This window comes from Acidovorax benzenivorans (assembly GCF_028680575.1).
GTDB lineage: Bacteria > Pseudomonadota > Gammaproteobacteria > Burkholderiales > Burkholderiaceae_C > Acidovorax > Acidovorax benzenivorans.
Map to the genome: position 1 here is coordinate 456,317 of NZ_JAPCKI010000003.1, position 47,885 is coordinate 504,201.

The 47,885-nt window shown below is 64.0% G+C and carries 42 protein-coding genes (1 of these 42 cut by a window edge); 30 read left to right on the forward strand and 12 right to left on the reverse strand.

Features of this window, described 5'->3' with window-relative positions:
• The 3 genes from OIN59_RS07955 to OIN59_RS07965 form a co-directional block, all read left to right on the forward strand.
• A protein-coding gene (locus OIN59_RS07955) for an ABC transporter substrate-binding protein (RefSeq protein ID WP_274108967.1) crosses the window boundary here: on the forward strand, positions 1-920 show its 3' portion. Its footprint begins 175 nt before the window's first position; the window shows 920 of its 1,095 coding nt (coding positions 176-1,095); its start codon lies off the left edge, out of view; the stop codon is at positions 918-920.
• A gap of 3 nt (positions 921-923) precedes the next feature.
• Positions 924-2,591 (forward strand): diguanylate cyclase domain-containing protein, encoded by a 1,668-nt coding sequence (locus OIN59_RS07960; RefSeq protein WP_274108969.1) that lies wholly within the window; start codon positions 924-926, stop codon positions 2,589-2,591.
• A gap of 120 nt (positions 2,592-2,711) precedes the next feature.
• On the forward strand, positions 2,712-4,358 hold the full coding sequence (locus OIN59_RS07965; protein ID WP_274108971.1) for an acyl-CoA synthetase: 1,647 nt from the start codon (positions 2,712-2,714) through the stop codon (positions 4,356-4,358).
• A 158-nt stretch (positions 4,359-4,516) separates the two neighbouring features.
• Here OIN59_RS07965 and OIN59_RS07970 read toward each other — a convergent pair whose 3' ends face one another.
• Entirely contained in the window at positions 4,517-5,410 is an 894-nt protein-coding gene (locus OIN59_RS07970) for an AraC family transcriptional regulator (protein WP_274108973.1), read from the reverse strand.
• A 152-nt stretch (positions 5,411-5,562) separates the two neighbouring features.
• Between OIN59_RS07970 and OIN59_RS07975 the strand changes: the two genes are divergently transcribed.
• The 4 genes from OIN59_RS07975 to OIN59_RS07990 all read left to right on the forward strand — a co-directional run bounded on the left by OIN59_RS07975 (position 5,563) and on the right by OIN59_RS07990 (position 9,961).
• Positions 5,563-6,129 (forward strand): carboxymuconolactone decarboxylase family protein, encoded by a 567-nt coding sequence (locus OIN59_RS07975; RefSeq protein WP_274108975.1) that lies wholly within the window; start codon positions 5,563-5,565, stop codon positions 6,127-6,129.
• Positions 6,130-6,372: 243 nt separating this feature from the next.
• Entirely contained in the window at positions 6,373-7,002 is a 630-nt protein-coding gene (locus OIN59_RS07980; protein WP_274108977.1) for a pyridoxamine 5'-phosphate oxidase family protein, read from the forward strand.
• A gap of 100 nt (positions 7,003-7,102) precedes the next feature.
• The gene (locus OIN59_RS07985) at positions 7,103-7,858 is read left to right on the forward strand and encodes a sulfite exporter TauE/SafE family protein (protein ID WP_274108979.1); all 756 of its coding nucleotides are present in this window, start codon (positions 7,103-7,105) and stop codon (positions 7,856-7,858) included.
• Between the two features lie 129 nt (positions 7,859-7,987).
• Positions 7,988-9,961 (forward strand): sensor domain-containing diguanylate cyclase, encoded by a 1,974-nt coding sequence (locus OIN59_RS07990; RefSeq protein ID WP_274108981.1) that lies wholly within the window; start codon positions 7,988-7,990, stop codon positions 9,959-9,961.
• 99 nt (positions 9,962-10,060) lie between these two features.
• Here the strand turns inward: OIN59_RS07990 and OIN59_RS07995 are convergent, their stop codons facing one another.
• From OIN59_RS07995 to OIN59_RS08045, 11 genes are all read right to left on the reverse strand, one after another.
• Positions 10,061-12,034 carry an alkyl/aryl-sulfatase gene (locus OIN59_RS07995; protein ID WP_274108983.1) on the reverse strand — a complete coding sequence of 658 codons (1,974 nt, stop codon included), beginning with the start codon at positions 12,032-12,034 and terminating at the stop codon, positions 10,061-10,063.
• Positions 12,035-12,176: 142 nt separating this feature from the next.
• On the reverse strand, positions 12,177-13,169 hold the full coding sequence (locus tag OIN59_RS08000; RefSeq protein WP_274108985.1) for a Bug family tripartite tricarboxylate transporter substrate binding protein: 993 nt from the start codon (positions 13,167-13,169) through the stop codon (positions 12,177-12,179).
• A 62-nt stretch (positions 13,170-13,231) separates the two neighbouring features.
• Positions 13,232-14,458 carry an acyl-CoA dehydrogenase family protein gene (locus tag OIN59_RS08005; RefSeq protein WP_274108987.1) on the reverse strand — a complete coding sequence of 409 codons (1,227 nt, stop codon included), beginning with the start codon at positions 14,456-14,458 and terminating at the stop codon, positions 13,232-13,234.
• Positions 14,459-14,628: 170 nt separating this feature from the next.
• Entirely contained in the window at positions 14,629-16,239 is a 1,611-nt protein-coding gene (locus OIN59_RS08010) for an AMP-binding protein (RefSeq protein ID WP_407655072.1), read from the reverse strand.
• 156 nt (positions 16,240-16,395) lie between these two features.
• Entirely contained in the window at positions 16,396-16,959 is a 564-nt protein-coding gene (locus tag OIN59_RS08015; protein ID WP_274108989.1) for a hypothetical protein, read from the reverse strand.
• A gap of 13 nt (positions 16,960-16,972) precedes the next feature.
• Positions 16,973-17,137, reverse strand: a complete 165-nt coding sequence (locus tag OIN59_RS08020) for a hypothetical protein (protein ID WP_274108991.1) — start codon at positions 17,135-17,137, stop codon at positions 16,973-16,975.
• Positions 17,134-18,141 carry a LysR family transcriptional regulator gene (locus OIN59_RS08025; RefSeq protein ID WP_274108994.1) on the reverse strand — a complete coding sequence of 336 codons (1,008 nt, stop codon included), beginning with the start codon at positions 18,139-18,141 and terminating at the stop codon, positions 17,134-17,136. The genes OIN59_RS08020 and OIN59_RS08025 overlap by 4 nt, the downstream gene beginning before the upstream one ends.
• A gap of 102 nt (positions 18,142-18,243) precedes the next feature.
• Entirely contained in the window at positions 18,244-20,091 is a 1,848-nt protein-coding gene (locus OIN59_RS08030; RefSeq protein WP_274108996.1) for a gamma-glutamyltransferase family protein, read from the reverse strand.
• A 274-nt stretch (positions 20,092-20,365) separates the two neighbouring features.
• The gene (locus OIN59_RS08035) at positions 20,366-21,949 is read right to left on the reverse strand and encodes an alkaline phosphatase D family protein (protein WP_274108998.1); all 1,584 of its coding nucleotides are present in this window, start codon (positions 21,947-21,949) and stop codon (positions 20,366-20,368) included.
• A 139-nt stretch (positions 21,950-22,088) separates the two neighbouring features.
• A complete protein-coding gene (locus OIN59_RS08040) occupies positions 22,089-23,624 on the reverse strand; it encodes a GGDEF domain-containing protein (RefSeq protein ID WP_274109000.1) in 1,536 nt (511 codons plus the stop codon).
• A gap of 158 nt (positions 23,625-23,782) precedes the next feature.
• Positions 23,783-24,757: an NADPH:quinone oxidoreductase family protein gene (locus OIN59_RS08045; RefSeq protein ID WP_274109002.1), complete on the reverse strand. Its 975-nt coding sequence runs from the start codon at positions 24,755-24,757 to the stop codon at positions 23,783-23,785.
• Between the two features lie 178 nt (positions 24,758-24,935).
• Here OIN59_RS08045 and surE point away from each other — a divergent pair, with 178 nt between their 5' ends.
• The 23 genes from surE (at position 24,936) to OIN59_RS08160 (ending at position 47,740) form a co-directional block, all read left to right on the forward strand.
• On the forward strand, positions 24,936-25,724 hold the full coding sequence (gene surE, locus OIN59_RS08050; protein ID WP_274109004.1) for a 5'/3'-nucleotidase SurE: 789 nt from the start codon (positions 24,936-24,938) through the stop codon (positions 25,722-25,724).
• On the forward strand, positions 25,724-26,506 hold the full coding sequence (locus tag OIN59_RS08055) for a protein-L-isoaspartate(D-aspartate) O-methyltransferase (RefSeq protein ID WP_274109007.1): 783 nt from the start codon (positions 25,724-25,726) through the stop codon (positions 26,504-26,506). Before surE ends, OIN59_RS08055 begins: the two co-directional genes overlap by 1 nt.
• Positions 26,507-26,518: 12 nt before the next feature.
• Positions 26,519-27,433, forward strand: a complete 915-nt coding sequence (locus OIN59_RS08060; protein WP_274109008.1) for a peptidoglycan DD-metalloendopeptidase family protein — start codon at positions 26,519-26,521, stop codon at positions 27,431-27,433.
• Between the two features lie 5 nt (positions 27,434-27,438).
• On the forward strand, positions 27,439-28,476 hold the full coding sequence (locus OIN59_RS08065) for an RluA family pseudouridine synthase (protein WP_274109010.1): 1,038 nt from the start codon (positions 27,439-27,441) through the stop codon (positions 28,474-28,476).
• A 147-nt stretch (positions 28,477-28,623) separates the two neighbouring features.
• Positions 28,624-29,373 carry an SMC-Scp complex subunit ScpB gene (scpB, locus tag OIN59_RS08070; protein WP_274109012.1) on the forward strand — a complete coding sequence of 250 codons (750 nt, stop codon included), beginning with the start codon at positions 28,624-28,626 and terminating at the stop codon, positions 29,371-29,373.
• Positions 29,373-30,938, forward strand: a complete 1,566-nt coding sequence (locus tag OIN59_RS08075) for a pseudouridine synthase (protein ID WP_274109014.1) — start codon at positions 29,373-29,375, stop codon at positions 30,936-30,938. The genes scpB and OIN59_RS08075 overlap by 1 nt, the downstream gene beginning before the upstream one ends.
• An 89-nt stretch (positions 30,939-31,027) precedes the next feature.
• Positions 31,028-31,453: a nucleoside-diphosphate kinase gene (gene ndk / locus OIN59_RS08080; protein WP_008905954.1), complete on the forward strand. Its 426-nt coding sequence runs from the start codon at positions 31,028-31,030 to the stop codon at positions 31,451-31,453.
• 90 nt (positions 31,454-31,543) lie between these two features.
• A complete protein-coding gene (rlmN, locus tag OIN59_RS08085; protein WP_274109019.1) occupies positions 31,544-32,656 on the forward strand; it encodes a 23S rRNA (adenine(2503)-C(2))-methyltransferase RlmN in 1,113 nt (370 codons plus the stop codon).
• A gap of 33 nt (positions 32,657-32,689) precedes the next feature.
• A complete protein-coding gene (gene pilW, locus OIN59_RS08090; protein ID WP_274109021.1) occupies positions 32,690-33,523 on the forward strand; it encodes a type IV pilus biogenesis/stability protein PilW in 834 nt (277 codons plus the stop codon).
• 16 nt (positions 33,524-33,539) lie between these two features.
• A complete protein-coding gene (locus tag OIN59_RS08095) occupies positions 33,540-34,451 on the forward strand; it encodes a helix-turn-helix domain-containing protein (RefSeq protein ID WP_274109075.1) in 912 nt (303 codons plus the stop codon).
• Positions 34,451-35,731 carry a flavodoxin-dependent (E)-4-hydroxy-3-methylbut-2-enyl-diphosphate synthase gene (ispG, locus tag OIN59_RS08100; protein WP_274109023.1) on the forward strand — a complete coding sequence of 427 codons (1,281 nt, stop codon included), beginning with the start codon at positions 34,451-34,453 and terminating at the stop codon, positions 35,729-35,731. The genes OIN59_RS08095 and ispG overlap by 1 nt, the downstream gene beginning before the upstream one ends.
• A gap of 152 nt (positions 35,732-35,883) precedes the next feature.
• The gene (gene hisS, locus OIN59_RS08105; RefSeq protein ID WP_274109077.1) at positions 35,884-37,146 is read left to right on the forward strand and encodes a histidine--tRNA ligase; all 1,263 of its coding nucleotides are present in this window, start codon (positions 35,884-35,886) and stop codon (positions 37,144-37,146) included.
• 14 nt (positions 37,147-37,160) lie between these two features.
• The gene (locus tag OIN59_RS08110) at positions 37,161-37,853 is read left to right on the forward strand and encodes a YfgM family protein (RefSeq protein ID WP_274109025.1); all 693 of its coding nucleotides are present in this window, start codon (positions 37,161-37,163) and stop codon (positions 37,851-37,853) included.
• Positions 37,854-37,855: 2 nt separating this feature from the next.
• A complete protein-coding gene (bamB, locus tag OIN59_RS08115; RefSeq protein ID WP_274109027.1) occupies positions 37,856-39,019 on the forward strand; it encodes an outer membrane protein assembly factor BamB in 1,164 nt (387 codons plus the stop codon).
• A gap of 13 nt (positions 39,020-39,032) precedes the next feature.
• Positions 39,033-40,376 carry a ribosome biogenesis GTPase Der gene (gene der / locus OIN59_RS08120; protein WP_274109029.1) on the forward strand — a complete coding sequence of 448 codons (1,344 nt, stop codon included), beginning with the start codon at positions 39,033-39,035 and terminating at the stop codon, positions 40,374-40,376.
• 105 nt (positions 40,377-40,481) lie between these two features.
• Positions 40,482-40,736: an RNA chaperone Hfq gene (gene hfq, locus OIN59_RS08125; protein WP_015013419.1), complete on the forward strand. Its 255-nt coding sequence runs from the start codon at positions 40,482-40,484 to the stop codon at positions 40,734-40,736.
• 57 nt (positions 40,737-40,793) lie between these two features.
• Positions 40,794-41,975: a GTPase HflX gene (gene hflX, locus OIN59_RS08130; protein WP_407655069.1), complete on the forward strand. Its 1,182-nt coding sequence runs from the start codon at positions 40,794-40,796 to the stop codon at positions 41,973-41,975.
• A gap of 53 nt (positions 41,976-42,028) precedes the next feature.
• Entirely contained in the window at positions 42,029-43,393 is a 1,365-nt protein-coding gene (hflK, locus tag OIN59_RS08135; protein ID WP_274109033.1) for an FtsH protease activity modulator HflK, read from the forward strand.
• 9 nt (positions 43,394-43,402) lie between these two features.
• On the forward strand, positions 43,403-44,311 hold the full coding sequence (gene hflC, locus OIN59_RS08140) for a protease modulator HflC (RefSeq protein ID WP_274109035.1): 909 nt from the start codon (positions 43,403-43,405) through the stop codon (positions 44,309-44,311).
• 23 nt (positions 44,312-44,334) lie between these two features.
• Entirely contained in the window at positions 44,335-44,517 is a 183-nt protein-coding gene (locus OIN59_RS08145; RefSeq protein WP_274109037.1) for a DUF2065 domain-containing protein, read from the forward strand.
• Positions 44,518-44,607: 90 nt separating this feature from the next.
• A complete protein-coding gene (locus OIN59_RS08150) occupies positions 44,608-45,756 on the forward strand; it encodes an ATP phosphoribosyltransferase regulatory subunit (protein WP_274109039.1) in 1,149 nt (382 codons plus the stop codon).
• 27 nt (positions 45,757-45,783) lie between these two features.
• Positions 45,784-47,160, forward strand: a complete 1,377-nt coding sequence (locus tag OIN59_RS08155) for an adenylosuccinate synthase (RefSeq protein ID WP_274109041.1) — start codon at positions 45,784-45,786, stop codon at positions 47,158-47,160.
• A 55-nt stretch (positions 47,161-47,215) separates the two neighbouring features.
• Positions 47,216-47,740 (forward strand): phosphoribosyltransferase, encoded by a 525-nt coding sequence (locus OIN59_RS08160; RefSeq protein WP_274109043.1) that lies wholly within the window; start codon positions 47,216-47,218, stop codon positions 47,738-47,740.
• Positions 47,741-47,885 lie beyond the last annotated feature (145 nt).

The following is a 47,885-nucleotide window of genomic DNA, read 5'->3' on the forward strand; positions in this document are numbered from 1 at the left end:
TGGCGGTGTTCGAGAAGCGCCATGGGGTCAAGGTCGAGATCACTACCGTGGCGTCAGACGATGTTTTGCGCGCCAAGCTGGACAGCGCCGACGGGCCGGGTTTTGACCTGGTAGCTGCCAACACGGCAGAAATCGCCCGGCTGATCCTCCATGACAAGCTGGCGCCGTTGCCGCTGGACAACATTCGCAACACGGCGGGGCAACTGCCCCGGTTTCGGCAGTTGCACACCATTGCAGGCATTGGTTGGCGGGGCGAGGTCTACGCCATGCCCTTCACCTACTCCGAAATGGGGCTGGTGTATGACCGCCAGCAGTTCAGCACCCCGCCGCAGTCGATTGCTGTGCTGTGGGACCCGCGCTGGCAGGGCAAGGTGTTGGCGTTTGACGGCAGCAGCCATGGTTTTGCGCTGGCCGCCATGCGCCGGGGCCTGCCGCCGTTTCGCATCGATGCCGAGCGTTTCAGCCCGCTGGCCAAAGACCTGGTGGCCCTGCGGCGCAACGTGCGGTCGTTCTACAGCTTGCCGGAGGAGTCGGTGGAGCTGTTTCGCAAGCACAAGGTGGCGGTGATGCATGCCAACTACGGCCAGCAGCAGCTCAAGCAGCTGCGCGATGCCGGGCTGGATGTGGGCTATGTGGTGCCCAAGGAGGGCGCGCTGGCCTGGCTGGACTGCTGGGCCATCACCCGCCGCTCGTCCCAGGTGGCTTTGGCTGCCGAGTGGATCAACTACATGCTCGACCCCGCCGTGAGCCGCGAATTCACGCGGCGCCAGGGCCTGGCCAACACCCTGGACGAGCCGCCCGCCTTGGCGGGCAATGTGCCCAAGGGCCCCATCGTGTGGCTGGAGCCGGTGGAAGACGAAACCCTGCGCGCCCGGCTGTGGCAGCGCATTGTGTCGGGTGACCGACCCAACCGGTTCTGACCGATGGCACGCATGACATGGAGCATCGCGCTGAGGCTGGGGGCCCTGTTGGCCTCGTTCAGCGTGTTCGCGGCCATTTTGGCGGGCTACTACACCTTCGATTCGAGCCGTGAACGCCTGCAAGGGCGGGCCGAGCGCTCGCTGCTGGCCACCACGCAGGTGCTGGCGCGTCACATGCAGGCGGGCTTTGGCACGGTGGCGCGCGACACGGCCTTTTTGGCGGATGCCGCTGCCGTCGAGCAAGACCAGGGGCGGCTGGCCGAGCTGTTCAAGGCCAGCCTGCAGGCGCACCCCGCCTACCTGCAGATCCGCTTCATCAGCGCCAGCGACTACGGGCTGGAGCTGGTGCGCATCGACCGCCAGGGCGACAAGCTGGTGCGCATTCCCGATGACCTGTTGCAGGAGAAGTCGCACTTTCCGTTCGTGTTCGAGGCCCTCAGCCTGCCCGATGGCGAGGTGTATGTGTCCGAGTTCGGCATCAACCACGAAGACGCCGCGCAGGACGCCGCCGTGCCTGTGTTCAACATGGCATCGCCGGTGGTGCAGGCAGGCCAGTTGCGGGGCGTGGTGGTGGTGCGGGTGGCGGCTGCGCCGTTTTTGCACAACTTCAACGCAGCCTTGCCTACGCCCTACGGGTTTTATCTGGGCAACCGCTGGGGCGATTTTCTGGTGCACCCGGATGCCACGCAGACCTTTGGCTTTGACCGAGGCCAACGCATCCTGATCCAGGAGTCGTTCCCGCAGGTGGCAGCGCTGATCGATGGGCGTGCCGAGGAGGCGGTGCTCAGCCAGCCCGGTAGCGACGAGGAGGAGGCGCGCGTTTTTGCGTTTGTGCGCATGCCCTTTGGCAACCAGGACGAGGGGCGCATCATGGTGGTGGGGCTCTCGCAGCCGCTGGCGGTGGTGCAGGGCGAGGTGCTGGACCTGGGGCGCAGCATCCTCAAAATCTTGTTGGTGCTCAGCGTAGTGGGTGTGGCCCTGGCGGCCGGGGTGTCGCGCCTGGTCACCCAGCCGCTGCAGGCCATGGTGAAGGCAGCGCAGGCGTTTTCGCGTGGGCAGGCGCACGGCGCGCTCCCGGTGCACCGGGGCGACGAGGTGGGAGAGCTGGCCCGCAGCTTTCAGGACATGGAGCAGCAGATCAGCCGCCAACTGGCCGAGCTGAACCTCAGCCGCGACGCCATGGCCCACCTGGCGCACCACGATGCACTCACCGGCCTGCCCAATCGCCGCATGTTCGAGCAGCGCCTGGCGCAGGTGCTGGAACTGTCGCGCCGCACGGGCCGCAGCTGCGCTCTGCTGTTTGTGGACCTGGACGACTTCAAGGCCATCAACGATACGCACGGGCATGCCGTGGGTGACCTGGTACTGCAGGCCGTGGCCCGCACCATCGTGGGGGCCGTGCGCCAGGTGGACACCGTGGCCCGGCTCGCAGGAGACGAGTTCACGGTGCTCTGCGAAAACGTGGACTCCGAAGAGGCTGCGCTGCAGATCGTGACCAAGCTGCAGCACGCGTTCGAGCCAGCGCTGGACATCGACGGCGAGCCGCAGGCGGTGCGCGCCAGCATTGGCCTGAGCCTGTTCCCCCGCGACGCCCAGGATGCCCGCACACTCATGGCCAGCGCCGACGCGGCCATGTACCGCATCAAGCAAAGCCACAAGCGAAGGGTGTGAGGCCACGCACCGGCCACGCGCCCTGTGCCGCTGCCAACACCGTCGCCACGCTGGCCCGTGTTGCTTTCGTGTCAGCCTGCGGCGCTAGGCTGTGTGTAGTTCACCTTCTTGCACCGACCCATGACCTCCATCTTTGACCAGCACCTGCCCCGCAACGAAGCCAACTTTGCCGCCCTGTCGCCCCTGTCGTTCATCGAACGCACGGCCGAGGTCTACCCCGACCGCCTGGCCATCGTGCATGGCACGCTGCGCCAGACCTGGGCCCAGACCTACGCACGCTGCCGCCAGCTGGCCAGCGCCTTGGTGCAGGCAGGCATTGGCAAGAACGACACCGTCGCCGTGATGCTGCCCAACACCCCACCCATGGTGGAGGCGCACTTTGGCGTACCCATGGCAGGCGCGGTGCTCAACACCCTCAACACCCGGTTGGACCCGGAGGCCATTGCCTTCATGCTCGACCACGGCGAGGCCAAGGCCGTGATCGTGGACCCGGAATTCAGCGGCACCATGGCCAAGGCGCTGGCCCTGCGCACTGCCACCACGCCCATTCGCGTGATCGAGGTGCAGGACGCCCTCTACGGCCCCGCCGTGCAAAGCCTGGACGGCACCGATTACGAAGCCTTTGTAGCCACGGGCGACGCGGCCTTTGCCTGGGGCCTGCCCGCCGACGAGTGGGATGCGATTGCGCTCAACTACACATCCGGCACCACCGGCAACCCCAAGGGCGTGGTCTACCACCACCGGGGCGCGGCCAGCAACGCCATCAGCAACGTGCTGGAGTGGGATATGCCCAAACACGCGGTGTACCTGTGGACGCTGCCCATGTTCCACTGCAATGGCTGGTGTTTTCCGTGGACGATCGCGGCCCGCGCAGGCGTCAACGTGTGCCTGCGCCGCGTGGACGCGCAGGCCATCTTCGACGCCATTCGCACCCACGGCGTCACGCACTACTGCGGCGCGCCCATCGTGCACGGGCTGCTGGTCAACGCGCCCGAGGCGATGAAGGTGGGCGTTCCTGCAGGCGTCAAGGCCATGGTGGCAGGCGCGGCGCCACCAGCGTCGATGATCGAAGGCATGGAAAAAATGGGGTTTGACCTGACCCATGTGTACGGGCTGACCGAGGTGTACGGCCCCGCTACCGTGTGCGCCAAACATGAGGCCTGGGATGCCCTCGACATCGGTGAGCGCGCCCGCCTCAATGCCCGCCAGGGTGTGCGCTACCACCTGGAGCGCGACGTGCGCGTGCTCGACCCCGAGACCATGCTGCCCGTGCCGCAGGACGGCGAAACCATGGGCGAGATCATGTTCAAGGGCAACATCGCCATGAAGGGCTACCTGAAGAACCCCAAGGCCACCGACGAGGCCTTTGCGGGCGGCTGGTTCCACAGCGGCGATCTGGCCGTGCAGTACCCCGACGGCTACATCAAGATCAAGGACCGCAGCAAGGACATCATCATCTCGGGCGGCGAGAACATCTCGTCCATTGAGGTGGAGGACGTGCTGTACCGCCACCCCGACGTGCTGGCCGCCGCCGTGGTGGCCAAGCCTGATGCAAAGTGGGGCGAAACCCCCTGCGCCTTTGTGGAGCTGAAGGCCGGTGCCACCACCACGCCCGAAGACATCGTGGCGCACTGCAAAAAGCACTTGGCGGGCTTCAAGGTGCCGCGCGCCGTGGTGTTTGGCGAGCTGCCCAAAACCAGCACTGGCAAGATCCAGAAGTTCGAGCTGCGCAAGCAGGCGGGCTCGGCGGCAGCCATCAACGTCTGAGAGGGCGTGACGCGCCTCGTGGGGGCGCGGTGGGTGGCTATTTTGCTATGCAATTAATAGCTGATTGCGCATATTTCACTAGCGCATCCGCCGCTTTTGGCTTGAAAACCGAGGCCAGGGGCTCCTGGGCGTCCCTGCGGCGCTGGCAGGGCTGGGTGTCAACGCCCTTCGTCCACCGCCTCGCGCCAGTCCCGCGCTGACATCCCCAGCTTTTGCGCAAACACGCGCGACAGCGCCGAGGGGTTGGCATAGCCCAGTTCATAGGCGATGGACTTGAGCGACCGGCCCGCACGCAGATGCGCCTGCGCCAGCGTCAGCCGCCAGTGCACCAGGTAGTCGGCCGGTGTCTCGCCCACCACGGCCTTGAAGCGGGCGGCAAATGCGCTGCGTGACAGGCCCGCCTGCTGTGCCATCTGCTCCAGGCTCCAGGCCTGGCCCGGCGCCTCGTGCAGAGCCGTCAGGGTTCGTGACAGATGGGGATCGGCCAGGCCGGTCAGCAGGCCGGGGGGCATCTGCGCCTGCTGCGGGTGGTCCAGCAGCCAGCGCAGCAGCTGCAGCAGCACCACTTCAAACAGCCGGTCGGCCAGCACGCGGTGGCCGCAGCGCAGGCGGTCGGTCTCGGCAAACAGCAAGTCCAGCGACTGCTGCAGCCCGTCCACCGCACCCAACGGCAACACCACCAGCGGGGGCAGGGCGCGGGCCAGCGGGTGGCTGGCGCCGCCGTCAAAGTCCAGCGCCGCGCAGGTGAAGTCCGAGCCCTCGGTGGGCGCGTTGTGAAAGAAGTGCTCCAGCGGCCGGGCATAGAACAGCAGGCTGGGCTCGGTCACCTCCAGCCGCTCCGGTGGCCCCGCCTGGGGCTGGTGCGTCACCACCATCTCGCCGCAGCGCAGCACATGCAAAAAGCCCCGGCCCGGCGCCGCCGCAAAGTGCGTGACCCCACACAGCGGCCCGCTGTGGAACAGGTGCGCGCGCACCCGAAACCGCTCCAGCAGCGGCGACAAACGGTCGAGCGGCGCAGGTGCCTGCGCTGACGTTGGGGTGGGGGGTGGCATGGTTTTGGATGATTGGGTATGAATTATGGATTTTATGTGCCCGATGGTATTCGCTGAGGCCGGACACTGCAAGGGTGCTGAGAACAGGCACCCGGCGCCTGAGCAGGCACCGGTCGTCCAACCAATCTTTCATGTCTTTCAAGGAAAACACCATGTCTGCTACCTCTTCTTCCGTCGCCCGCGTCCCCCTCGTTGACCCCGCCAACGCCACCGGCACGGTGCGCGCCGTGCTCGACCAGATCCACGGTGCCTTTGGCGCCACGCCCCACATGTTCCGCGCGGTGGCCAACTCGCCCGCCGCGCTGCAAAGCATGTGGGGCGCCTTCGGGGCGCTGGGTGGTGGCGTGATCGGCGCAGGCCTGGGCGAGCAGATCGCCGTGGCCGTGGCCAACCGCAATGGCTGCAACTACTGCCTGGCCGCACACACCGCCCTGGGCCGCAAGGCAGGCGTGAGCGGCGAGGCGCTGGCCGCCGCGCAGTCGGGCGAATCTACCGACCAGCGTACCGCCGCCGTGCTGCGCTTTGCACTCAAGCTGGTGAACGAACGCGGCCAGGTCGATGCGGCTGACGTGCAGGCCTTGCGCGACCAGGGCCTGAGCGACGAGCACATCGTCGAAATCGTGGCCCATGTGGCGCTGAACCTGTTCACCAACTACGTGAACGTGGCGCTGGCCGTGCCGGTGGACTTCCCCGGCGTCAAGCTGCGCCCCGCGCGCTGAGTGCTGGGGCGGTGCGTGTCTTGCTGACGGGCCGGACACGCGCCTCGCCCGGTGCCGCCTGCGCAGGTCAGGGCCACGCGTCTGTGGCGGGGCCCTGCCCAGGGGAGGGGGCTGTTGCGACCACTGGTCGGGGCCCATGCGCGCGTTTTTGGCACGCATGCCCTGCCGCAAAGTCGTTTGTCAGCGCGGCAGACCTGGCGCACCATGGCTGGTCTTTTGCCACCCCCCAAAGGAAGCCGCCCCATGACCCCTGCCCGCGACGAGCACGCCATTGACAACCTGCAGCGCCTGGAGGCACTGCTTGGCCAGCCCAGCGACGCAGCGCTCCACAAAGAGCTGCCCTACGTCCACCCGGCCTACCGCGCCATGATCGAAGCCGCGCCCTTTGCTGTGCTGGCCACCACCGGCCCTGGCGGGCTCGACGCATCCCCACGCGGCGACCCGCCCGGTTTTGTGCAACTGCTGGACGACAAAACGCTGCTGCTGCCCGAGCGGCGCGGCAACAACCGGGCCGACAGCCTGCGCAACATCCTGGCCGACCCGCGCGTGGCGCTGCTGTTCCTCATCCCCGGCGTGGGCGAAACCCTGCGCGTCAATGGCCGCGCACGCATCAGCGTGGCCCCCGATCTGCTCGCGCGCTGCGTGGTGAGCGGCCAGCCGCCCAAGTGTGTGATCGTGGTTGATGTGGAAACCGTCTTCTTCCAGTGCGGCCGCGCCATCCAGCGCTCGCGCCTGTGGAGCGCCGTGCCACCCGGCACCCCGCGCCCCGTGCCCACACCGGGCGCCATCCTTGCATCCATCACCCAGGGCCAGTTCGACGGCGCCACCTATGACCGCGAGCTACCGGCGCGCCAGCAGGCCACGTTGTATTGAGCCCTGGTGCCTGTTGTGGCTGCGGGTCCCCGTCGCCAGCGCACACAATGGCGTCGGGGCGCTGCCTGTGCAGCGCGCAATCCAACGCAGAGGGAGAGCCATGGATTCCGTGCTGTTGATCGTGGCCGTGGGCGCTGTGGCCGCAGGCTTTGTGCAGGGCCTGTCGGGTTTTGGTTTCGGCATGGTCGCCATGTCATTTTGGGCCTGGAGTTTGGAGCCGCGCCTGGCGGCGGTGCTCACGGTGTGCGGGGCACTCACTGGCCAATTGGTGGCCGCAGCCACCGTGCGCCGGGGTTTTGACCGCGTGCGCCTGCTGCCCTTTGTGCTGGGCGGCCTGGCTGGCATCCCCATCGGCGTGGCCGTGCTACCCGGCCTGGACATGGATGCCTTCAAGGTCATCCTGGGCACGTTGCTGGTGCTGTGGTGCCCAGCCATGCTGATGGCCAAGCAGCTGCCCCACATCACGCGCGGCGGGCGCGTGGCCGATGCGCTGGTGGGGATGGCGGGCGGCGTGATGGGAGGCCTGGGCGGCTTTACCGGCGTGCTGCCCACCCTGTGGTGCACACTGCGCGGCTTGGACAAAGACGTGCAGCGCGCCATCATCCAGAACTTCAACCTGGCCATGCTGCTGGTGACCTTCATCACCTACCTGGCCACCGGCCTCGTCACCCGCGAGGCGCTGCCCCTGCTGGCCATCGTGGTGCCCGCCATGCTGGTGCCCACGTTGCTGGGCGCCCGGCTGTACCACGGCATCAGCGATGCAAGGTTCCGGCAGATTGTGCTGGGGATGTTGACGCTGTCGGGGGGGGCGATGCTGGTGGCCAGCCTGCCCAAGGTGCTGGCGCGGCTGGCCTAGGCATTCTCTGCACGCCTCATCGCCCCGTGTGCCTCTGCGGCCTCGGAGGTCTGTCGCGCAGACCCCCAGGTCCAGGCTCCCTGTGCGCAGGCGGCCCCCGGTGGCCATCCTGTTGTCGACTTGCCGCACATGCCCCGCTACATTTCGAGGGGCATGGAGCAAAAAGATGACACCACGCGGCCACCGGACGCGGACGACCGTCTTGAGGCCGGGGCACCGCGCCGCCGCTATCGCCTTGTCACGCCGCTGAGCCTGGTGATTGCGCTGGGCTGCATCGTTGCCGTGGCGGGCTTGTGGCTGGTCACGCTGCAGCGCGTGGCGTTCGAGCGCGAGCAGGCCGTTGCCTCCGCCATGCAGTCCAATGCCAACCTGGCCATCGCCTTCGAGCAGCAGGTGTTCCGCACCCTCAAGGCGGCCGAGCAGGTCGCCGCCTTTGTGCGCGAGCAGTACCTGCAGCAGGGCACCGACATTGACCTGCGCGATTGGGTGGAGCGGGGGGTGATCCGCGAGCCCATGTTCACCATCATCAGCGTGGTGAACGAGCAGGGCGACATCGTCAGCAGCAGCCAGGAGACCGGGGCCGTCAACTACAGCGACCGCGCCTTTTTCAAGGCGCTGCGTGCCAGCGAGCGCGATGACCTGTTTGTGAGCGAGCCTGTGCTGGGCCGTGTGTCGGGGCAGTGGCGCATTCCGATGGCGCTGCGCATCGTGAGCGAGGGAGGCCGCTTTGGTGGCGTGGTGGTGATGTCGGTGGACCCGACGAACTTCACCGACTTTTACCGCCAGGCCGACCTGGGCGCACAGGGACTGCTGGAGCTGACAGGACTGGACGGCGTGGTGCGCGGCCGCAAGGCGGGGGGCCAAATCAGCTTTGGCGCCGATGCGCGGGGCTTGCCCTGGTTTCAGCACCGCGCGCAGGACCCTGAAGGCGAATTGATCGATGACGCAGGCGCGGTGGACGGCGTGCCGCGCGTCCTCAGCTACCGCAGCATGGCCGGCTACCCGTTGATGGTGACGGTGGGCTCGGCCTCCGACGAGGTGCTGGCGCCGGTGATGCAGCGGCGTGTTGAATATTTCGCCCTGGCGGCGGGTGCCAGTGTGGCGCTGCTGTGTTTTGGCGCGCTGCTCATCGTGGTGCTGGCGCGCCAGCGGGCCGTGGCCGATGCGCTGGCGTCCAGCGAGGGCCTGTTCCGCGCGACCTTCCACCAGGCGGCCACCGGCATCGCCCACATCACGCCCGAAGGCCGCATCCTGCGTGCCAACGACAAGTTCTGCCGCATGCTGGGCTATTCGCTGGAGGAGCTGCGCCAGCGCGACCTGTTTGCGCTGAGCGACGAGGGCGAGCGCGAAGCCCTGCGCCGCTTTCTGGCGCGGCGCCTGGTGGCGCACTCGCCCGTGTTCTCCCCCGAGATGGAAAAGGCCTACCGGCGCAAGGACGGCGGCCTGTTGTGGGTGTACGAAGCGCTGGGCCTCGTCAAGGACGCCCAGGGTCACCCGGACTTTCTGGTGGTGGTGACGCAGGACATCAGCGCGCGCAAGGAGCTGGAGATGCGCCTGTCACACGATGTGCTGCACGACGCGCTCACGGGCCTGTCCAACCGCGTGATGTTCCACGACCGCCTGGCGCGTGTGCTCGAAACGGCCCGGCGCCACGGGCGGCACGCCGCAGTGCTCTACGTGGACCTGGACGGGTTCAAGTCCGTCAACGACCAGTGGGGCCATGCAGCGGGCGACCTGTTGCTGCAGCAGGTGGCCCGGCGGCTTGAAGACTGCGTGCGCGCCGAAGACACCGTGGCGCGCCTGGGCGGCGACGAGTTCGGCATCGTGCTGGCCACCATCGAGCGGGCAGACCACTGCGAGGTCGTGGCCGGCAAGGTGCTGTCTGTGATGGAGCAGCCTTTTGTGCTGGAGGGGGCTGTTGCGCACATCTCGGCCAGCGTGGGCGCGGCGCTCTACCCGCGCCATGGCACCGATGCCGATGCGCTGCTCGCCCAGGCCGATGCTGCGATGTATGCGGCCAAGCAGTCGGGCAAGAACCGCTTCAGCATCGACACCGCACTGAGCCCGCTGGCCGAGGGCGGTGTTGCAGGTCTATCGGGCTGATGAGGAGCCAGCCATCGAGGGATGGCTCTGGTGTTTTGCTCCTTATATGGGAGCATTGAGCGCATTATCTATAGGCGCTAGCGGCCTGTTTCATTCGAATCACCGCGTCATGATCGGAAAGTCACGCACCGGCTTGTCCAGCATGCCCATCAGCTGCCGCAGGGCCTGCGCATCGCCTTCCATGCGCAGCGCGCCAGAGGCGGCCAGCTCCTGCGGTGTGGCCTGACCGTTCATCAGACGCAGGAAGGCGGTTTTGGTGAGCAGCAGCGTGGCGTCGGCAGGCCAGGGTGGTGTGCCCGGGCGGTGGTGCAGCACCGCGTTCTCAATCCACAGACCATGGTTTTCTTCGGCGTCGGTGAAGCGCAGCGCCACGGCCAGGCGCACGCCGTCCGCGCGCGGGCCGTTGAGCGAGGCGGCCATTGCATCGAGGAACTGCGGGATGGGGGTCTGCATGAGCATGTCGGCCACCGCAGCGCGCGGGCCTGAAGCGTTGCGCTGTGCAGTGCCATGCCGCAGTTCCTGCGCGCCGGTCAGGTAGAAGTTGCGCCAGGGCGCAGATTCAGCGGCGTAGCCCATCTGCTCAAAGCTGCGCGCCATGAGGTCCCGCGCGGCAGCGTGGCCGCCATCGGCCAGCAGCACATGGCGCAGCAGCTCGGCCGCCCAGCGGTAGTCGCCCGCATCAAAGGCCTGGCGCGCGGCGGCCACCGCAGCGTCGGCGCCGCCTGCCAGGGCCACGTAGCGGCGCGCGGCCTGCACGGGCGGCAGCGGGTCGAGCGTGGCGGGGTGCGCGTCGAACCAGCCCAGGTAGAACTGCGCCACCGCGCGCACGTTGTGTTTGACGGTGCCGTAGTACCCGCGCGATGCCCACTGCGCCGCCAGCGTGGAGGGCAGTTGCACGGCCTCGGCGATCTCGCCGGGTGTCAGCCCGGCGTTGAGCAGGCGCACCGTCTGGTCGTGCAGGTAGCGGTAGGTGTCGCGCTGCGTGGTCAAGAAGGTGTCGATGCGCTCGCGGCCCCACACGGGCCAGCCGTGCTGCAGGAAGACCACATCTGCACGGCGTGCGTGCGCAATGGCGCTGTCGATGTAGCGCGACCACGCCAGCGCATCGCGCACCTTGGCGCCGCGCAGGGTGTAGAGGTTGTGCAGTGTCTGCGAGACCAGTTCTGCCGCACCGAACGCGCGCAGGTCGGGCAGCTCGAACACCATCTCGGCCGGGGCTTCGGAGCCTGGCACGTTGTGGAACACGAAGCGCACGCCATCAATGTCGAGCGCCTGCGTGGGCTGGTCGATGAGCACGGTGGGCGGCAGGATGCCGATGCGCCCGACCGCCACGGCCATGCCCAGGCCGTTATCCACCACGCCGCGCGCATCGCGTGGCAACTGGCTGCCATACATGAAACCCGCGCGGCGCGACATGGCGGGCCCGAGCAGCAGGTTCTCGCTGGTCGCCTCCTCCATGAAGCCCACGGGCGCCACGATGGGCACGCTGCGTGCCTTGGCGTCCTGCGCGGTCAGTACGCCCAATGCGCCGCCGAAGTGATCCACATGGCTGTGCGTGAACACCAGGCCCGACACCGGCTGCGCGCCCAGGTGCTGGCGCGCGAAGGCGAGGGCGGCAGCCGCCGTCTCCTGCGTGGTGAGCGGGTCCACCACGATCCAGCCGGTGCGGCCCTGGATGAGCGTGAGGTTGGCCAGGTCGAACCCGCGCAGCTGCCAGATGCCCTCGCGCACCTGATACAGGCCGGGCGTCTGGTTCAGGCGTGCATGGCGCCACAGGCTGGGGTGCACGGTGGCGGGGGCCTCGCCCTGCGCAAACTGCAGTGCATCAAAGTCCCACACCACCTGGCCCTGCGCGTTGCGCACCTGGCCGCTGGGGCTGGCGATGAGGCCGCGGCGCGCGTCATCAAAGCTGGCGGGCGCGTTCACGTCCAGTGTGCCCAGGGATGCGGTCTGGCGCGCACGCGTGGCGGCGGTTGCGTCCTGCCGGACATCGGCCACCTGGGCCAGGATTGCAGGTGCCAGGCCCAGCAGAAGTGGCAAGGCGAGTGCCGCAAGCGTTGGGAGGTTTCGCATGGGGGGTTGAACCTTTTTGAGATGAAAAAGGCCTCAAGCGCAGAATTTATATGCGCTGGCAGCTATCAAAATTGAAGTAATGCGTTGCCTGGTATGGACGGGTAGGGCCCGTGCAGGTGGGTGCGATCACCCCTTCGCGCCATCACATCGGCTCCAGCCTGATGCGTTTCATCATCGCCTCGGTGAAGCCGATTTCCTTGCCGAAGGCCCGTGTGAAGGTCTCGCCGTCTTGCGGGTTGACCATGCCGCCTTGCTCTTCGAGCGCGGTCACCACAGCGGGCTGGCGCAAGGCGGCTTCGAACGCGGCGCGCACGCGGGACACGATGGCATCGGGCGTGCCGGTGGGCACGGAGACACCGCCCCACGAGGTCAGTTCCACCCCGGGCAGGCCCGCCTCGGCCAGCGTGGGCACGCCGGGCAGCTTGGGGTTGCGCGCGGGCCCTGTCACGGCCAGTGCGCGCAGCTTGCCAGCCACGATGTTCGAGTACGCCACAGCGGTGATGGGCGCGCCAAAGGCCACCTGCTGGCCCAGCACCGCATTGACGATTTCCGATGCGCCCTTGTACGGCACATGCGTGGCCTGCGCCTGGCTGACGCTGAGCACCATCTCCACCCCCAGGTGCGAGGGCGTGCCGACACCGCCCGAGGCGTAGTCCAGCTTGCCGGGCTGCGCACGCAGGCGCGCCAGCAGGTCGGCCAGGCTGCGGATGTCGCTTTGCGCGTTGACGATGACCACCGTGTCCGAACTGGTGAGTCCGATCACGTGGCGGAAGTCCTTGAGGACGTCGTAGCCCGGTTGTTTGTACATGCGCATGCTGGCCGCCATGGGCGAGCCGGCGTAGACCCAGGTGTAGCCGTCGGGCGCCGCCTTGGCCGCCTGTCGCGCGCCCAGGTTGCCGCCTGCGCCGCCCTTGTTCTCGATGACCACGGGCTGGCCCAGCTCCTTCGACACGGCCTCGGCCACGATGCGGGCCGTGGTGTCCGGGCCCGTGCCGGCGAGGTAGGGCACCACCCATTTGATGGGGCGCGCGGGCCACGGCTCGGCAGCCATGGCGGATGTACTGGCCAGCACTGGCAGCAGGCTTGCAGCGAGCAGTATGCGGCGGCGCAGGTGGGGGATGGGTTGATTGGTCATGTCTTGTCTCCGTGTCATTTTCTGTGAGGGTTGTTTTGGCGCGCTGTGGGCGGCGCAGCCGCTCAGGGGGATGCCATGAGTTCTTTCGCGATGGTGTTGCGCTGGATCTCGCTCGTGCCGGTGAGCACGCGGTACATGCGCAGCATGCGGAACAGGAACTCCACGCGCCGGCCCTGCACGATGCCCTCGCCGCCGTGGATCTGCACCGCGCGGTCGGCGATGCGAAAGGCAGCCTCCGAGCAGAACAGCTTGGCCATGGACGACTCGGCACGCGGCTCGGCGCCCGCATCAATCGCGCGGGCCGTGGCCAGCATCAGCCCGCGCGCGGCAGCCCAGTCGGTCGCCATGTCGGCCAGCATGTGCTGGATGGCCTGGAACTGCCCGATGGCGCGGCCGAACTGGTGGCGCTGCTGTGCGTAGTCGCGTGCATCCCGTAGGGCCACCTGCGCCAGGCCCAGCATGGCCGGGCAGTGCAGCAGGCGGTTCACGCTGATGCGGCCCAGCGCCAACGCCAGGCCGCGCCCAGGTTCACCAATCAGGTTGGCGGCGGGCACGCGCGCGCCCTCTAGCACGATGTTGCCCGTGCTCGTCTGCCCCGCCATGGTCTTGTAGCCCGATTCCACGCGCACGCCGGGTACATGCAGGTCCACAAAGAAGGCCGTGACCTCGCGCTTTTTCGGATCGGGGTCGTCGTGTGTGGCGGTGGACGCCATCAGCACTGCGTAGTCGGCAAACGGCGAGCCCGAGATGAAGCGCTTGGCGCCCGTGATGACGTAGTCGTCGCCATCGCGCACGGCACGCGTCTGCACGTTGCCAGCGTCCGATCCGGCCTCGGCCTCGGTCAGTGCGAAGCAGATGGCCATTTCGGCCCGGGCCACCGGCAGGATGAACTGCTGCATCTGGTGCGGCGTGGCCATGCGCGCCAGCGCGCCCACGCGTGGCGGGCCACTCAGCTCGCCAAACACATGGGGAGCGAACGGCGAGCCGCTGGCGTAGATGGCTTCTTTGACCAGCACATGGTCCAGCGTGGACAGGCCCAGGCCGCCCATCTTCTGCGGCAGCGTCATGCCGTAAAAGCCTAAAGCGTGCGAGCGCTTCCACACCTGCTGCAGCAAGGCCTTGTCGGGCGCGTGCTCGTGGTCGATGCCATGCTCGCGCGCCAGCGCCGCCAGTTCGCCATACAGAAACTCGTTGATGCGCGCGATCAGTTCGGCCGCCTGTGGCGAGCCTTCAAAAGGCATGCCGGGAAACAGCGGCGCGGGGAGGGGTGATGTGATGTCGTTGTTCATGTCAGGATTCCTTGTCGTTGGCTGTGACAGCGGGCTCTGGAAACTGGCGCAGGCCCAGACGAGAGACGCCGAGCAAGGGCCGCCCCGCAGCGAGGGCGTCGTCCCCCTTCCCGCAGCGCGCAGCGATGCGAGAGAAGGGGGAAGGCGCGCAGCGCCTCAGGGGGATGTACCTAGTTCACCATCCGCCCACGCCCTTCCCAGTACGGGGCCTGCACGGCACGGCGCATCACCTTGCCGTTGGGGTTCTTGGGCAGGGTGGTGACGAACTCAATGCGCCGTGGCCGCTTGAACCCGCCCAGGTGTTGTGCGCAGAACGCGTCGATCGCAGCGGTGGTGTCGGCACCGGCCGCGCGGCCGGGTTTGAGCACCACGTGCGCGGCCACGGCCTCGCCCCACTTGTCATCGGGCACGGCGAACACGCAGGCGTCGGCGATGGCGTCGTGCTGGTACAGCACCGCCTCCACCTCCGATGGGTACACGTTGAAGCCGCCGCTGATCACCATGTCCTTCTTGCGGTCCACGATGTAGACATAGCCCTCGTCATCCATGCGGGCCAGGTCACCCGTGTGGTAAGCGCCGTCCTTGAGCACCTCGGCCGTCAACTCGGGGGCGCGCCAGTAGCCCGCAAAGATGTCATCGCCACGCACCACGATCTCGCCGATCTCGCCGGTGGCCACGGGCTGGCCGTCGTCGCCCAGGATCTGCACATCGCATTCCAGAAATGGGCGTCCGCAAGATGCCAGGCGCTCAGGCCGCGCCGCGCGGGCAAACAGATGGTCTTCCACAGATAGGCCACACACTCCTGAGGTCGTCTCGCCCGCGCCGTAGCCTTGTTGCAGGATGGGCCCGAACACGTCCATGGCCTGCAGGATGCGTGCGGGCGCCATGGGGGCGGCCCCGTAGCCCAGGCGCAGCAGGTCGGGCAGGGGGCGGTACTGGCCCTCCAGCTCGGTCAGCAGCATGTTGATCATGGTGGGCACCATGAAGGTGTGGGTCACGCGGTCGGCCCGCATGTCGGCGATGAAGCGCGGGGGCTCGAAGCCGTTGAACAGGCGGATGGTGACACCCTGGCACAGCGCCGGCACCATCTGCATGCCCGATGCGTGGGTGATCGGGCCCACCAGCCCCAGGATGTGGCCGGGCTGCTGCCCGTCCGAACGCGTGAGGAACTTGCGCAGCTGCGCAAGGCGGTTGCCGAAGGTCTGCATGGCCGCCTTGAGCACGCCCGAGGAGCCCGAGGTGTAGTGCAGCACGGCGACTTCGTCCTCGCACACGACCACCGGGGTGAACGTGTCGCTGGCCTGGGCCAGTGCCGCTTCATACCCTGCGGGGCCCGCATCGTCGGTCAGCAGCAGCCGGGGCATGGCGCCGGGCATGCATTGCGCCACATGCGGGCGGATGGCCTCGGCGCGCTCGGTGGTGGTCACGATCAGCGTCGCACCGCTGTTGGCGGCAATGGCGCCGACCTCGGTGGGCGAGAGCCGGGCGTTGAACGGCGCCTTGATCAGGCCGGCCTTGTAGCAGGCGATCTCGATCTCGACGACCTCGACACAGTTGGGCAGGTAGATGCCCACGCGGTCGCCGCGCTCCAGGCCCAGGCCCAGCAAGGCGTTGGCCAGGCGGTTGGTGCGCTGCTCCAGCTCGGCGTAGGTGATGCTGCGAGCTGTGCTCTTGACCGCGATGCGGCGGGAATGGGCGCGGGCGCTGCGCGCTACCAGCGCGCCGACGTTGGCAACAGGACGGCGGTGGATGCCGCTGTGGGGGTTGGGGGTGGCGGTAATGGTCGTCTCCTGGAGTGCAGTCCCCTGTGGCGGGGGCTTGGCCGGACTGTTCCAGAAGACGGGGTATCAGGGAAATACGGATTGCTGATGGACGGCCATCAATCGAATTGATGGTCTGCAGAGAGGCGGGTTGTCGGCACGTTCCGGGAGCCCCCTTCAGAGCTCACTGGCGTCCTTGCCCTCACTGCGCTTGACCACCCATCGAACGGTGGCGCGGGGGGCGGGCACGCGCTGGGCGTAAACCTCCAGATCGCCGCGTGTCCATGCCGCGTAGCTGCCGCTGGGGTCGTTGGCGGCCGTTTCCGCCCCATAGCTGCTGCGCCCGAAGTGGAGAAGTTCCCCATAGGCTGCAGCGCCGCCGTCTGCCAGCTCGCTGGCATCGGCTACGAACTCCACCCGCCGCAGTTCGCGGGCCGCAAAAAAGAAGGTCTGCGTCCCTTCCAGGCCTGCGATGAAGACCGGGGCCAGACGCCATTGGCCGACCAGCCCGCCAGACAGGCGCTGTGGTCGTGACACGTGCGCGATGCCGGGCAAGGCTTGGCGCAAAGCGTCCACTCCCATGCCCAGTTCAACGCCCTCGGGAAGCGCTTGCACAGGCGCATACCCCGGTGAAGTGTTTTGCAAGGGTACAGAGGCGGAGGTGGGCAGCGTGGTCTGCGCCTGCACGAACGCTGTGCAGGTGGCCAGTACCAAAACGGCGCTCTGGAAAAAACGCCGCATACGGCGGCTTGGGTCAAGGGGCATGGTTTGGAGACAACAGGTGGTGCTCATCTTCGGATTTCTTGGTGGTGTGGTCGAGCCAATCCGCTGCCTGCAGGGCCATGCCATGCCATGCCATGGTGCTGGGGTGCTGGGTGAGCCCATCTCGGTCATAGAGGGGCGCGTCGGGCAGGATCATGGATGCGTTGCAGGCTGGACGATCTCTGCGTCCCAGCGGCCGGTGGTCACCAGGCGTTGAGCCACGGCGGCCATTGCCTGCAGCACCGCTTGCATCACGGCGTCTGTGCCTGGGTCCCGGTCGCGCTCGGGGGCGGTTGCCAGGGTGTACGTGCGGATCATCTCCGGGTTGATCACCCGCGCCACCAGCCAATCGGACGCCATGGAGGGCGTGTCGCTCAAGGCGCATGCGGGGGTGAACGTAAAGCCTGCACCGCAGGCGTAGAGCGAGCGGATCACGCGGGCCGAGTCGTGCTCATGCGCAACGTTCAATGCCGTACCGCGCAGTGTCGCCGCGTCTTCCACCTGCTGGCGAATGGAAAACCGGCGTGATTGCAATACCAGCGGTTGCGCTGCTGCTGCGGCAAAGTCGATGTCGGGGCGCTTGGCTGGCTCCAGCTCTTGCCTGTTCGCGGGCGGAGGCTGAAGCAGCGCTCGCACCGAGCCGCTGGAGTCCTGCCCGCAGAAGTACATGGATTCGCGGGCGAAGGGCTGGCACACCAGACCTTCGGCCTGGTGCGTGTCCACCAGGATACCGATCTCCGCCCGCCGATCCAGCATGGCCTTTTTGACCATCAGGCTGAGGTCATCGAGCACAAAAACGCGAATGCGCGGGTGGGTGTCTTTCAGGTGCGCGAGCAACGGCCCCATGAGCAACGATGCCAGCAGAAACGGCATGGCGATCGTGATCGAGCCTTCTGGCCCCTGCGGCAGCCGCTGAATGCGTTCGCGCATCGCAGACGCGTCGCTCAAAAGGCGCCGAGCATCCTGGTACAGCTGCACGCCGGCCTGCGTTGGGGTGACGCCGATGTGCGAGCGCTCCAGCAATTGCGCGCCCAGCTCTGACTCCAGCTTCTTGATCTGGGCGGTGAGTGCCGGCTGGGCAATGTACAGGCTGCCAGCCGCCCGCGAGAGGCTGCCGGCCTCGACCACGGCGATGAAGTAGCGCAGGCTTCGGAGATCCATGGGGCAAGAATGTAGCGGGGTCTGTCGTTGGCGCACGCCATGCCCGCTCAGGCGGCAGCGCACTCGGCAGGTAGCCCCTTTGTAGGCCGCGCAGGGCTGCCTTTAGTCGCCCATCACCACGCCCTCGCGGCGCGGGTCAGCCCCGCCCATCCACAGCTTCTTGCCATGCGCCTGGCCGCGCGTGATGGCTTGCAGGCCGCTGGTCATGTTCATCTCGCGCACCTCAGCGCCACGGGCGCGCAGGGCTTCGACGGTGGTGGGCGGGAAGCGCTTTTCTTCCAGCAGCGTCGGGCCGTTCATCGAGCCGAAGTTGGGCAGGTTGATGGCCTGCTGGGGCATCAGGCCCCAGTTGAAGACGCCATACAGCGTCTTGGCCGTGTAGTGGATGATGGCCGCGCCGCCGGGGCTGCCGCCGCTCATCAGTAGCTCGCCCGTGGCTTTGTCGAACACCAGCGTGGGTGCCATGGACGAGCGCGGGCGCTTGCCGGGCTGCACGCGGTTGGCAATGGGCTGGCCTTGCGCGTCGGTGGGGGCGAAGCTGAAGTCGGTGAGTTCGTTGTTGAGCAGGAAGCCTTTCACCATCTGCCGCGCACCGAACTGGTCTTCGATGGTGGTGGTCATGGCGACCGCGTTGCCGAACGCGTCGACGATGCTGATGTGGCTGGTGCCGTATTCAGGCTGGTCGGGCATGGGCGCAAAGCCCGTCTTGACGGCGCCGGGATTGCCGGGCTGGGCGACCTTCATGCTCTGGGTGCCGATGAGCTTGGCGCGCTCGGCCAGGTAGGCGGGGGCGAGCAGGCTGGTCCAGCTGCCGGCGGGGGGCTGCACAAAGTCGGGGTCGGCCACGTACTGGGCGCGGTCGGCAAAGGCCAGGCGGGCGGCCTCGGTGTACAGGTGCAGCCAGTCCGCGCTGGGCAGGCCGTCCTGCAGGGGCTTGGCGGCGGCGTCGGTGTTCTTGAGGATGCCCAGGATCTGCCCGATGGCGATGGCTCCGGAGCTGGGGGGTGGAAAGCCGCACACGCGGTAGTCCTTGCTGGCCACCTGGTAGTCGTGGCACAGCGCCTCGCGCTTCTTGGGCTGGTAGCCCGCCAGGTCGGCCAGGCTGAGCTTGCCGGGGTTGGTGGGGTGCTTTTGCACCTTGTCCACGATGGCCTGGGCGACCTCGCCTTCGTGCAGGGCCTTACTGCCTTCAGCGGCAATCTTGCGCAGCACAGCGGCCAGCTCGGGGTTGCGCAGGTTCACGCCCACATCGCGCGCGTCGCCGTCGGCCTTGTAGAAATAGGCGGCGGCCACGGGGTCCTTCTTGAGGTGGGCGTCGGCCTTCACCAGGGTGTTGAGCCGCGCGCTGACCTTGAAGCCGCCTTCGGCCAGCGTGATGGCGGGCTGGAACAGCGTGGCCCAGGGCAGCTTGCCGTGCTGCTTGTGCGCCATCTCCAGCATGCGCACCGTCCCTGGCACACCCACCGAGCGGCCGCCCACCACGCCGTCGTAGAAGGGCACGGGCTTGCCGTCGGCACCCAGGAAGAGTTTTTCGTCTGCGGCAGCGGGCGCGGTTTCGCGACCATCGTAAGCCTCCACCAGCTTGCCGTTGCTGTGCAGCAGGAAGGCGCCGCCGCCGATGCCGCTGGACTGGGGCTCCACCAGCGTCAGCACCATCTGCACGGCAATGGCCGCATCGACGGCCGAGCCGCCGGCCTTGAGGATCTGATAGCCCGCATCGGTGGCCAGCGGGTTGGCAGCGGCCACGGCAAACTTCTCCGTGGCCCAGCCCGGTTTTTCGGTGTAGCCGGACGAACCCTCGGGCTGGGCGGGCACGGTGTAGGCGAACTGGGAGGGAGCACTGGCGCAGCCTGCCAGGGCCATCAGGGTGGCGAGGGCCGCAGGGGCCAGCAGGTTGCGACTGAACGGGCGGCGCAGGTGCGACGTGGCAGGCAGGGCAGTGGGTTTCATGCGGGTCTCCTGTGGGTGCAAGCAGCGAAGCGGCCATGGTAAGGGGCCTTGCTGCAGCCTGCGAGGGCGTGCAGGAGGCTGCCCCTGGGGTTTGTGCACCGATTGAAGGTGTTTTCCGGCGGTGGCGCTAGTGCAATATGCCTGAGTAGCTATCAAAAAGATAGTTGTTACCGACCGTCAGCAGCTGTTCACAGGCCATCCCTGGGCCCTGGTGGGGCGCAACGACCGGGGGCTCGCCTGCCTGGCGGGTTGGGTCGCGCCTTCTCAGGTCGCCTCAGGCAGCCTGGGGCCCCGCGCGGCCATCTTCCACCACAAACCGGGCGAGCGTGGATGCGCCGCTGTCAGCGCGCAGCGGGTCGTCCACCACGCGCAAGGTGGTGGTCCAGCGCTCGGGGGTGATGTCGGCCAGGCCGTAGCCGCGCTGGTCGCAGCGTGCCAGCAGCACATGCGGGTTGTGGCGGACGATGGCGTCCACCTTGGCCTGTGTGGTGCCCGACCGCGAACTGATAGAGGTGCCGCAGAACTCGCTGGCCACGACGGCCGAGTCGGCGCGCGCGGCATCGGCATGCACGCGGCAGACGTAGTTCTGGTGGATGTCTCCGCCCAGCAGCACGGTGTTGCGCGGGGTGTGCCGGGCCACAGACTGAAGCAGGCGCTGGCGTGCGGCGGGGTAGCCATCCCAGGCATCGGTGGGCACGGTGCCAGACGGGTAGTGGCGCGGCGAGAACAGCGTTTGCTGCGCGATCACGCTCCAGCGCGTGGCTTGGGCGCTGGCCGCATCGGCGGCCAGGCCTGCGTCCAGCCAGCGTTCTTGTGTGCTGCCCAGCAGGCTGCGTTGCGGCTGGGCCAGCTCGGCGCAGTCGGCTGCGCGCACGGCGGGGGCGCTGCTGGCATCGGGGCTGCGGCAGGCTTGCCAGCTGCGGTACTGGCGGCTGTCGAGCAGGTGGATGTGTGCCAGCCGCCCCCAGCGCAGGCGGCGGTAGATCTGCAGCGCGTCCCAGCCGGGGGCGGACGCGGGGCCCCGGAGGCTGGCCGCGCGCAGCGGCATGTTCTCGTAAAACGCCTGCCAGGCCGCGCTGCGCTGGGTCAGAAAGGCAGCGCTGCCCGCGCCCTCGCCACGGCCCGCGTCGGCGGCGTAGTCGTTTTGCACCTCGTGGTCGTCCCAGGTCACGGCCCACGGGCAGGTGGCATGGGCCAGCTGCAGGGCCGGGTCGCTTTTGTGCAGGGCGTAGCGGTCGCGGTAATCGGCCAGCGTGGTGGCGTGGCGCAGGCTGTGGGTGCGCGCCAGGTCGGCGGTGTTTTTGGGCGTGGCGTATTCGTAGATGTAGTCGCCAAGAAACAGCACCAGGTCGGGCTGGTCGGCGGCCAGATGGCGCCAGGCCGCGTAGTGCCCATGCTCCCAGCGCTGGCACGAGGCAAACGCCACCCGCAGCGCCCCGGGCATGTCGCCCGCCGCAGGTGCGGTGCGCGTGCGGCCCGTGGCGCTCACCGCGTCGCCCAGCATGAAGCGGTAGTGGTACCAGCGCGCGGGTTGTAGGCCATGCAGCTCCACATGCACACTGTGGCCCAGCGCTGGCAGCGCGGTGGCCTCGCCCTTTTGCACGATCTGGGCAAACTCAGCGTCGTGCGCCACCTCCCACCGCACGGTGTGGGTGCTCAGCATCTGCGCTGGATCGACCAGCAAGAGCCGCGTCCAGAGCACCACGCCATCAGGCGCCGGGTCACCACTGGCGACGCCGAGGGCAAAGGGGTTGCTTTGCAGCGGGGGCGGATTGCTCCAGGCCCAGCGGGGGAGGGTGGTGGCGGAGGCAGTCAGGGCTGCATGTCGCAGAAACCTGCGCCTCAATTGCGGAGTCATCGCGGGGCGCTGGGTCGCTGCGCGGCGCTCAAAACTGGCACGGCCCAGGCCAGCGTCACCGCGCAAGGGCCGCCCCGCCGCGCTGGTGGCGTCCCCCCTCTGGGGGGATGGCGCCGAAGGCGACACAGGGGGGAGGTAGTCACGCCGCCATGACCCGATTTTTGCCCGAGCGTTTGGCCAGATACATCGCCTGGTCGGCCCGCACGATGGCGTCGGTGGCGCTCTCGCTGTCACCCAACTGGGCCACGCCCGCGCTGAAGGTGATGAGCACCTTCTCGGTGCCTTGCAAGAAAAAGCGTGTGGTCAGCTCGCGCTGCAGGCGGGTCATGGCCGCCACGCCGGCCTCGACGGGGGTGTCTGGCAGCACGATCACGAACTCTTCGCCGCCGTAACGTGCCAGCAGGTCCTGCGGCCGCATGACCTCGCGGGTGACCTGGGCCAGGTGCACCAGTGCGGCGTCGCCACCGGCGTGGCCCAGCCGGTCGTTGATGGTTTTGAAGTTGTCCACGTCCAGCAGCGCCAGGCACAGTGATGAGCCCAGGCGGCGGGCGCGGGCGATCTCGCGTTCCACGGCCTCGTCCAGGCCCTTTCGGTTGAGCGAGCCGGTCAGCGGGTCGTGGCGGGCCTGGGCGCTGGCGCGGTCCAGCTCCTCCTGCAGCTTGGCGACCTCGGCGCGCTTGACCTCGGTACGTTCGCGCAGGTCCTGCAGTTCGTCGTGGGCCACACGGCTGTCCAGCGCCATGGCGCGGGTCGCGCTCATCACCTCCTGCAGCACCGGGGCAATCTCTTGCAGGGTGCTGGCCTTGCCGATCAGGTCGGCGCAACGCTCCATGGTGCCCTGGTAGCTGGTGCTGGACGCGGTAATCCGGGCCAGCCGCTCGATGAACGTGGCCAGCATCTCCTTCATTTGCTCCTGCGCTTCCAGCGACCTCGCCTTGGCTTCGGTCTGCTTGAAGATCACGTCATGGAGTCGGCGCTGCACATCGTCCAGCCGCCGCAGCGTCAGCGGCGGGGTCGAGGCAGTCTTCAGCGCCTCGGCCTGGCCCTGCAGCCAACGGTCGTCCACGCTGAGCACGGCGATGTTCTCGAAGATCATGTGCAGCAGCTCCAGCAGGCTCGCGCGGATGGAGGCTTGTTCTTCGGTGGCAAACGACAGGCGGTAGCTGAAGTTGCCCAGCATGAGCTGTGCGGTGGTCACCAGGGGGGCTGGTTCACGCAGAAAGGTGATGAGCTGCCGCGCCATGTCGATGACGCGGGGGTCGTCTTCGCCCAGCGCGGGCAGGGTGTTGTCGATGAGGCGCGCGAGGGCCTCGGCAAACTCGGCGGGCAGTTCACCCAGCGCGGTGGGCGCATCGGCAACCTCGATGGGTTTGGAGGCTGTGGCCGGGTGCAACCCCAGGTTGGCGTACCCCACCATCACGCTTTGCAGCGATGTCCAGTCCTTGGTGATGATGGCGCGTTCAAACTGGCCGAGCAGGCGTTTTTGTGCCGGTGTCTGGCCAGGCAGCACGCGCTGGATGCTGCTCAGTGGCCCCTCTGGGAAAGGCTGCGGGCTGCGGATGCCCGCTATTTCATCGTAGATCGCGAGGTAGTTGTCTGGCGTGGGTGCCAGCCGGCGCGCGGCCAGTTGTTTGAGCGTTTCGCGCGCGATCTCGGAAGGTGGTCGGTCGGCCATGGGCGGGCACCAGTGTCAGGGGGCTGGAGTGCGCAAGTGTGACACAGGCAAGGCGCTGTCAGTGCGGGGCTGCCGGACCACACGGGTATGCCAGCAAAGAACGGGTTGACGATCCCCGGCGAGATCGTCAAAACGTCCTAAAGGGGCGCGGAAGGCCGTCAGTTCACCATGACCAGTTTGCCCATCACCCCGCGCGACCCCATGTGGGCGTAGGCGGCGGGCAGCTCGGCCATGGGCATGGTGCGGTCGATCACGGGCTTGATCTTGCCCTGTGCGTACCACTGCGCCAGTTCGCCCATCATGGCGGCGTTGGCTTTGGGCTCACGCTTGGCAAAGTCGCCCCAGAACACGCCCACGATGGACGCGCCTTTGAGCAGGGCCAGGTTGAAGGGCAGGGCAGGGATGGGGCCGGACGCAAACCCGACCACCAGGTAGCGGCCGCGCCAGGCGATGGAGCGGAACGCGGGCTCGGCAAAGTCGCCGCCCACCGGGTCGTAGATCACATCGGGGCCCTTGCCGTCCGTGAGGGTTTTGATGGCCTCGCGCAAGTTGTCCTTGCTGTAGTTGATCGTGGCGTCGGCCCCGATGGAGGTGCACAGCGCGCACTTTTCGTCGCTGGAGGCCGCGGCAATCACACGTGCACCCATGGCCTTGGCGATCTGGATGGCGGCCGTGCCCACGCCCCCGGCGGCGCCCAGCACCAGCACGGTTTCGCCCGCCTTGAGTTGGGCCCGGTCTACCAGCGCATGGTGCGATGTGGCGTAGATCATGATGAAAGCAGCTGCATCGACATGCGAAAACCCATCAGGCAGCGGCATGCACAGGGCTGCGGGGGCGATGGTGTGGGTGCCAAAGCCGCCCGTACCCGACAGGCAGGCCACGTTCTGGCCGACCTTGAGGTGGGTGACACCTTCGCCCACGGCCGCCACCACGCCCGCGTATTCCGAGCCCGGCACAAAAGGCAGCGGTGGCTTCATCTGGTACTTGTTCTGCACGATGAGCAGGTCGGGGAAGTTCAGGCTGGCGGCCTTGATCTCGATGAGCACCTCACCCGCCTTGGGGGTGGGGGTGGGCAACTCCGTCCAGGTGAGCGCCTCGACGCCGGTGGGGTTGGTGCAAAGCCAAGCATGCATGGGGAAGTCTCCTGTCGGTCGGTCTTGTCAATGATGGCCCGCATGATAGGTGGGGCGCTGGCGTGCCGGATGTCCCACGAGCGACGGGCCGTGACGGCGGCGCCCCCGGCACTCCCGGCACCCGCCGCTGCAGCGACGGCCTGCCCACCTACAATCCGTTGCAACCTCTACCCAGACCATGAAGATCCTGATTTCCAATGACGACGGCTTCCAGGCCCCCGGCATCGTGGCGCTGCATGACGCGCTCAAGACCCTCGAAGGCGTCGAGGTGGAGGTCGTGGCGCCCGAGCACAACAATAGTGCCAAGTCCAACGCGCTGACACTGCATTCACCACTGTATGTGCACAAGGCGGCGAACGGTTTTCGCTATGTGAACGGCACCCCGGCAGACTGTGTGCACATCGCGCTGACCGGCTTGCTGGGCTACCGGCCCGATCTGGTGGTGTCGGGCATCAACAATGGCGCCAACATGGGCGATGACACCATCTACTCTGGCACGGTGGGTGCGGCGATGGAGGGGTATCTCTTTGGCATCCCCGCCATCGCTTTTTCGCAGGTGGACAAAGGCTGGGCCGAGCTGGAAGCCGCTGCGGCCAAGGCGCGCGAACTGGTTGCGCAGATGCGTGCGCAGCAGCTGGTCAACGAAACTCCCTGGCTGCTCAACGTGAATATCCCCAACATGCCGCTGGAGGCCTTGCGCCCGGCCAAGCTGTGCCGCCTGGGGCGCCGCCATGCGGCAGAACGCGTCATCGTGCAGGAAAGCCCTCGCGGCGAGGCCATGTACTGGATCGGCGGCGCAGGCGCCGCCAAGGACGATGCCGAGGGCACGGACTTTCACGCCACTGCGCAGGGCCATGTGTCCATCACGCCGCTGAAGGTGGACCTGACCGACCACGACAACCTCGGCTACTGGGCGCAGACCGCAGCCCGGCTTGCAGCGGGGGCGGCTGCCGCCCCCGGGGTGTGATGCAGCGCCGACCGGGGTTTCCGGCCAAGCTGCCGGTGTCCGGCAACGCCGCTGTGGGCAAGCAGGTGGTGCCGCCACCGTCCGCTGCATTGCGCAAGCCGACCGTGGTCGCAGCGCCCGCTGGCGTTGGGTTGGATTCGTCGGCCGTCCGGGCGCGTATGGTGCAAAAACTGGCGGCGGGGGGCATCACGTCTGCCCCCGTGCTGCAGGCCATGGGTGCTGTGGAGCGCCATCGGTTTGTGGACAGTGCCCTGGTCAACCAGGCCTATGAGGACACCAGCCTGCCGATAGGCCTGGGCCAGACTATCTCCAAGCCCAACGTGGTGGCACGCATGTGTGAACTGCTGCTGGGTGCCGAGAGCGCGCGCCATGGCGGGCTGGGCCGTGTGCTCGAAATTGGCACGGGCTGCGGCTATCAGGCCGCGGTGCTGAGCCTGCTGGCCCGCGAGGTGTACACCCTGGAGCGCCTGCGTGGCCTGCACGACAAGGCGCGTGACAACTTGCGGCCGTTTCGCCTGGCCAACGTGCATCTGCTGTTTGGTGACGGCATGCTGGGTTATGCCAAAGGCGCCCCGTACGCGGCCATCATTGCCGCTGCCGGCGGCGATGCCGTGCCCCTGGCGTGGTGTGATCAACTGGCCGTGGGGGGGCGTCTGGTAGCGCCCATGGCACTGTCGGGTGGGCAGCAAATGTTGCTGGTGATCGACAAAACTCCGCACGGATTGAAACAAAACGTGCTCGAACCCGTGCATTTTGTCCCTCTAAAATCGGGGATTGCGTAAAGGGAATTGCTTATGTTCGTATCGCGTGGTCTTGTGGTGGGTTTTACCGTGGCAATGGCGGGGCTGGTGCTCTCCGGCTGTGGCACCCGCATGAACAAGGCTCCTGTGGAAGATCGGGGCACCTCTTCGTCGTCCTCGGCGCAAGCGCCCGCAACACAGCCGGGCGTGGTGGTGGGTACCCCCATCAAGCCTCTGCCTGGTGCTGAAAACGCTGGCAAGCCGGGCTACTACACGGTCAAGCCTGGGGATACCCTGATTCGCATTGGCCTGGAGTCCGGGCAAAGCTGGAAAGACATCGCCCGTTGGAACAATCTGGAGAACGCCAACCTGATCGAAGTCGGTCAGGTGCTGCGCGTGCTTCCTCCGTCCGCCGCCCCGGCAGCGGTGGCTTCTGAGAGCGGGGTGGTGACACGTCCTGTCACGTCTTCCTCCGTCGCACCCGCTGCGGCTCCTGCATCGGCAGCCAGCGGCGCCAAGCCTGCGGCCTCTGCCGCATCGGGAGCGGTGGTGGCAGTAGCGCCTGCCACACCGGCACCTGCAGCAGCGCCTGCAGGCGAGGACGAGCTGGCGTTCATCTGGCCTGCATCGGGTTCGTTGATTGCCGGGTTTGACGAGGCGCGCAACAAGGGCTTCGACATTGCTGGCAAGGCAGGTGACCCGGTACTGGCGGCGGCTGACGGTCGCGTTGTTTATGCCGGGGCGGGTTTGCGTGGCTATGGCAACCTGATCATCTTGAAGCACAACAACACGTTCCTCACCGCGTATGCGCACAACCAGACGCTGTTGGTCAAGGAAGACCAAGCGGTGCGCAAGGGCCAGAAGATTGCCGAGATGGGCAACACCGACGCAGACCGCGTCAAGCTGCACTTTGAAATCCGTCGGCAGGGCAAGCCGGTCGATCCCACGCGTTATCTGCCGGCCCGTTGAGTCCGATGGCGGATCACTCGCTGGGCGGTGCACCCGGAGCGGCCGCAGCGCAGGAGGGCGAATCTCCTCTCCTGCTGGCCGATGAATCGGAGGCATTGGCCGACACTGACAGCGAGCTGCGCTCCCTGCAGATAGGGCCGGGCCAGCACGCCGAGCGGCTGGACCGTGCGCTGGTGGATCTGGTGCCCGAGTTCTCGCGCAGCTATCTACAGCAGTTGCTGGCCCAGGGGTTGGTCAGCCTCAATGGCAAGCCTGCCCTCAAGGCGGCCACACGGGTCAAGGCCGGTGACCGGGTGGCGCTGGAGATGCGGCCCACGCTGCAAAGCCAGGCCTTCCGGCCCGAGTCCATGGCCATCGATGTGGTGTATGAGGATGCGCACCTGCTGGTGGTGAACAAGCCCGCAGGCCTGGTGGTGCACCCAGCGCCGGGCAATTGGAGCGGGACCCTGCTCAATGGCCTGTTGGCGCGCGACGACAAGGCACTCTTGGTGCCACGTGCAGGCATCGTCCACCGTCTGGACAAGGACACCAGCGGCCTCATGGTGGTCGCCCGGGACCGTGCGGCCATGGACGCCCTGGTGGCGTTGATCGCCGAGCGCAAGGTCAAGCGTCAGTACGTGGCGATGGCGCATGGGGCCTGGACGGGGGCATCGACCCGCTCGGTGGATGCCCCCATCGGACGGGACCCCCGCAATCGCCTTCGTATGGCGGTGGTGGACTTGGCTGTGCATCCTGGCAAAACAGCCCGTACCGATTTCGTGTGTCTGGAGGGGACCGACCAGGGGTGCTGGGTGCAGTGCACCTTGCACACAGGGCGCACGCACCAGATCCGTGTGCACATGGCGTCTCTGCGCCACCCCTTGGTGGGCGATGCCCTTTATGGTGGTTCTCCGGTCGGGGCCTTGCAGCGCCAGGCCCTGCATGCCTACCGGTTGGCTTTTGCGCATCCTGTGACGGGTGAGGCGCTGGAGTTTCGCGCCCCTGTGCCGGACGATATGCGCCAGGCGCTGTCGGAATGGGGCCTGGGCTACAATGCGCCCTGACCGGTCTCACCGACCCTAGCCCGCAGCCGGAACCCCGCCGGGCCCTGCCAACACGCCAGCGCCATTGCGCGGCGGACCAATGATTGCCCCTGCTGTTGATGTGACACCCGTTGCAACGCGTGGCACTTTTCCAGGAATCGCTGAACCATGAACACGGTGGATGCCAAAAGGGTCCTCGAAACTGCGTTGATCTGCGCGCAGCAGCCTGTGCCTGTGCGCGAGCTGCGGGTGTTGTTCAACGATGCCCTGGGGTCCGATACCCTCAAGGTGCTGTTGCAGGAGTTGCAGCTTGATTGGGCGCAGCGCGGGGTGGAACTGGTGCAGGTCGCGACGGGATGGCGCTTTCAGAGCCGCCCCGAAATGCGCGAGTACCTCGACCGCCTGCACCCTGAAAAACCGCCGCGCTACACCCGTGCCACCATGGAAACCTTGGCCATCATTGCCTATCGGCAACCGGTCACGCGGGGGGATATCGAGGACATCCGGGGTGTGACGGTCAATAGCCTGATCATCAAACAGTTGGAAGACCGGGGTTGGGTGGAAGTCATTGGCCACCGTGAAACGGTGGGGCGCCCGGCATTGTTTGCCACGACCCGCCAGTTTTTGGACGATATGGGCTTGCAGTCCCTGGACCAACTGCCGGTGCTCGATGACCCGACGGGTAACGCGAATGTGCTGGAAGCCATGGCCGCTGCCGCTCAAGGGGTCGTGGAGTCCGAACCCGATCTGCTGGCCGCCCTGCCGCACGAAGCCGATGTGCAGGAGCCCCTGGAGGCTGTTGACGCTGCGCTTGATGCGGGCGGTATGCGGCCTGTGGATGATTTTTTTCAGAATGCGGAGACAGATCTCCGCGACGACCATGTTGATACCCCGGGTGGTATCCAGGGAAATATTTGATGAACGACTCGACCTCCGAAAATCCGGCCGAATTGCCTGGGTTGACCGCCGCTGACACGGTGCCTGCCGCAAAGAAGCCAGCCGCCAAGCGGGCTCCTCGCAAGAAGGCGGCTGCCCCTGCCGAGGGGGCGGTGCCCGAAACCGTGGCTGCTGTGCAGGTCGGTGCGCCAGCACCTGTGTTTGACGCTCTTGCGCCAGAGGCGCCTGCCGCCGAGGAGCCGGTGCCCGCCATGGAGTCGGCATCGCCTGCAGTGGTTGTCTCGACGGGCGAGGGCGAAGGCAGCACTCCGCAGCGAGAGCGCAGCCCCCGTGGCGAATCCCGCGAACGGCCTCAGCGTCATGATGGAGCGGGGCGCGATAAGCGCAAAGCCGCCGCTGTCGTGGAGGGCTACCAATTCGAAGATGTGGTGTCCGGTCGTTTCGACGAAGAAGATGCCTCCGCAGATGTGGTGCCGCCAAAGCGGGTGTTGCTGCCACAGGTCGAAACGCCCAAATTGCACAAGGTGCTGGCCCAGGCGGGTCTGGGATCGCGTCTGGAGATGGAGCAGTTGATCCTGGAAGGGCGGATCTCGGTCAACAACGAACCTGCTCACATCGGGCAGCGCATTCAGTTTGGCGATCAGGTCAAGGTCAACGGCAAGCCGATCCGCTATCGCATTGATCCACCCCCTGCGCGCGTCATTGCATATCACAAGCCCGTGGGCGAGGTCGTGACCCATGACGACCCCCAAAACCGACCTACCGTCTTTCGCAAACTGCCCCGGCTCATGCAGGGAAAGTGGCAGTCGGTAGGGCGCCTGGATCTGAACACCGAGGGTCTCTTGTTGTTCACCAGCTCGGGCGAGCTGGCCAACAAGCTGATGCATCCGCGTTTTGGGCTGGAGCGCGAGTACGCCGTTCGGGTGCTGGGCGCTCTGAGCAATGAGGAAAAGCAAAAACTGCTGGACGGTGTGCGCCTGGATGACGGCATGGCATCGTTTGGCTCTATCGAAGACGGTGGTGGAGAGGGTTCCAACTGCTGGTACCGGGTCACTATCTCTGAGGGGCGCAATCGCGAAGTGCGCCGCATGCTCGAATCGGTGGGCCATGCGGTCAGCCGCCTGATCCGCATCCGCTACGGTGCCATGGTGTTACCGCGTGGTCTCAAGCGCGGAGCCTGGCTGGAGCTGGACGAGAGTGATATCCGCGCCCTGGTTCAGGCCGCAGGCGCCGGACGCCCCGAACCCGTTGAGGGGCATCCCGAGGGGGGCGACGTTGGCGGGCGCAGTGCCAAACCTCGCAACCGTGGCCGAGGTGGCCCACGTGGGGATGGTTCGCGCCGCGACATGTCGCAACCAGCAGCCCCTGGCGGCCCCCGTGGTCAGAAGCCGCGCCGCGATGGTGGTCAGGGTCCCGCCCGTGGCAACAATGCGGCAGGGGGTGATCGCCAGCGGGGAGGCGCTGCACAGCCCGATCCGATGAAAACGTCGGTGGGTTATATCGGCATGGACAGCCTCTCGCGTCACCGCCAGGACAAACGACGTCCCGGTGGCGGTGGCCCCCGGCGCGGAGGTGGCGGGCGCTGAGCGCTACTGCTGTCACACTCCCCGGTTAGAATCGAGGGCTTTGTCCGGTGGACAAACGAATCACAGCAACAACCATTCAGGAAATCAACATGGCAATCGAACGCACTCTCTCCATCATCAAGCCCGACGCAGTGGCCAAGAACGTCATCGGTCAGATCTACGCTCGCTTCGAAGCTGCTGGCCTCAAGGTCGTGGCAGCCCGTATGGCCCACCTGTCGCGCCTGGAAGCCGAACAGTTCTACGCAGTGCACAAAGAACGTCCTTTCTTCAAGGACCTGGTGGACTTCATGATCTCCGGCCCCGTGATGATCCAGGCCCTGGAAGGTGAAAACGCCATTCTGAAGAACCGTGAACTCATGGGCGCAACCGACCCCAAGAAGGCAGAAGCTGGCACCATCCGTGCTGACTTTGCTGACAGCATCGATGCCAACGCCGTGCACGGCTCTGACGCTGCTGAAACCGCTCAGGCAGAAGTGGCTTTCTTCTTCCCCGGCCTGAACATCTACTCGCGCTGAGATGGTGATGCTCCCCATGTCCGCACCCGCCTTGGTGGGAATCCCGCGCCATGGGGTTAGCTATGCCTGGTCTACAGTGGGTTTGGCACCATGAGCTCGAATCTGCTGGAGTTCGACCTCGACGGTCTGGCGGCGTTTTGTGAGCGGCTGGGGGAAAAGCGGTTTCGCGCCACCCAGCTGTTTCGCTGGATTCATCAGCGCGGCGCCAGCGATTTCGATGCCATGAGCGACTTGGCCAAGGCTCTGCGCGACAAGCTCAAAGGCTGTGCGCAGGTCGAGGCCCTGCCCGTTATTTCAGAGCATGTGTCCTCGGATGGCACGGTGAAGTGGCTGTTTGATGTGGGGGATGGCAATGCGGTGGAAGCCGTATTCATCCCTGAGGATGATCGCGGGACCCTCTGTGTGTCATCTCAGGCGGGTTGTGCTGTCGGTTGCCGCTTCTGTTCTACGGGCCATCAGGGTTTCAGCCGCAACCTGACGACAGGCGAAATTGTTGCTCAGCTATGGTTTGCAGAGCACTCCCTGCGCAAGCGCTTGCAGACCGAAGACCGCGTGATCTCGAACGTGGTCATGATGGGCATGGGGGAGCCGCTGCAGAATTACTCGGCATTGGTCCCTGCGCTTAGGGTCATGCTGGACGATCATGGTTATGGCCTGTCGCGCCGCCGTGTGACGGTGTCCACGTCGGGCGTTGCGCCCATGATGGACCGCCTTTCGCAAGACTGCCCCGTGGCGCTGGCGGTGTCACTGCATGCGCCCAACGACCCTCTGCGTGACAATTTGGTGCCGCTCAATCGCAAGTACCCGCTCGACGAGTTGCTGGGCGCTTGCAACCGCTATCTGGCGCATGCGCCCCGTGACTTCATCACGTTCGAATATTGCATGCTCGATGGTGTCAATGATCAAGCGGAACACGCACGCCAATTGATTGAGCTGGTCAAGCGCAGCGGGATTCGCTGCAAATTCAATCTGATTCCTTTTAATCCGTTTCCCGCTTCAGGGCTGTTGCGATCGCCGCAAAATCAGGTGCAGGCTTTTGCCAAGATACTGAGCGATGCGGGCATCGTCACCACGGTGCGCAAGACGCGGGGAGATGACATTGATGCGGCCTGCGGTCAGTTGGCGGGTGATGTCAAAGACCGCACCAGGGCCGCAGAACGCATGGCAAAGCAGCGCACAATCGTGCTCAAACCGGTGACTTGATCAAGCAGTCGGCAAACTTCAAGGAGGCTCTACATGGCGGGATTGGTTGGACGCTGGCGGCATATTGCTCGCTGGACACTCGCGGCATGCGGTGCGGTGGTTTGCATATGGGCGCTTCAGGGGTGTGCGACGAACACCTCGTCAGCAGTCAGTGACGCCGATGCAGGTTTGGTGACGCCGTCCGATGAGCCTGAGTCGCGGCGCCGCGCACGCATCCGGCTGGAGTTGGCCTCCAACTATTTCGAACTGGGGCAAACGGCGGTGGCCCTGGACGAGGTCAAGCAGTCGCTTGCTGCTGACCCTTCTTATGCCGACGCGTTCAATCTGCGTGGACTGATTTACATGCGTTTGAGCGACTATGCACAAGCGGAAGACAGTTTTCGCCGTGCCTTGTCGTTGCGGGCGAATGACTCCAACGTACTGCACAACTACGGCTGGCTCATGTGTCAGCAGCAAAAATATGTGGAGGCTGACCAGTATTTTGTGCGTGCCATTGCTAACCCCGCCTACACGGCGCGCGGCAAAACTTGGATGGCCCGTGGCCTGTGCCAGTCAGGGGCAGGACAGTTTCCTGACGCGGAACAGTCTTTCCTGAAGGCCTATGAATTCGATGCTGCGAATCCGGTGGTCGGTTACCACCTCGCGGCGCTCTTGCTGCGGCGCAACGAGTTGTCGCGTGCGCAGTTTTACATTCGACGGCTCAACAACAGTGATTTCGCCAACTCGGAATCTTTGTGGCTGGGCATCAAGGTGGAGCGCGCTTTGGGCGACACCGTGGCAATGAGGCAACTGGCTGTCCAGTTGCGCAAGCGTTTCCCGGATTCTCGGGAGTTGGGTGCATACGAACGCGGGGCTTTCAATGAGTGAGGTGGCGGAGAGTGGAATGACAGCGGGTGGCTTGCTCAAGGAGGCTCGGCAGGCAGCAGGCATGCACATTGCGGCTTTGGCGGTTGCGTTGAAGGTGCCCGTTAGTAAATTGGAAGCCTTGGAGGCGGACAACTACACGGTGTTGCCTGACACCGTGTTTGTGCGGGCGCTGGCGTCGAGCGTGTGCCGCACCCTCAAGGTTGACCCTGCGCCTATTTTGTCTTTGTTGCCCCAAAGTCAGAGCCCTCGTTTGTCCGTGGACAGCGCTGGTATCAACGCGCCCGTGAAGGGAAGTGCTGGCAAATCGTCTGCATCCTCTTCGGTGTCGTTCGCAGGTTCAGGTTCTAGTTCACGTTCCGTGGTTTTGGTTGTCCTTGCGCTTTTGGTGGGGGCTGTGGTTTTGTTCTTTGTCCCCCGGCATTCCACGCCAGGGGATGCTGCCGATCCGGTGGCAGTGTCGGTGCCTGATGCTTTGCCAGTCAGTTCTTCCGAGTCTGTGCCTGCACTGGTGCCATCGACGGTTGAGGGTCCCGCCGATGCGGCTTCTTCTGCATTGCCTGCCGCTGCTGTGGCGGCTCCGGTGGCAGTGTCTGCGGCGCCTTCTGCTGCGGCATCTCCATTACCTGCTGCCGTCGCCAGCAGCGTGGCGGTGAGCAATGTCCCGGTCGCGGATGGTGCGGCAGATGCGCCCTCAGGCGCCCTGGTGCTGCGCGCACGCAGCCCATCGTGGGTGCAAGTTCGGGATGCCAATGGAGCACTGGCGTTGCAACGCAACCTGGCAGCGGGAGAGTCTGTGTCTGTGTCGGCGCCAACCCCCCTGGCAGTGATTGTCGGTCGCGCTGACGCGACGGAGGTGATGGTCCGTGGAAAGCCGTTGGATCTGACGGCGATCGCCCGTGAAAACGTAGCCCGTTTCGAGGTGAAATAGTGAAAAACTCCTCGCTTGATTTTGGGCCGGTAGCGATTGCTTCGCCCTTGCCTCGGCGTTCACGCCAGGCAAAAGTCGTCTGGGGTTCGCGCGTGGTGACGGTGGGTGGCGACGCTCCCGTGCGCGTGCAGTCCATGACCAACACCGATACCGTCGACGCCATCGGAACAGCGATTCAGGTCAAGGAGCTCGCCCAGGCGGGTTCGGAGTTTGTCCGCATCACCGTCAATACCCCGGAGGCCGCAGCAGCAGTACCCTACATCCGCGAACAATTGGACCGCATGGGTGAGAGTGTTCCATTGGTGGGTGATTTCCATTACAACGGGCATCGGCTGCTCACCGAGTTTCCGGACTGCGCCCAGGCCTTGTCCAAGTACCGAATCAACCCTGGCAATGTGGGCAAGGGCGACAAGCGCGACAAGCAGTTTGGCCAGATGATTGAGGCGGCCATGCGCTGGGACAAGGCCGTTCGCATCGGTGTCAATTGGGGCAGTCTTGACCAGGAGCTACTGGCCGAACTGATGGACACCAACAGCCGCCGCAGCACTCCCTGGGAGGCTCGCCAGGTCATGTATGAGGCGCTCATCACATCGGCCATTGAGTCTGCACGCCGTGCGGAGGCGATGGGCTTGGGCGGTGATCAGATCATCTTGTCTTGCAAGGTCAGTGGTGTGCAGGATTTGATTTCCGTATACCGCGAGTTGGCACGCCGCTGTGACTACGCTTTGCACCTGGGGCTGACCGAGGCGGGTATGGGGACCAAGGGAACGGTTGCCTCGGCTGCCGCTTTGTCCGTGCTGCTGCAGGAGGGCATTGGTGACACGATTCGTGTGTCGTTGACGCCCCAGCCTGGTGAGGCGCGTACCCAAGAGGTGGTCGTGGCATCCGAAATTTTGCAGGCGTTGGGCATGCGAGTTTTTGTGCCCAGTGTCACTGCGTGCCCAGGGTGTGGTCGAACCACTAGTACCACCTTTCAGGATTTGGCCAAGCAGATTGACGACTTCCTGCGCGCACAAATGCCTGTGTGGCGTGTGCGGTATCCAGGCGTGGAGACATTGCGGGTTGCAGTCATGGGCTGCATTGTCAACGGCCCAGGTGAAAGCAAACATGCAGACATTGGGATCAGTCTGCCGGGTACGGGCGAGGCGCCCGCCGCTCCGGTCTTCATCGACGGGGAAAAGGCAATGACCCTGCGTGGTGACGACATCGCCAATGAATTCCATCGCATCGTCGAGCAGTACATCGAAAAGCGCTTTGGCGCCGGGGTACCCGCTGTTTGACCGGTAGCGCTGTCGCCACCTTTCCCGGGAGCATCTGGGGTGTGGTCAACACAGCTTTTGTAAATTTCCGCCAGATATAGAAAAGAAGCGCTGTGAGCAACGAAAAAAGCACTCCCTCGTCCAAGCCAGAAAAGCTGGTTGCGGTGAAGGGCATGAACGACATCCTGCCCCCGGAATCTGCCCGGTGGGAATGGCTGGAGGCCAAGGTGCGCGACCTGATGGCACGCTACGCCTATCGCAATATCCGCACACCCATTGTCGAACCCACGCCTTTGTTTGTGCGTGGGTTAGGTGAGGTGACCGATATTGTCGAGAAGGAGATGTACTCGTTTGAGGACCGCCTCAATGGCGAACAGCTGACACTTCGCCCCGAAGCAACAGCCGGCGTGGTGCGTGCAGTGGCAGAGCACTCCATGCTGTACGACGGTGGCAAGCGCCTGTATTACATGGGCCCCATGTTTCGTCATGAACGTCCCCAACGTGGGCGTTACCGCCAGTTTCACCAGATCGGCGCTGAGGCCTTGGGTTTTCCTGGGGCCGAGGTCGATGCTGAGTTGATTCTTCTGGCCAGCGCTCTATGGCGTGACTTGGGCTTGCAGAATGTGCGCCTGGAACTCAACAGCCTGGGCCAGCCTGACGAGCGCAAGGCGCATCGGGCGGCGTTGATCGCGTATTTGGAACAGCATGTCGATGCTCTTGATGAGGAGGCGCGTCGGCGTCTCCACAGCAACCCTTTGCGTATCCTCGACACGAAGAATCCGGCGATGCAGTCGGTGGTGGAAGCTGCGCCCCGTCTGATTGATTTCCTGGGGCCGCAGTCACTGGCTCACTTGGACGCGGTCAAGGCCATTCTCGACGCCAACGGGGTCGCCTGGACTGTCAACCCCCGCCTAGTGCGCGGCATGGATTACTACAACCTCACCGTGTTCGAGTTTGTGACGGATCAGCTAGGCTCGCAGGGCACGATCTGCGGTGGTGGTCGTTACGACTATTTGATCGAACAGATCGGCGGCAAGGCCGCACCGGCGGTGGGTTGGGCGTTGGGGGTGGAGCGGGTGTTGGAGTTGCTCAAGGAGCAGAACAGCGCCCCCCCCTCCCTGGCTCCCGACGTCTATGCCATTGTTCCCTCGACGGCCGTGTTGCCCCGGGCTGTGGCTACGGTCGAGCAATTGCGCCAGCACGGTGTTCGCGTCCAAATGCATGCAGCTCCTTCGCTGGAGGGTATGGGTAGCATGAAGTCGCAGTTCAAGAAGGCCGATGCCAGTGGCGCCATGCATGCGCTGGTGTTTGGCGATGATGAGCTGTCCCGTGGCATGGTGACTGTCAAAGCCTTGCGTGACGGCGCAGGTGAGCAAACCGAGCGCCCTCTGGACTCGGTCGCCCAATGGTCGGCCACCCTACAATCCACCCGCTAACCCAATCACAATCCATGGCAAATCATCTCGACCTTGAAGAACAAGAGCAACTAGATCAGCTCAAGCATTTTTGGAACACCTGGGGCACTCTGATCAGCTCGGTGGTCATCGTCGTCGCGGGCGCCGCTGCTGCGTGGAACGGTTACCAGTACTGGCAAACCCGGCAGGCCACACAGGCGGCTGCGTTGTTTGATGCGGTGGATGTGGCAGCGCGATCTGCGGATAGCGCACGCATGGGGCAAGCTTTTACCGATTTGAAGTCCAAATATGCAGGAACCGTCCAGGCCGGACAGGCTGGCCTGACTCTTGCCAAGGCCATGCAGGGCGCTGGCAATATCGATGGCGCCAAAGAAGCGCTTACGTGGGTTGCAGATCAATCCTCAGACGAGGGTCTCAAGGCCTTGGCCAAGTTGCGATTGGCTGGTGTGCTGATGGATCAAAAAAATTACGACGAAGCACTCAAGCAACTGTCTGGTAGTTTTGCGCCGGAGTTCTCTTCCGTTGTGGCGGATCGCAAGGGTGATGTTCTGGTGCTCCAGGAAAAACGCCAAGACGCGATTGCCGAGTACACCAAGGCATATAAGGGGTTTGAAGACAGTGTCGAGTATCGCCGTCTGGTGGAAATCAAGCTGAACGCGCTAGGTGTCTCGCTGCAAGGTGTGACCGTGGCTTCCACTGCAACCGCAACACCTGCGGAGTCCAAGTAACCATGACGTCGCCTATCAACGCAGGGTCTGGGCACCCATTTTTCGCGCGTGCTCTGGTGGTCGCACTTGTGGCTGTCACCTTGGCTGGTTGTTCTTTGTGGAGTGCCGACAAGTCCAAGCCGGTGCCCGCCGACCTCGGGGCCAATGTGGCCGTCTTGGGTGTGCGACAGGCATGGACTGCGCGCGTTGGCAGTGTGGTGGGGCTGCCCCTGGAACCCCACGTTGCTGGCAATGTCGTGACTGTCGCGTCAGCTGATGGAACGGTGGCCGCCCTGGATGCCCGCACGGGCGGAGATATCTGGCGAGCAGCGCTCGCTGAGCCCCTGTCGGCAGCTGTTGGCAGTGATGGCAAGTTCGCGGCGGTGGTCTCTCGCAACAATGCACTCATCGTTATTGATGGGGGGCGTGAACGTTGGCGTGAGACTCTCGCTGCCCAGGTATTCACACCACCTCTGGTTGCAGGTGGTCGTGTTTTTGTGTTGTCTGCGGATCGATCTGTGTCAGCCTTCGATCTGTCGACAGGTCGCCGTCTCTGGGCGCAGCAGCGTCCCGGGGAGCCGTTGATATTGCGCCAAGCCGGTGTTTTGCTCGCAGTGGGCGACACGCTGGTGGTGGGGTTGTCGGGCCGCTTGGTTGGTTTGAATCCTGACAATGGTAGTGTGCGATGGGAGGCACCCATTGCCAGTGCGCGGGGCACGAATGATGTGGAGCGCCTCGTGGAGTTGGTGGGGCGTACCAGCCGTGTGGGCGAAACAGTGTGCGCGCGATCCTTTCAGGCTGCGGTGGGTTGTGTGAATACCGCAAGGGGGATGACAGTCTGGACACAACCCGCCAGTGGAGCAGAAGGCGTTCACGGCGATGCAGAGACTATCTTTGGTGCAGAGAGCAACGGCACTCTTGTCGCGTGGCGTCGTGCGGATGGCTCACGCTTGTGGAGCATCGATAGACTCAAATACCGCAAACTCACGGCGCCGCTGCTTTTGGGGCGCTCGGTGGTTGTCGGCGATGACACGGGATTGGTGCATTTGCTATCTCGTACCGATGGTTCACCCCTGAACCGGCTGGTGACAGATGGGTCTGCTATTGCTGCAGCCCCAGTGGTGGCCGCTGATACGCTGGTGATTGTTACCCGCAATGGCGGCATTTACGGATTCCGTCCAGATTGATCGGTCTTACTCAATGAAGCCAGTTATCGCCCTCGTGGGGCGTCCGAATGTCGGCAAGTCCACGCTCTTCAATCGCCTGACCAAGTCGCGTGATGCCATCGTCGCCGACTTTGCAGGGCTCACGCGTGACCGACATTACGGTAACGGCAAGCAAGGCAAGCACGAATACATCGTCATCGATACCGGTGGCTTCGAACCCGACGCCTCCAGTGGCATCTACCGTGAGATGGCCAAGCAAACTCAGCAGGCGGTTGCAGAGGCGGACGTGGTTATTTTTGTGGTGGACGCCCGTGCGGGGGTCTCTGCGCAAGACCATGACATCGCCAACTACTTGCGCCGTTTGGGCAAGCCCTGCGTGCTCGTCGCCAACAAGGCGGAGGGTATGCTGCAGGGCGTCCAGCTCGCAGAGTTCTATGAGTTGGGGCTGGGTGAGGTGTATCCAGTTTCTGCAGCGCACGGGCAGGGTATCCGCAGTTTGGTGGACATTGCGCTGGAGCCGCTGAATTTGCCCGAGCCTGACGACTCGGACACGCTCTTGGACAAGGGGATCATCAAGCTTGCCGTTGCAGGGCGCCCCAACGTGGGCAAGTCCACCCTGATCAACACTTGGCTTGGCGAAGAGCGCCTGGTGGCATTTGATATGCCCGGCACCACCCGCGATGCCATCACCGTGCCTTTTGAGCGCAATGGTCAGCGCTTTGAGCTGGTGGATACAGCGGGTTTGCGTCGCAAGGGCAAGGTCTTCGAGGCCATTGAGAAGTTCTCGGTGGTGAAAACGCTGCAAGCCATCGAATCTGCAAATGTGGTGCTGCTATTGCTTGATGCCACCCAAGGTGTGACGGACCAGGATGCCCATATCGCTGGCTACGTCCTGGAAAGCGGGCGAGCGGTGGTTTTGGCTGTGAACAAATGGGATGCCGTGGACGACTACCAGCGACAGCTTCTGGAGCGTTCCATCGAGACTCGGCTTGCATTTTTGAAGTTTGCCTCGTTGCATTTCATTTCCGCAAAGAAGCGCCAGGGGTTGGGCCCTTTGTGGACATCCATCGCCCAGGCCCATCGGGCTGCCACCTGCAAGATGTCAACGCCGGTTCTCACGCGTCTGCTGCTGGAGGCGGTTCAGTTCCAGAGCCCAAAGAGGGCGGGCATGTTTCGTCCCAAAATGCGGTACGCGCATCAAGGTGGCATGAATCCGCCTGTGATCGTGATTCATGGCAATTCGCTGGAGCATGTGACGGATGCCTACAAACGATTTTTGGAAGGACGCTTCCGTAAAGAGTTCGATCTTGTGGGGACCCCCTTGCGCATTGAGATGAAAACATCTCACAACCCGTTTGCAGACAAGGACGAAGCCTGACGGCAAAGGCTCTTCAGCCAAGGGGCCATGTAAGCTGAGGCTGGTGCATGTGTCTGGCTGTGGTAAGGTGCTGGTTTACAACAACACTTGAACACGGAGAATATCGTGAGCAATAAAGGCCAGCTTTTGCAAGACCCCTTCCTCAACGCGTTGCGTCGGGAGCATGTTCCTGTCTCCATTTACTTGGTTAACGGGATCAAGCTGCAGGGGCAAATCGAGTCTTTCGACCAGTATGTGGTGTTGCTGCGCAATACCGTGACACAAATGGTCTACAAGCATGCGATTTCTACGATCGTGCCAGGTCGAGCAGTCAATTTCTCTACTTCAGAAACCCCTGATGCTGACAGCAGCAACTCTTGAGTTGTTGTCTGGTAGCGGGGGCCGCTTTCCGAGCGAGGTGGAACGGAAAGAGGGTGGTTGGCTTTGAGTTCGGCTTCAGCATCCTCGTCCGCTATTACGCCGGTGTTGCTGGTGGGGGTCGATTTTGGTCTCCCCCATTTCGATGCGGAACTGGAAGAGCTGGGGCTGCTTGCCCAGACGGCCGGTATGCAACCGGTTGCTCGGATTACCTGCAAGCGCAAGGCACCAGATGCGGCATTGTTTATTGGCAGTGGCAAGGCGGATGAGCTTCGCACATTGGCCCAAATGCACGGGGCGGTGGAGGTATTGTTTGACCAATCACTCAGCCCCGCCCAGCAGCGCAATCTGGAGCGGCACATCGAGCTTCCGGTCAACGACCGAACGTTGTTGATTCTGGAAATCTTTGCGCAACGGGCGCGCAGCCACGAAGGGAAACTCCAGGTTGAGCTTGCCAAGTTGCAGTATGTGAGTACTCGGCTCGTGCGGCGTTGGTCTCACTTGGAGCGCCAAACTGGCGGCATCGGTGCCCGTGGTGGTCCAGGCGAAAAACAGATCGAATTGGATCGACGCATGATTGGTGACGCGATCAAGCGCACCAGAGAGCGCTTGGTCAAGGTCAAGCGTCAGCGTTCCACACAGCGGCGTCAGCGCGAGAGGCGCGATACGTTCAATATTTCACTCGTTGGATACACCAATGCTGGCAAGTCAACGCTTTTCAATGCTCTTGTGAAAGCGCGGGCGTATGCCGCTGACCAGCTTTTTGCCACGCTAGACACCACGACGCGCCAGTTGTATCTGGCAGATGCGGCGAGATCCGTCTCTCTGTCCGATACGGTGGGCTTCATCAGGGATCTCCCGCACGGATTGGTGGACGCGTTCCAGGCCACGCTACAGGAGGCTGTCGATGCAGACCTTCTGCTCCATGTAGTGGATGCTTCAAACCCGGATTTTCCGGAGCAGATGGCTCAGGTGGAGCGAGTTTTGCAGGAAATTGGTGCGTCAGATATTCCACAGATACTGGTGTTCAACAAACTTGATGCGTTGCCTGAAGAACGGCGTCCTTCTGTGCTGGTGGACCAATACGAAGTTGGAGGGCAATTGCTTTCCCGTTTGTTCGTAAGCGCGCGATCTGGCGAAGGCCTTGATCATTTGCGCCGTGCTTTGTCTGCCAGGCTGCTGGCTGCGCATGAGGATATGACCCCAGCAGGCGCCCTTGAATTGCCGGATGCGTTGCCCTGATTGGGCACAATGCATGATCGAACGATGCCATCAGAGAACCAGAGATTTTGCGCATGAATTTTCATATTCGCACCCTACGCTGGGCTTTATTGCCGGACCGTATTCGGGGCATGTTCAATCTGAATGATCCTCGTTGGGGTCGCGGGGACGATAAGTCGGAGGATAGTAGCGTGCGCCCTGAGGATCGACCTGCAGCGCCACCGGGGGGGCAGAGAGGCGGGGACCAGCGGCCAAGCAATGGCCAGCAACCACCTGATCTCGACGAGCTCTGGCGCGACCTTAATCGCAAGCTGGGCAGTCTGTTCGGAGGTAAGAACGGTTCTGGTCGTGGTCCGGGAGGAGGGGCTGGCGGTGGTTTTCAGCCAGATATGAAAAGCGCAGGTGTGGGTGTCGGCTTGATTGCTGGTGTTGCGTTCGTGATCTGGATGGGTACCGGATTCTTTATCGTGCAAGAAGGGCAGCAAGCCGTCATTACGCAATTCGGCAAGTACAAGAGCACCGTGGGCGCAGGCTTCAACTGGCGCTTGCCTTACCCGATCGAGCGTCATGAACTTGTTTTCGTGACTCAGATTCGCTCCGCCGATGTGGGGCGGGATACGGTCATCAAAAGCACAGGCTTGAGAGAGTCAGCCATGCTGACCGAGGACGAAAACATCGTAGAGATCAAGTTTGCAGTTCAGTACCGCCTGAGCGATGCCCGTGCATGGCTGTTTGAAAGCAAGAACCCCTCGGACGCCGTGGTCCAGGCCGCTGAGACCGCTGTGCGCGAGGTGGTGGGCAAAATGCGTATGGACACTGCTCTGGCAGAGGAGCGTGATCAGATCGCGCCTCGCGTTCGCACACTCATGCAGACCATTCTGGATCGTTACAAGGTTGGCGTTGAAGTTGTCGGCATCAATTTGCAGCAGGGCGGCGTGCGGCCGCCCGAGCAGGTGCAGTCCTCCTTTGATGATGTACTCAAGGCGGGGCAGGAGCGCGAGCGTGCCAAAAACGAAGCCCAGGCTTATGCGAATGACGTGATTCCACGTGCTGTGGGCTCCGCCTCCCGTCTGAACGAGGAGGCTGCCGCCTACAGGGCGAGGATCGTTGCACAGGCTCAGGGTGACGCACAACGGTTCGCGTCCATTCTGGCCGAGTACCAGAAGGCACCCCAGGTAACCCGTGATCGTATGTATCTGGACACGATGCAGCAGATTTATGGCAATGTGACCAAGGTGTTGGTGGAGTCGCGTCAGGGGTCAAATTTGCTGTACCTGCCGCTCGACAAAATCATGCAAGGCGTCGCGAGCGGATCGGGGGCGCTGGATGCTCCTGCGCCAGCCGGCTCGCCTTCAGTGGCGTCGCCAGCGACACCCGCACCTACCTTTTCGAATGACCCTCGGGCGCGCGATACCAGCCGTACCCGTGAATCCCGCTAGGAGCAGTTCGTGAACAGAGTCGGTTTTATTGCATCTACCCTGCTGGTGGTGCTTGCTCTCATGAGCTCCATGCTTTTTGTCGTGGACCAACGGCAGTTTGGTGTGCTGTATGCACTGGGTCAGATCAAGGAAGTGATCACGGAGCCTGGCCTCAATTTCAAGCTTCCTCCGCCATTCCAGAACGTCACTTACATCGACAAGCGTTTGTTGACCTTGGACAGCACGGATACCGAGCCCATGCTGACTGCTGAAAAGCAGCGCGTAGTGATTGATTGGTATGTGCGCTGGCGCATTTCCGAGCCCACCGAGTACATCCGCAACGTGGGGCTGGATGAGACGGCCGGCGCTATGCAGCTCAATCGGGTGGTTCGCAATGCATTCCAGGAAGAAATCAACAAGCGCACGGTGAAAGAGCTGCTATCGCTCAAGCGGGAAGCGCTGATGGCCGATGTCAAGCGCGAAGTGTTGGAGACAGTTCGCGGTTCCAAGCCCTGGGGCGTTGACGTGGTGGACGTGCGCATTACCCGGGTGGACTATGTGGAAGCCATCACCGAATCGGTGTACCGACGCATGGAAGCCGAGCGCAAGCGTGTGGCTAACGAGTTGCGCTCTACAGGTGCTGCCGAGGGCGAAAAGATCCGTGCAGATGCGGATCGTCAGCGTGAGATCACGATTGCCAATGCCTATCGGGATGCTCAGAAGCTCAAGGGTGAGGGAGATGCGGAAGCGGCCCGTATCTATGCTGAAGCTTTCGGTAAGGACCCCCAGTTCGCTCAGTTTTATCGCAGCCTGGAAGCCTACAAGTCCAGCTTTAACAAAAAAAGCGATGTGATGGTGTTGGACCCATCGTCTTCTGAGTTCTTCAAAGTCTTTCGCGGCTCCGCTTCAGCATCGGCGCCTGTAACCCCACGCAAGTAAACGGCGGCGGCAGTGAGGGTTGAATGATGTGGGACAGTTTCTGGACGGCGTTCGCCTTGGTGTTGGTGATTGAAGGGTTTTTGCCTCTTCTGTCTCCTCAAATCTGGAAACGTACGGTTGCACAGATCGCACAATTGCGGGATGGTCAGATACGCTTCTTTGCGTTGCTGGCCCTTGCTGTTGGCCTTCTGATGCTTTGTTTCTGAAGGCTGTCACACTCCTCGGCTAGGAGATTCCTTGGGGAGTCTCTTCCGGTCCCGGTAGAATCACGGTTTTAACAGCCTCCCCTTTTCTCCATGTCTGCTTGGGTCCTCCCGGATCACATTGCCGATGTCTTGCCGTCTGAAGCGCGGCACATCGAAGAATTGCGTCGCGGGCTGCTCGATACAGCCCGTTGTTATGGTTACGAGCTGGTGATGCCCCCGCTGTTGGAGCATCTGGAATCTCTCCTCACCGGCACAGGCGAAGCGTTGGATCTGCAAACCTTCAAACTGGTGGACCAGCTTTCTGGTCGTTCCATGGGGTTGCGGGCTGATACGACTCCTCAAGTGGCTCGCATTGACGCGCATTTGCTCAATCGCAAAGGCGTGACGCGTCTTTGCTACTGTGGCCCTGTATTACACACGCGTCCTGACCGCCCCCATGCCACCCGCGAGCCTCTGCAGTTTGGCGCTGAAATCTACGGGCATGCCGGGGTAGAAGCCGACCTCGAGGTTTTGCAGTTAGCAAGGGAGTGTTTGCGAGTTGCCAATGTACGTGACACCACCATTGATCTTGCGGACGTTCGCATCGTCCGCAATCTGTTGGCTGGTGTGAGCGTGAGTCCACAACTGCTCAGCGGAATTCACTCTGCTTTGGCGGCCAAGGACGTGGGTGAGTTGTCGGTCTTGACGCGCGGCTTTCCTGAGGAGTCTCGGCAGGGCCTTCTCGCTCTTGTTCAGTTATACGGTGACTCTGCTGTTTTGGTTGAGGCAGAAAACGCGCTCAAGCGCATTTCTGGTGTGCCTCAAGTGCTATCAAATTTGAAATGGCTGGCTTCACGTCTTGAAGGAGCCTCCGTCACTTTTGATTTGGCTGATTTGCGTGGGTATGCCTACTACAGCGGTGCGCGTTTCGCTATCTATGCGCCGGGTGCCAGCGATGCCCTGGTTCGCGGCGGACGTTACGACGAAGTTGGGGCGGTGTTTGGCCGAAATCGCCCTGCGGCGGGCTTCAGTTTGGATATCAAGCAGGTGGTTGGCGTGGTGCCACCCCGCGCGTTGAAGGCCGCGATTCGTGCACCTTGGGGCGAGGCCGCGGATGTGAATTCGGCGATCGCAGAGCTCCGGTCCGCTGGGGAAACGGTGGTGTGTGTTTTACCTGGGCACGAGAGTGAGGTGGATGAGTTCCACTGTGATCGTGAACTGGTTCGGGTTGCGGGCCGTTGGGTCGTGCAGGCTGTTTGAGCAATTGTCATTTGAATTGGGTTTGAGATGAAAGCAACCAAAGGTCGCAACGTAGTGGTGGTCGGTACCCAGTGGGGCGACGAAGGCAAAGGCAAGTTGGTCGATTGGCTGACGGAAAGCGCTCAAGGTGTTGTGCGCTTCCAGGGGGGGCACAACGCTGGCCATACACTGGTGATCAATGGTGTAAAGACGGCGTTGCATTTGATTCCGAGCGGCATCATGCGCCCTGGGGTCAAGTGCTACATCGGCAATGGCGTGGTTTTGTCTGCGGCGAAGTTGTTCGAGGAAATCGAGGGCTTGGAAAAAGCCGGTGTTGAGGTTCGTTCGCGCTTGCGTATCAGTGAAGCTTGTCCGCTGATCCTGCCTTTTCACGCCGCGATTGATGTCGCGCGTGAGGCGGCTCGGGAGGAGGGGGGCACCGAGAAGATTGGTACTACGGGCCGTGGCATCGGTCCAGCTTATGAAGACAAGATCGCCCGCCGTGCCTTGCGCGTGCAGGACTTGAAATACCCCGAGCGTTTTGCATCCAAGCTGCGGGAATTGCTGGATCTGCACAACCACGTGCTCACCACATACCTGGGCTCCGCAAAGTTCGTTTTTGGCGATGCGCTGAAGCCCTATATCCAGGATGGCAAGGTGCAGTTCGATGTGGTTTACGCCGAAGCCATGCGCCATGCAGAGTTGCTCAAGCCCATGATGGCTGATGTATCGCGTGAGCTGAATGAGGCCCATCGAGCTGGTGCCAATCTTCTTTTCGAAGGCGCGCAGGGGACCCTGCTTGATGTGGACCATGGCACGTACCCCTATGTCACATCCAGTAACTGTGTGGCGGGCAATGCCGCAGCAGGATCTGGCGTGGGGCCGGGCATGCTTCATTACATCCTCGGTATCACCAAGGCATATTGCACTCGTGTTGGTGGTGGGCCTTTCCCGACAGAGTTGGATTGGGAAGTTCCTGGTACCCCCGGTTATCACATGAGCACTGTTGGCGCCGAGAAGGGCGTGACAACGGGGCGTAGCCGCCGTTGTGGCTGGTTTGATGCAGCTTTGTTGAAGCGCAGCGCCCAAGTCAATGGCCTTACGGGTCTTTGCATCACCAAGCTGGATGTGCTGGACGGGTTGAGCGAGTTGTTGCTGTGCATCGGGTACGAGCTCGACGGTCAGCATATTGATTTGCTTCCCATGGGGGCTGAGGACATTGCCCGGTGCACGCCGATCTATGAAACGCTCCCTGGCTGGAGCGATTCCACTGTCGGGATGACCGAGTACGACAAGCTGCCCGAAAGTGCACGCCGCTATCTTGAGCGCATCGAGGAAGTGACAGGGGTTCCGATCGATATGATCTCGACCAGTCCTGATCGTGACCACACGATCATGATGCGCCATCCCTATGTCGCCGTCTGATCTGCAGTCCTGTCTTGCTGCTATCAAATAAACGCCAACTACTCAGGAGTCATTCATGTTGACCGAAGACGGAAAACATCTCTACGTCAGCTATGACGAGTACCACAGTCTCATTGAAAAACTGGCGCTCAAGGTGCACCAGTCAAGCTGGGAGTTCGACACGATTCTCTGCCTTGCGCGTGGTGGCTTGCGGCCAGGTGACATCCTCAGTCGGATCTTTGATAAGCCGCTGGCTATCATGTCAACGAGTTCCTATCGGGCGGAGTCGGGTACGGTGCAGGGGCATCTGGATATTGCCCGCTTTATCACCACGCCCAAGGGAGAGATCGCAGGGCGGGTGCTCCTAGTTGATGACCTGGCTGATTCGGGGCATACCTTGCACGCGGTGATCAACATGCTCAAGACCAACTACGCACCCATCACCGAGCTGCGCAGTGCCGTGATCTGGACGAAGGGGCTGTCGACGTTTTCGCCAGACTACTCTGTGGAGTTCTTGCCGAGCAATCCTTGGATTCACCAGCCCTTCGAGGGCTACGACAGCTTGAGTCCAGAGAAGCTTCTGGAAAAATGGCGAGTTTAATTTTCATGTCCTTCGGTAAAACCGTGCTATAGTCGAGGGCTTCGCTACTGAGACCTGAGAGCGCAAGTGATCAGGTTGATGGGGCGGTTTGTGGTGGTGCTTTGTGCTGCTGTGGATTGCTGAAACGGTGGATGAAGAAAGTTTA

Bases quoted from the DNA above. Each gene is read 5' to 3' on its own strand.
- OIN59_RS07960 (WP_274108969.1), top strand. From the start codon at position 924: ATGGCACGCATGACATGGAGCATCGCGCTGAGGCTGGGGGCCCTGTTG.
- OIN59_RS07965 (WP_274108971.1), top strand. From the start codon at position 2,712: ATGACCTCCATCTTTGACCAGCACCTGCCCCGCAACGAAGCCAACTTT.
- OIN59_RS07970 (WP_274108973.1), bottom strand. From the start codon at position 5,410: ATGCCACCCCCCACCCCAACGTCAGCGCAGGCACCTGCGCCGCTCGAC.
- OIN59_RS07975 (WP_274108975.1), top strand. From the start codon at position 5,563: ATGTCTGCTACCTCTTCTTCCGTCGCCCGCGTCCCCCTCGTTGACCCC.
- OIN59_RS07980 (WP_274108977.1), top strand. From the start codon at position 6,373: ATGACCCCTGCCCGCGACGAGCACGCCATTGACAACCTGCAGCGCCTG.
- OIN59_RS07985 (WP_274108979.1), top strand. From the start codon at position 7,103: ATGGATTCCGTGCTGTTGATCGTGGCCGTGGGCGCTGTGGCCGCAGGC.
- OIN59_RS07990 (WP_274108981.1), top strand. From the start codon at position 7,988: ATGCCCCGCTACATTTCGAGGGGCATGGAGCAAAAAGATGACACCACG.
- OIN59_RS07995 (WP_274108983.1), bottom strand. From the start codon at position 12,034: ATGCGAAACCTCCCAACGCTTGCGGCACTCGCCTTGCCACTTCTGCTG.
- OIN59_RS08000 (WP_274108985.1), bottom strand. From the start codon at position 13,169: ATGACCAATCAACCCATCCCCCACCTGCGCCGCCGCATACTGCTCGCT.
- OIN59_RS08005 (WP_274108987.1), bottom strand. From the start codon at position 14,458: ATGAACAACGACATCACATCACCCCTCCCCGCGCCGCTGTTTCCCGGC.
- OIN59_RS08015 (WP_274108989.1), bottom strand. From the start codon at position 16,959: ATGCGGCGTTTTTTCCAGAGCGCCGTTTTGGTACTGGCCACCTGCACA.
- OIN59_RS08020 (WP_274108991.1), bottom strand. From the start codon at position 17,137: ATGATCCTGCCCGACGCGCCCCTCTATGACCGAGATGGGCTCACCCAG.
- OIN59_RS08025 (WP_274108994.1), bottom strand. From the start codon at position 18,141: ATGGATCTCCGAAGCCTGCGCTACTTCATCGCCGTGGTCGAGGCCGGC.
- OIN59_RS08030 (WP_274108996.1), bottom strand. From the start codon at position 20,091: ATGAAACCCACTGCCCTGCCTGCCACGTCGCACCTGCGCCGCCCGTTC.
- OIN59_RS08035 (WP_274108998.1), bottom strand. From the start codon at position 21,949: ATGACTCCGCAATTGAGGCGCAGGTTTCTGCGACATGCAGCCCTGACT.
- OIN59_RS08040 (WP_274109000.1), bottom strand. From the start codon at position 23,624: ATGGCCGACCGACCACCTTCCGAGATCGCGCGCGAAACGCTCAAACAA.
- OIN59_RS08045 (WP_274109002.1), bottom strand. From the start codon at position 24,757: ATGCATGCTTGGCTTTGCACCAACCCCACCGGCGTCGAGGCGCTCACC.
- surE (WP_274109004.1), top strand. From the start codon at position 24,936: ATGAAGATCCTGATTTCCAATGACGACGGCTTCCAGGCCCCCGGCATC.
- OIN59_RS08055 (WP_274109007.1), top strand. From the start codon at position 25,724: ATGCAGCGCCGACCGGGGTTTCCGGCCAAGCTGCCGGTGTCCGGCAAC.
- OIN59_RS08060 (WP_274109008.1), top strand. From the start codon at position 26,519: ATGTTCGTATCGCGTGGTCTTGTGGTGGGTTTTACCGTGGCAATGGCG.
- OIN59_RS08065 (WP_274109010.1), top strand. From the start codon at position 27,439: ATGGCGGATCACTCGCTGGGCGGTGCACCCGGAGCGGCCGCAGCGCAG.
- scpB (WP_274109012.1), top strand. From the start codon at position 28,624: ATGAACACGGTGGATGCCAAAAGGGTCCTCGAAACTGCGTTGATCTGC.
- OIN59_RS08075 (WP_274109014.1), top strand. From the start codon at position 29,373: ATGAACGACTCGACCTCCGAAAATCCGGCCGAATTGCCTGGGTTGACC.
- ndk (WP_008905954.1), top strand. From the start codon at position 31,028: ATGGCAATCGAACGCACTCTCTCCATCATCAAGCCCGACGCAGTGGCC.
- rlmN (WP_274109019.1), top strand. From the start codon at position 31,544: ATGAGCTCGAATCTGCTGGAGTTCGACCTCGACGGTCTGGCGGCGTTT.
- pilW (WP_274109021.1), top strand. From the start codon at position 32,690: ATGGCGGGATTGGTTGGACGCTGGCGGCATATTGCTCGCTGGACACTC.
- OIN59_RS08095 (WP_274109075.1), top strand. From the start codon at position 33,540: ATGACAGCGGGTGGCTTGCTCAAGGAGGCTCGGCAGGCAGCAGGCATG.
- hisS (WP_274109077.1), top strand. From the start codon at position 35,884: ATGAACGACATCCTGCCCCCGGAATCTGCCCGGTGGGAATGGCTGGAG.
- OIN59_RS08110 (WP_274109025.1), top strand. From the start codon at position 37,161: ATGGCAAATCATCTCGACCTTGAAGAACAAGAGCAACTAGATCAGCTC.
- bamB (WP_274109027.1), top strand. From the start codon at position 37,856: ATGACGTCGCCTATCAACGCAGGGTCTGGGCACCCATTTTTCGCGCGT.
- der (WP_274109029.1), top strand. From the start codon at position 39,033: ATGAAGCCAGTTATCGCCCTCGTGGGGCGTCCGAATGTCGGCAAGTCC.
- hflK (WP_274109033.1), top strand. From the start codon at position 42,029: ATGAATTTTCATATTCGCACCCTACGCTGGGCTTTATTGCCGGACCGT.
- OIN59_RS08145 (WP_274109037.1), top strand. From the start codon at position 44,335: ATGATGTGGGACAGTTTCTGGACGGCGTTCGCCTTGGTGTTGGTGATT.
- OIN59_RS08150 (WP_274109039.1), top strand. From the start codon at position 44,608: ATGTCTGCTTGGGTCCTCCCGGATCACATTGCCGATGTCTTGCCGTCT.
- OIN59_RS08155 (WP_274109041.1), top strand. From the start codon at position 45,784: ATGAAAGCAACCAAAGGTCGCAACGTAGTGGTGGTCGGTACCCAGTGG.
- OIN59_RS08160 (WP_274109043.1), top strand. From the start codon at position 47,216: ATGTTGACCGAAGACGGAAAACATCTCTACGTCAGCTATGACGAGTAC.